We start from the raw sequence: 56,383 nt of genomic DNA on the forward strand, positions 1-56,383 counted from the left end.
GCGTGATGCTGGCCGATGGCGTGCAAAAGGCGCTGGACGAAGCCATTGCCAAGCTGCCCATCCCCAAGGTCATGCGCTACCAGCTGGCCGACGGCTGGAGCAGCGTCCATTTCGTGCGCCCGGCCCACGGCCTGGTGGTGCTGCACGGCACCGAGGTGCTGATCGGCGTCAAGGCCCTGGGCCTGACGGCGGGCACGGCCACGCATGGACACCGCTTCGAGGCGGCGGTCGATCCCGTGGTCATCCGCTCCGCCGATGACTACGCCGCGCAGCTGCGCGAGGAAGGCGCCGTCATTGCCAGCTTCGCCGAGCGCCGTGCCGAGATCGCGCGCCAGCTGCAGGCCGCTGCCGAGCGCGTGGGCGGCGGTGTCCGTCCCATCGAGGACGAGGCCCTGCTGGACGAAGTCACGGCCCTGGTCGAGCGCCCCAATGTGCTGGTCTGCGAGTTCGAGAAGGAATTCCTCGACGTGCCGCAGGAATGCCTGATCCTCACCATGAAGGCCAACCAGAAGTACTTCCCGCTGCTGGACGCCGCCGGCAAGCTGACCCACCAGTTCCTGGTGGTCAGCAACATCAGCCCCCAGGATGCCAGCGCCGTCATCGGCGGCAACGAACGCGTGGTGCGCCCGCGCCTGGCCGACGCCAAGTTCTTCTTCGACCAGGACCGCAAGAAGACCCTGGCCTCGCGCGTGGACGGGCTGGGCAAGGTGGTCTACCACAACAAGCTCGGCACCCAGGGCGAGCGCGTGGAGCGCGTGCGCTCCATCGCCAAGAGCATTGCCCGCCAGCTGGGCGACACGGGCCTGGCCCAGCAGGCCGATCTGGCCGCGCAACTGGCCAAGACCGACCTCGTGACCGACATGGTGGGCGAGTTCCCCGAGCTGCAGGGCACCATGGGCCGTTACTACGCGCTCAACGACGGCCTGGACGTGGCCGTGGCCGATGCCATCGAGGACCACTACAAGCCCCGCTTTGCGGGCGACGAACTGCCGCGCGGCAACGCCGGCGTGGTCGTGGCCCTGGCCGACAAGCTGGAAACCCTGGTCGGCATGTTCGGCATCGGCAACCTGCCCACGGGCGACCGCGACCCGTTCGCGCTGCGCCGCCATGCGCTGGGCGTGATCCGCATGCTGGTCGAGAAGGACCTGGCGCTGGACCTGGAAACCCTGCTGGTCAGCGTGCTGCCTGCCTTCGGCGACAAGATCGAGGACGCCACGCCCCAGCTGGCCGACTTCATCTACGACCGCCTGGCCGGCAACCTGCGCGAGCAGGGCTTCTCGGCCCAGGAAGTGGACTCCGTGCTGGCCCTGCGCCCGCAGCGCCTGTCCGACGTGCAAAAGCGCCTGGAAGCCGTGCGCGCCTTCGGCGAGCTGCCCGAGGCACCGGCCCTGGCCGCCGCCAACAAGCGCGTGGGCAACATCCTCAAGAAGGCCGACCAGGCCGTGCAGGCCCAGGTCGACGCGGCCGTGCTGGCCGAGGTGGCCGAGAAGGACCTGTACGCCGCCCTGCAATCGGTGGCGCCCAAGGCGCAGCAGCAGTTTGCTGCCGGCGACTACACGGCCAGCCTGCAGACCCTGGCCGCGCTGCGCGCCCCGGTCGATGCCTTCTTCGAGCATGTGATGGTCAACGCCGAGGACCCGGCGCTCAAGGCCAACCGCCTGGGCCTGCTGGCCACGTTGCACGAAGCCATGAACCGCGTGGCGGACCTTTCGCGACTGGCGTAAATGGAGCACCCCCTGAGGCGCTTCGCGCCTTCCCCCTCTCTACTTGCTTCGCAAGGGAGGGGGACGACACCCTCGGTGCGGGGCGGCCCTTCCTCGGTGTCCCTCGTCTTGGGACGCGCGCAATTGAGTTCTGACATTCTTGGGACCCGACCATGAAAATTGCGATCCTGGACCGTGACGGAACCCTCAACCAGATCGGTGAGGAGGGCTTCATCGGCTCGGCCGAAGCCTGGAAGGCCCAGCGCGGGGCGCTGGAAGCCGTGGCGCGCCTGAACCGGGCGGGCTGGCATGTGGTGGTCGCCACCAACCAGCCGGGCCTGGGCCGGGGCCTTTTCGACGTGACCGAGCTCAATGCCGTGCACGCGCGCATGCACCGCGAAATGGCGGCGGCAGGCGCGCGCGTCGATGCGGTTTTCTACTGCCCCCATGCCCCGGACGAGGAATGCCATTGCCGCAAGCCCGGCACGGCGCTGTTCGAGCAGATTGCCGAGCGCTTCGGCGTCGAGGGGCACCAGCTGTGGGTGGTCGGCTCCTGCGTGGCCCACCTGCAGGCCGGCGCCGCCATGGGCGCGCGCCTGCACCTGGTCTGCACGGGCGCCAGCGCCGGAGTGTCTCTGGACGGGGCGCTGCCGCCCGGACTGCCGCCCGGCACCCAGCGCCATGCCAGCCTGGCCGCGCTGGCCGATGCGCTGGTTCCGGCAGATGCCGCACCCGCTCCCTGAACGCCTGAACGCCCGAACGGCGCTTTGCCCATGCGCCGCCGGCCTGCCGTCCTGCGCACAATGCTATCTTTGTGAATTCCGATTCCTGAGGGCGCAAGGCCCGGGCCTGCCGCCCGGCCGCCGCGCCGCTTTCTGCACCACACTGCCGCCATGTCCCTGATCCGCTCCACCCTCCACATGCTCTGGATGGGCATCACCGTGATCCCCTACACCCTGGCCGTGCTGCTCACGCGCTGGCTGGGCGGCGGGCCGCGCCGCGTCTATGCCGTGGCGCGCGCCTGGCTCAAGCTGTCGGTGGACAGCGCCCGCGTCATCATGGGCGTGCGCCACCGCGTGCAGGGCATGGAGAACCTGCCCACCGACCCCAAGCAGGGCGTGGTGCTGCTGGTCAAGCACCAGTCCACCTACGAGACCTTCCTCATGCCGGCGATCATGCCGCGCCCGCTGGCCTATGTGTTCAAGAAGGAGCTGCTCATGGTGCCCTTCTTCGGCTGGTCCATCGGCAGCATGGACATGATCCACATCGACCGCAAGCACGGCTCGCGCGCCTTCCACAAGGTGGTCGAGCAGGGCAAGCGCCTGTTGGGCCAGGGCACCTGGGTGATCATGTTTCCCGAAGGCACGCGCATCCCGCGCGGCGAACGCGGCGAGTACAAGACCGGCGCCACGCGCCTGGCCATCATGACCGGCGTGCCCGTCGTGCCCGTGGCCGTCACCTCGGCCAAGTGCTGGCCGCGCAAGGCCTTCATCAAGACGCCGGGCGTGGTGGATGTCTCCATCGGCAAGCCCATTCCTTCCGTGGGCCGCAAGCACGAGGAGCTGATGGTGGAAGTCGAAAACTGGATCGAGGCCGAAATGCAGCGCCTCGACCCCGAGGCCTACCGCGCCTGAGGCGCCGGAGAGCGGCATGGCGGACCCGGCACAGCGCAGTTGGGATTGGCTGCTGCCACCTGCCGTGCAAACGCAGGACGGCGGGCTGAAGCCGCGCCGTGACAGGGCCACTCCCCCCGCCCAGCCTTCGTCCGCGCCTCTTACTCCTTCTTCTCCATCTCTCCCATCTTCATCCGCCATCCCCGAGCCCAGTCCCCGCGTCCACCCGGAGGCCAACCAGCAGGCGGTCCTCCAGGGGCAGGTGCTGCAGTACCGGTTGCAGCGCTCGCGCCGGCGCACCATAGGCTTCACCATCGGCGCGCAGGGGCTGGTGGTCAGCGCGCCTGCCTGGGTCAACATGGCTGCCATCGCGCAGGCGCTGGAGGCGAAATCGGGCTGGATATTGCGCAAGCTGCACGAGGCCGGCCAGCGCCAGCAAGCCCAGCATGCAGCACGCATCCGCTGGGAGCACGGCGCAGAGATCGGCTATCTGGGCCGCCCCTTGCAGCTGCGCCTGACCGGCGGCGAAACCCAGCCGCTGCGCACGCGCCAGGTACACCGTGAACAGGCGGCCGACGGCAGCCAGTCCCTGCACCTGCCGCTGGCGCCCGGGGCATCGGCCGCCGAGGTGCGCGCCTGCGTGCAGGCCTGGATGCTGCGCGAGGCGCGCTCCTGGTTCACGGCCAGCCTGCAGCGCCACGCGCCGCTCCTGGGCGTGCAGTGGACCAGCCTGAGACTGACCAGCGCAAGCACGCGCTGGGGCAGTGCCAACACGGCCGGCGCCATCCGGCTGAACTGGCGGCTCATGCAGCACGCGCCCGAGGTCATCGACTACGTGGTCGTGCACGAGCTGTCCCACCTGCGGTACATGGACCACAGCCCGCGCTTCTGGGCCACGGTGGCCCGCGTGATGCCGGGCTGGGAGGCGCAGCGCCAGGTGCTGCGTGACAGGCTGCTGCCTCCCTGGGAATAGGCGACTCGGGCACCGGCGAGCCTGCGCCAGTCGGGCTGGACGGTTATTCTTGCCGGGCACACAACCGCGTCCTATCAAGAAAGCCAATCCATGTCCGCAAGCGCTCCCGTTCCCGCAGCCATTCCACTGACCGTCCAGCCCGCACCGGGCTATGCAGGCGACATTCCTCCCGAACTTGCCTGGCAATGGCAGCAATCCGGCGAAGCCGTGCTCGTCGATGTGCGCACCGATGCAGAGCGCGACTGGGTGGGCCGCGTACCGGGTGCCGTGGCCGTGGCCTGGAAGCAGTGGCCGTCCATGGCGATGAACCCCGATTTCGACAGCCAGCTGCGCGCCGCCGTGCCTGAAGGCGGCAAGGTGGTCCTGCTGTGCCGCAGCGGCGTGCGCTCGGTGGCCGCTGCCCAGCGCGCAGCGCAACTGGGCATCGAGGCCTACAACATCCTCGAAGGCTTCGAGGGCGATGTGGACGCCAACGGCCAGCGCGGCCATGTCGGCGGCTGGCGCCTGCGCGGCCTGCCCTGGCGCCAGTAAGCCGGCGCCGACCTGGCGTCGTTCAGAGCTGCGGCTCCGCGAATCCCAACGCCACCGCCCGGGCGGCCACCATGTCCACCAGGGCCTGGGCCGGTCCTGACAGCGTGGCCTGCGAGCGCATGGCCAGCAGCAGCCGGCGCCGGGTGTTGAGCGCCCCCAGCGGGCGCAGCCGCAGTGCCCGCGCTGCCAGGTGCGGCGCGGTGGCCGCGCGCGGCAGGATGGCCAGGCCCAGGCCCACCGAGACCATGTGGCACATGGCGTCGAAGCTGCGCACCTGGATGCGGATTCGCACGGGACGGTTGATGGATTCGGCCTCGGCCGCAATGCGCCGCATCAGCGAGGTGGAGCGGGCCAGGCTCACGAAGTCGTGGTCCAGCACGGTGGCCAGGGGCACGGGGGAGTCGTCGTCCGTGTCCAGCGCATGGCCGCGCGGCATGACGAGCACCAGCTCGTCCACATCGCAGACCTGGGTGCTCAGCCCTTCCAGGGGCGTGTTCTCCCCGATGATGGCCAGCTCGGCCACGCCGCTGAGCACGGCGCGCACGGACTCCTCGCTCAGCGCGTCTTCCAGGTCCACCGACACACCCGGGTGGGCCGCCATGAAGTCGGCCAGCAGCCGGGGCAGAAAGCCTGCAAATGCGGAGTTGTTGGCCCACAGGCGCAACTGGCCCGTGGCGCCGCTGCGAAAGTCGTCCATGGCCAGGGCCAAGTGCTCCAGCCGGGCCACCACGTCCACGGCATGGTGGTACATGCTCTGACCGGCGGGCGTGGGCGTGACGCCGCGCTTGCTGCGTACCAGCAGGGTCACGCCGCAGTGCTGCTCCAGCTCGGCCACGCGCTTGCTGGCGGCTGCCAATGACAGCCCCAGCGTGCGCGAGCCGGCCGTCAGGCTGCCGGCATCGACCACGGCCACATACAGGCGCAGCGTCAGCAAATCGAAGCGGTGCAGGTTGATCATTCCCATCCTCCACCACAGACGAAGGATGGATCAACGAGATACGGCTGTTCGGCCGCGTGCAGGCCCGCAAGAATGCGCCGGTACAAAGAGAACATGGAGACAAGCATGAATCGACGCATTGTGCTGCAGGCCGCCGGCCTGGCAGCGGCCGCCCTGTTGGGCGCAGGAACCGTCCAGGCCCAGGCCTTTCCAACCAAGTCCATTACCCTCGTGGTCCCCAACCCGCCCGGCGGCGTGGTGGACACGGCGGCACGCCTGGCGTCCGACCCGCTGTCGCGCCTGCTGGGGCAGTCGGTGGTGGTGGACAACCGGGGCGGCGCCAGCGGCAACATCGCCTACCAGATGGTGGCCCGGTCGCCCAAGGACGGCTACACGCTGCTGGCCTCGTATTCGGCCTACCACGTGGGCAATCCGGCACTGTTCCCCAAGCTGCCCTGGGCGCAGTCCGAGCTGGCGCCCGTGGGGCTGATCGTGGCCGCCACCAATGTGATCGCCGTTCATCCTTCGGTGCCGGCGAACAATCTGCAGGAATTCATTGCCTACCTGCGCAAGAACCCGGGCAAAGTCAATTACGCGTCGCAGGGCAATGGCTCGCTGTCCCATGTGGGCACGGCCGTGTTCGCCCAGGTGACCCAGACCCAGATCACGCATGTGCCCTACAAGGGGTCCGGCCCTGCCATCCAGGACGTGCTGGGCGGCCAGGTACAGATGTTCATCACCACGCCGCCTTCAGTGCTGGGCCACGTGCAGACGGGCAAGCTCAGGGCCCTGGCCGTGACCAGCAAGACGCGCCATCCCATGCTGCCCGATGTGCCCACTACGGCAGAAGCGGGCCTGCCGGGCTTCGAGCTGGAAGCCTGGGTCGGCCTGTTCGCGCCTGCGGGCACGCCGCCCGAGGCCATCGCCAGGCTGTCGGACGCGCTCAAGACCTCCCTGGAGTCGCCCGACGTGCAAAAGCGCGCGGCCCTGCAGGGCGTGGAGCCGCGATTCCTCGGCCCGCAAGCGCTGGCCGCCCTGGTCCAGCGCGAGACGGACCACTGGGGCAAGGTCATCAAGGCCAACCACATCACGATGGATTGACATGGCAGCCAAAACCCATTTCCGCATCGGGCAGATCGTGCCCAGCTCCAACACCACGATGGAGACCGAGATCCCCGCCATCCTGCGCGCCCGCGAGGCCCTGGCGCCCGAGCGTTTCACCTTCCACTCCAGCCGCATGCGCATGAAGCATGTGACCAAGGAGGAACTGGCCGCCATGGACGGCGACAGCGACCGCTGCGCGCTGGAACTGTCGGATGCGCGGGTCGATGTGCTCGGCTATGCCTGCCTGGTGGCCATCATGAGCATGGGGCGCGGCTACCACCGTGTCTCGCAAGCGCGCCTGCACCAGCGCACCGTGGACAACGGCGGTCCCGCGCCCGTGGTCACCAGCGCCGGCGCCCTGGTCGATGGCCTGCACGCCATCGGCGCGAAGAAGGTGGCGCTGCTGGCGCCCTACATGAAGCCGCTGACGCAGCTGGTCATCGACTACATAGAGAACGAAGGCATCGAAGTGGTGGACAGCATCTCGCTGGAGATTGCCGACAACCTGCAGGTGGGCGCCCAGGATGCGCGCGCACCCATCGAGATCACGCGGCGCCTGAACACGGCCAACGCCGACGCGGTCATCGCCTCGGCCTGCGTGCAGATGCCCTCGCTGGCCTCGGTGCAGCCCATCGAGGACCGCGTGGGCCTGCCGGTACTGTCTTCCTCGGTAGCCACGACGTTCATGATGCTCAAGCGCCTGGGCTTGCCGACAGCCGTTCCGGGATTCGGTGCGCTGTTGAGCGGTAAATACTGAATCTTTCCTTGAGAAAGGCCGCTATTGCGGCCTTTCTCGGAGCGGGGCTGGTCTAATTCGCGGCATCCAGAACTGGCATGAGCCAAGTCAGAGACACCGAGCAAGGGCCGCCCCGCCGCGAGGGTGTCGTCCCCCTCAGGGGGAAGCGGCGACGCCGCTCAGGGGGGGCTTAGATTGCCGGAATGCGCAGCTTCTGGCCGGGGTAGATCTTGTCTGGGTGGCTCAGCATGGGCTTGTTGGCCTCGAAGATCACCGGGTACTTGTTGGCATCGCCATAGAACTTCTTGGCAATGGCCGACAGCGTGTCGCCGCGCACCACGTCGTGGTACTGGGCTTCGGGCTCGGGGTTGGTCACCGTCATCTGGTTGTCCACCGACTGCACGCTGGAGACGTTGCCGCAGCACAGCGTCACCTTTTCCTTGACCGCCTGGGTGGGGGCCGTGCCCAGCACCGTGACCTTGCCCTGCGAGCCATCGAACTGCACCTTCACGTCGCTGACGCCCAGGTTCTGCGTGCCGATATAGGTCTCGATGGCCTTGGCGGCCTTGGCATTCAGGTCTTGCGCAGGCTCGGCTGCCTGTGCGGCGCTGCCGCCGAACAGCTTTTCGCCGGCTTCCTTGATGAAACTGAAAAGTCCCATGGGTGACTCCTGTTGGTGGGTGGAAAAACGGAAAGACCAATGTAACGCCTAACAGTGGTAGCGCGCGCTGCCGGGCAGGAGCGCTCCCGGATTTTTGACATTTGCGCCATTCTTGCGTTCACGTCCTCACTCAGTTGTCGTCCATGGCTGACGCTATCCTCCGGAAAACTCCGATAATCGCGCCCATGACTTTTTTGGCCATAGACATCGGCAACACCCGCTTGAAATGGGCGATGTACGACGCGCATCGGCCTGGCGCCGCATTGCTGGCGCACGGCGCGGAGTTCCTGGAGCACATCGAGCACCTGGCCGAAGGGCCGTGGAGCGACCTGCCCACGCCTACGCGCATGCTGGGCTGCGTGGTGGCCGGCGACACGGCGCGCCGGCGCGTGCACGACCAGATCGACATGATGCTGGGCTGGGATTTCGAGCCGCAGTGGGCCGTGCCCGGCGCGGCCGAGGCCGGAGTCACCAACGGCTACGATTTCCCCTCGCGCCTGGGGGCGGACCGCTGGGTGGCCATGATCGGCGCGCGCCAGCACATCCTGCAGCGCGGGCCAGAGCGGCCCCTGATCGTGGTCATGATCGGCACCGCCGTCACCGTGGATGCGCTGGACCAGCACGGCCACTTCATGGGCGGTCTGATCCTGCCGGGGCACGGCATCATGCTGCGCGCCCTGGAAAGCGGCACGGCTGGCCTGCACGTGCCCACGGGTGCGGTCACGCCATTCCCCACCAACACCAGCGACGCGCTGACCAGTGGCGGCACCTACGCCATCGCCGGGGCCGTGGAGCGCATGTACCAGCATCTGTACATGCACTGCAGCATGGAGCCCGCCTGCGTCATGGCCGGCGGTGCAGGCTGGAAGATGGTGCCCAGCATGACGCGGCCCTTCGAGCTGGTGGACAACCTCATCTTCGAAGGCCTGCTGGTCATGGCGCAGCGCCGCTGGGGCGATGCCAGCGGCCTGCCTGCCGACGCGGTCAAAGCGGCCTGAAGCCACTTCGATCGTGCGGCGCAGCATCGCGCCGTTATATCCGTTGCGTAACAGTTGATGACAGCGCTGATGCCGGGTGCGGGGGCGGCCGTGGACCCCACATCCGGAGCCTTTCGCGGGGGATGCGGCGACAGTGGATAATCCGCGGCAATGTCTTCCACCAATCACGTCATGGAACCGATTGCCGGTGTCGAAGCCCCGATCAAGGGGCGGCTGGGCGAACGCCTGCTTTCCGCCGGCAAGCTGAACGAGCGCGATCTGCAAAACGCCCTGCAGGCGCAGCAGGAGCTGGGCGGCTACCTGGGCCAGGTGCTGGTCCAGCTGGGCGTGGTGGCGGAAGCCGACGTGGCCCAGGCGCTGTCCGAACAGCTGCACATGCGCTGGCTGCGCGCGGAAGAGTTTCCCGATCTGCTGCCCGATGTGCCGGGCCTGCTGGCCAGCTTTCTGGATGCGCAGTGCGTCTGCCCCATTTCGCTGCAGGACGGCGTGCTCGAAGTGGCCATGTCCGTGCCGCAGGACCCCTTCATCACCAAGGCGCTGCGCCTGGCCACCGGGTTGCAGATCAAGCCCGTGCTGGCGCTGGAAGCCGACATCCGCAAGGCCCTGTCCGAAGCCGGCCAGGAGCCCGAAGGCGAAGAAGGCCAGGACTGGGAGTCGGACGCCACGGGTGGCGACTTCGTCGAGCACCTGAAGGACCTGGCCAGCGAGGCGCCGGTCATCCGCCTGGTCACGGGCATCATTTCCCGCGCCATCGAGCTGCACGCCTCCGACATCCACCTGGAGCCCTTCGAGGCTGGCCTGCAGGTGCGCTACCGTATGGACGGCGTGATCCATGCGGCCGAACTCGTGCCGCCACGGCTGAGCGCAGCCGTGGGCTCGCGCGTCAAGCTGCTGGCCCATCTGGACATTGCCGAGCGGCGCCTGCCGCAGGACGGCCGCATCAAGACCCGCGCCAAGGGCCGCGAACTGGACCTGCGTGTCTCCACCGCACCCACGGTGCATGGCGAGAGCATCGTCATGCGGGTGCTGGACCGCGCCAACGTGCGCCTGCGCCTGGAAAGCATGGGCTTCGAGGCCGATACGCTGGAGCGCTTCAACACCTTGCTGGCCAAGCCGCACGGCATCGTGCTGGTCACTGGGCCCACGGGCTCGGGCAAGACCACCACGCTGTACGCGGCCCTGTCCAAGATCGACGCGGTTTCCAACAAGATCATCACCGTCGAGGACCCGGTCGAGTACCAGCTCGATGGCATCAACCAGATCCAGGTCCATCCGCAGATCGACCTCACCTTTGCCAACGCCCTGCGCTCCATCCTGCGCCAGGACCCGGACATCATCATGATCGGCGAAATGCGTGACGGAGAAACCGCGCAGATCGCCGTGCAGTCCGCACTGACAGGCCACCTGGTGCTGTCCACGCTGCACACCAACACGGCCGCAGGCGCCGTCACCCGCATGCGCGACATGGGGGTGGAGAGCTACCTGATCACGTCCTCGGTCAACGGCGTGCTCGCCCAGCGCCTGGTGCGCACGCTGTGCTCGCATTGCAAGCAGCCCGACACGCTGCCGGCCGCTGCCGTCGAGGGCAGCGGCCTCAAGCGTTTTTTGCGCGAGGGCTCGCCCATCTACCGCGCCGTCGGCTGCGAGCATTGCCGGGGCACGGGCTACAAGGGCCGTACCGGCATCCATGAACTCATGGTCATCGACGAGCCGCTGCGCCGCGCCATCATCGAAGGCCAGGACGCCAACGCCCTGCATGCCATGGCGGCCAAGAGCGGCATGCTGAGCCTCTACGACGACGGCCTGCGCAAGGTGGCCTCGGGCGCCACCACGCTGGACGAAGTGCTGCGCGTGACCCAGGACCAGAGCGATGCCTGATTACAGCTGGGAGGCCGTGGACAGCCGCGGCCAGATGGTCAAGGGCACTTTTTCCGCTGCGGCCGTGGCCGAGGTGGTGGTGCACCTGCGCAAGAGCCGGCTGTCGCCCATCAAGGTCGAGGAAGCCGTGGGCCTGGGCAATGTGCCGCTTGCGGTGCGTGCGCTCAAGAAAGGCCGCATCAAGGCCGACGACATCCAGGGCATGACCACCGAACTGGCCATCATGATGCGTGCCGGCCTGTCGCTGGACAACGCGCTCAAGGTCCTGGTCGAGATGAGCCACAAGGTGCAGATGCAGGCCATGCTCCAGTCCGTGCTCGACAGCGTCAAGGCCGGCATGCCGCTGAGCCAGGCACTGGGCAAGCACCATGACCTGTTCGGCGACTTCTATATCAACATGGTGCGCTCGGGCGAAGCCAGCGGCCAGATGTCGGGCGTGCTCAACCGGCTGGTGGAACACATGGCGCGCCAGCGTGCCCTGCGCGACAGCGTGGTCTCGGCCACCATCTATCCCGCCATCCTGCTGGGCGTGGCTGTGCTGTCCCTGGTGGCCATGCTGGGCTTCGTGGTGCCGCAGTTCGAACAGCTTTTCAACGACATGGGTGACGCGCTGCCCCTTCCCACGCAATTCGTGATGGGGCTGGGCCATGCGTTTCGCAGCTACGGCTGGGCGGTGTTCATCGTGCTGGGCGCGCTGGGCTGGGTCTTAGCCCGCTGGGCAAAGAGTCCCAAGGGTCGTCAGACCTGGCAATCGTGGCTGCTGGGCCTGCCGGGCCTGGGTGGCGTGGTGCGCAAGTACCAGCTGACCCTGTTCAGCCGCTCGCTGGGCACGCTGCTGGGCAACGGCGTCACACTGCTGACCGCACTGCGCATTGCCAGCGACACGGTCTCCAACGTCGCCATTCGCGAGCGCCTGGAAAAAATGGGTCCCATGGTCAAGGAAGGCCATCGCATGGCCCATGCCGCCCAGAAAACCGGAGAATTCGAGCCCCTGGCCCTGAATCTGGTGCGGGTCGGCGAGGAAACCGGCCGGCTGGGCGACATGATGCTGGAGCTGTCCAACATATTGAACCGCGAGGTCGAAAACGCGATCAAACGCCTCCTGACCATGCTGGAGCCGGCGCTGATCCTGGTCCTCGGTATCCTTATCGCCTCCATCATCGTGTCGATCCTGCTCGGAATCCTGTCCGTCAACGATCTGGCCGTCTGATGAATCTGAATTGACTGAAAGGTATGTAGAAGATGATGCGCATGCAAAAGCAACTGTCCTCCCGCGCCCGCAAGCGTGGCTTCACGCTGATCGAACTGCTGGTCGTGCTGGCCATCCTGACCCTGCTGGCCGGCCTGGTCGGCCCCAAGGTGCTGAACCAGTTGGGTGGAGCAAAGACCAAGACGGCCGGCGTGCAGATCGCCGACATCGAAAAGGCGCTGGAGCTGTACAAGCTCGACGTGGGCCGCTATCCCACCTCGCAGCAAGGCCTGGACGCGCTGGTCAAGCAGCCCGCTGGCGTTGCCGGCTGGGCGGGCCCCTACCTCAAGGGCGGCGTGCCCAATGATCCCTGGAACAACGCCTACCGCTACACCTATCCTGCCGCCAATGGCGACCTCGAAATCCTCTCGCTGGGTTCCGATGGTGCGCCGGGCGGTGAGGGTGAAGCCGCCGATGTGCGCAACACCAAGTAAGTTGCTGCTCTGACCTCCGTAGCGCAATGCCGCCTTTCTGCCAGGAATGAGTCTTGAAGCGCGCCCAGGGTTTCACGCTGATCGAGCTGCTGGTGGTGTTCGCCATTCTTGGCGCCATCATCGGCATCGTGCCGCCTGCCATGGGCAAGCTGCGCGATGCCGTGGACTATCGGCAGACGGTGCAGGACGTGACGGCCCTGCTGCGCAAGGCGCGCCAGCAGGCCACGCTTCAGGGCATGCCTGTGGCATTCGCGGTCAATACGAATAGCCGCCAGTACGGCATCGCCGGCCAAGCCACGGCCAAGCTGCCCGACAGCCTGACGGTGCAACTGACCACGGCAGCCGGCATGGCGCTGGCTGATGGCAGCCAGACCATCGTCTTTCTGCCCGAAGGCGGCGCCACGGGGGGCAGCATTTCGCTCGCCCGCGCGCAAAGCGGCGGTGGCGTGCGTCTGCGTGTGGACTGGCTGTCCGGCCAAGTCACCAAAGAGGCCCTGTAATGCGTCGGCGCGCCGCTTCCCGCCCCAGGGTGCGGGGCATGACCTTGCTGGAGCTGTTGGTGGCGCTGTCCATCATGGCTATCTCGCTGGCGCTCATTTATCGGGCCGTTGGTGGTTCCGCGCGCGGTGTTTCCAAACTGGAGCAGAACCAGGGCGTGGCCCTGCTGGCCGATTCGCTGATGGACGCCTTTCCCATGGTCGATCCCGGCGGCACCCAGGCCTCAGGGCAGGATGGTGTCTACGCCTGGCAGGTGGCTTCCGCGCCTTTCTCCGTGGGCGGCCTGCCCGAAACCGCAGTTCCCCTGCATGCCTTGCGCATCACGATCTCCGTTGAAAACCGCAGTTGGGTCTTCGAGACCCTGCGCCCGCAGCGCCCTTTGCAGCAAGGCGAGGTGACGCGATGACCGGGCGCGCTCCATCTTCGGGCAGGCAAAAGGGCTTCACGCTGGTGGAACTGCTGGTGGTCATGGCCCTGCTGTCCCTGCTCATGCTCGGGCTGGCGTCGGCCATGTCCACGGTCTCGCAGACGCAGGAGCGTGTGGATGCGCGGCTGGACCGCATGGACCACCAGCGTGTCTCGATTGGTTTTCTTCGTTCTGTCCTGGGCCAGGTTTCCGCCGTGCGGCGCCAGGCCGGTTTGCGCAAGCAGGGCGAGAGCGAATTGTTCTTCGAAGGCGGCCCGCAAGGCATGCGCTGGCTGGGCATCATGCCTGCGCGCTTCGGAATGGGCGGCCGCACCCATTTCCAACTCTCCGTCGAAGGTGATGCCTTGGTGCTGCGCTTCGCGCCCTGGCAGGGTCCCGATGTCATGCCAGACTGGGGACAAAGCCAGTCCTATGTGATCGATCGCGGTGTCACGGGTTTTGCCTTGCGTTACCAGAACGCCAAGCTGGGGGTGGCACATTGGCAGCCGCAATGGGGCCCCGAGAAGGACAACGAAAAGGAACTGCCATCTGCCGTGGATGTTCAAGTGCAGACTTCGGCGGGAGCTTGGCCCCTGACGGTCGTGGCCATGCGCGCAACGGCTTCTACCAGCCCGGATGCAGGCGCCAGGGCAGTCTTCGGTGGGAGCCGCTCATGACCGGCCATTCATCATTTCCTGTTGAACGGGGCATGGCGCTGGTGCTGGTCTTGTGGATCGTTGCGGCCCTGGCTGTCTTCGCCAGCAGTCTCGGCGGCGTGGTCCGGCAGGAAGCTGCCGTGGGGGGCGTGAGCCGAAATCTCGCAACTGGGCGGGCTGCTGGTGAAGCAGCCATCTATCTCGCACTACAGCGCATGGCCACCAGGCCCGAGGCGCTGCGGGAGCCTGTTCTTGAACCCGTTACATTACCGGGTGGCCAGATCGTCGAGGTGGAAGTCGTTCCCTGGAGCGGCCTGGTGGATATCAACGGTGCGACTCCGGAGCTGCTTGCAGTGCTCTTTCAGCATGCGGCCGGCCTGTCGCAGGGGGCCGCCATGGCGATGGCCCAGACCGTCCGGCAAGCCCGGGATGCAATGCGTCAGCAGTCAGGTTCTGCGGCGGGGGGGTGGGAGGCGCCAGAGGATCTGCTGCAAGTGCCTGGCATGACCTACGGCATCTATGCGAGCATCCGCGATTTCGTGGTCGCCGACTCCGGGAACCGCCAGGGCATCAATCCCAACGCTGCGCCCCAGCCCTTGAGAGGGTGGCTGGAAAGTGCCGGTGGTGCGGTCCCCGCTCAGCAAGGCTTGTCCGGCACACGTTATGCCATCACTGCGAGAGTGCTCTTCGAGGGGGCGGGGATGGTCGCTGTCCGGCGAATGGTGAATGTTCGCTCGGGAGCCGGTGTGGGACGCCTGCCATGGAGTGTGTTGTCCGCCTCCCAATCCTGGATTGGAAAGATTTGAGTGGATTGCGATGATCAGGCAAATGATTGAACCAAGGGGCCTGCGTGGACAGGCCGTGTTGCGAATGGATGGGAGCCCATGGCACTGAGTACTGATACAAAGCTGTTCGGGCTGGACCTCAGTGCGGCGGCTGGGCAATTGCGTGCTGCATGGGGCCAACTGATGGGCCTGCCGCTGCTGCGCCGCAGCCTTCCCGCTGCCTTGGTGCGTGTCGTGAAGGCTGATGGAGGGCTCGCCCATGCGTGGGTGCGTGCAGGCCAGTGGCATTGGGCCGTTGAACGCGAGGCAAGCGGACGCAAGCCTTCAGGCTCGGCCGTGCTGATGGGCGGTGATCAACTGCTGCTGCGCACCTTGCGTATGCCTTCGCTGTCTGCTCAGGCATTGCACGGTGCTGTTGCGCTGGATGTGCAGACCATGTCGCCGTTTCCCGCGCTCGAGACGCTCTGGGCCTATGTGGTGGCCACGGACCCCGCAGGAGGGCAGCGTGTGGAGCTGGTGATCACGTCGAATGCGCTGGTGCAGCAAGCCCTGCGGGATGCCGCTGGCCAGTTGGCCGGACAGGCGCAGCCGGAGATCTGGGCCAGCACATCGGCCATGCCTGTGCTGCTCGCAGGCTTTGGCGAGGGGCCGCGGCTGGCCCGTGAATCCCGGCAACGCCGATGGATTGGTGCCGGCCTTGCGGCCATCGTGGCGGCAGGCCTGGCCCTGGCCATCACGCCGACTGCCAAGCTGTATCTGCAAGCCGTCGACGCCAGCAGGAAATTCGACCAGATCGTGCGCGAGACACGGGAGGTGACGGCCCAGCGCCAGGGCCTGGTGACCGGGGTCGAGGAGATTGCCGCGCTTCAGAAGCTGCAGCGCGAGCAGATCAATCACCTGCAGGTCATGGCAGCGCTCACACAATTGTTTCCCGATGACACGGCTGTACAGCGGGTATCGTTCAGTGGATCCAAGCTGGCGATCCAAGGCCTCAGCAGCAATGCATCCAACGTGGTGCAGCTCATGTCCAAGGCTCCGGGCTTTTTGGAGGTGCGCATGCCCTCAGCCGTGACGAGGGCGTCGGGATCCAACAAGGAAAGCTACACCGTCGAGGCCGTGCTGGACCCCAAGGTCTTTGGCGTCCTGGCTTCGCCTGAAGCAGAAGCACAGGCAGCTCCTGACGCTACCAGCGAAACGCCTGAAACCCCTGCTGCGGCAGAAAAGAAAGGCACACCATGATCAATCCAACGCCCGGTCTGTCGGGGCGGCAAATCCTGCTGTTGACGCTGTCGGCGGCTGTATTGGTGCTTCCCCTGGTGCTGGTGGCCTTGTGGGTATACGGAAAGCACCAATGGGCCGATGGGCAGCTCGCATCGCTGGAGCCGCGCTATGCGCGCGTGCTGGGCATGCAGCAGCAGCAGACCGAGATCCAGGAGGCTCTGGAGCAACTGCAGGGCATAAGGGCCCAGCATGTATATCCCGGGGATAGTGACAGCACCCAGACCGGCAACGGCGTGCAGCAGCAACTGCGTTCCGTGATGGACCGCGCGGGCCTGTCGGTGACCAGCAGCCAAGTCAAGGCGACGTCGGAAGAGGGACCCTACGAGCGTATCTCCGTTTCCATGACCGCCGAAGGGCCATGGCCTGCCGTCCAGATGGCGCTGGCATCCGTGCGCGCCATACAGCCGACGATCTGGGTGGATGACCTGCAGGTCAACCTTCGCGGCAGTTTGCAAAACACCAATCCCCAACTGGCGCCCGATCTCAGCGCCCAGTTCACCGTCAGCATCTTCCGGAGCAAGGTGTCATGATGCAGCGCAATTTACTGGGCGCCGCCGAGGGCGTGATGCTGCTGGCGCTGTGCGGCGCATTGGCATGGTCATGGCTGACTCCGCAATTGCACCTGCGCCAGACCGGCTGGACACCGCCTGAGCCACTGAAATCCAACCTTCAGGCGCTGATGCCGCCCCCGTCTGCAGCTCCCGGCAGGGGGGAGGAGGAGCGCTGGCTGTTGACCATGCAGGAGCGCCCCCTGTTTTCCATGAGCCGCAAGCCGCCACCACCCGTCAAGAAGGTGGAGGCTCCGCCGCCCGAGCCGCCGGACGTGTGGAAAGACGCCAGTGTGCTGGGCACTTTCCAGGGGCAGGCATCGGGCGCCATCGTGCGCCTGGAAGGCAAGGACCAACGCCTGATGCTCAATCAGAGCCTGGGTGGCTGGAAGCTCGTTGGTATCCAGGGGCGCTATATCGAGCTTGAACGCGCGGGCACTAGGCGCACCATAGACCTCAAACGAGCCGCGCTTGACAAGGGGCCGAATCTACCAGCAGGTGCTCGTGCGCCGACTCAGCGGCCGTCCGAACCGGTGGCCGCGCAAGCGGCTCCGGAGCCTGCCGCAGCCGATGCTCCGGCACCGCCGCAGCGCACATCCAGGGCTGTATTCGGCGGATCCAGGGCACAGCGTGCCGACAAACCATGAACAGATGGGTTAAGAACACCATGAAATTTCCCAACCGCCCCGTGCGCACCGTGCTGGCGTTGGCTGTCTGCCAACTGCTGCTGGCTTGCGCGCAACCCAATAGAAACAACTTCGTCAGCCACTTCAGTGAAGCAAGCTCTGCGCAGGATTTTTCCTTTGCTGCAGACGAGGCAGATGGCTCCGTGAAAACGGGCAAGAAGAAGAGCGAGTCCGACGAGTCCCAGCCCCGGGTGATCGAAGGCACCGGAAAGCTGCTGGGCAAGGCCCAGGATGCGCCTGCCGTCAAGGGGGACTCCATCAAGCTCAGCTTCGAGGAAGCCCCCCTGGCCCAGGTCGTGCGAACCATACTGGGCGACCTGCTGTCGGTCGACTATGTGCTGCACCCGCCCATCTCCGGCACGGTCACGATGAGCACGCAGAATGCCGTCTCGGCGGATCAGGCGCTCAATCTTCTCGAAACCGCACTGCAGGCCAACGGCATGGCCATGGTGCGCGATGTGCGGGGCACTTACCACGTGGGCCGCATCGATGCACTCAAGAGCATTGGCGCGAGCGTGCGCCAGGCAAGCGTCGGCACTCAGATGGCTCCCGGCTACGGCACCATCCTCGTGCCGCTCCAGTACATCGGCGCCAATGAAATGGCGGCCATCCTGCGTCCCATGGTTCCCTCCGACGCCATCGTGCGTGTGGACAACGTGCGCAACTTGCTGGTCATGGCGGGCTCGCGCGCCCAGGCCGAAGGCTGGCTCGACATGGTTCGCACTTTCGACATCAACCTGCTTGAAGGCATGTCGGTGGGTGTGTTCCCACTCAAGTATGTCTCGGTGCAGGAGGTGAGCGCGGCCCTGCAGCTGGTCGGCGGTGGGGGTGCCGCCGCAGGTGCCCAGGGGGCCGTGGCTCCTGCAGGTGCCGCCGCCGTGCGCTCTGGTACGGTGCCCGGTACGGCAGCGGCCGGGGCCGCAAGCGCGGTGGCTGGCCTGGGTGAAGGCAACCCGCTATTTGGCGCTTTGCGCATCATGCCCATAGAGCGGCTCAACAGCATCCTCGTCATCACGCCGCGTGCGGCCTATCTGGAGGAGGCTCGTCGCTGGATTGCCAAGCTGGACCAGCCTGGCAGCGGTGGCAGTCAGGCACAACTGAACATCTACCGCGTGCAAAACGGCAATGCCCGGCATCTGGCGGGTGTGCTGTCCGGTATCTTCGGTGGTTCCACGGGCGGCACCAGCACCAATAGCGGCGTCGCGCCGGGACTGGGCACCTCGACCAACACGGGGTTCGGCAACAGCAGCTTCGGAAACAGCAGCTTTGGCAACAGTAGCTTCGGCAACAGTAGCTTCGGCAACAGCGGATTCGGCAACAGCGGATTCGGCAACAGCGGATTCGGCAACAGCGGCTTTGGCAATAGTGGATTCAACTCGGGCACTGGACTGCGCACGGGCAGCACGGGTTTCGGGCAATCGGGCGTTGGCTCACAAACCGGCATCAACCAGGGCACGGGTTCCACCGTGGCCAACCTGGGCACCGTGCGGGTCATGGCCGATGAACTCAACAACTCCGTGTTGGTCTGGAGCACGCCTGCCGAGTACGAACGCATCGAGGCTGCGCTCAAGCGGCTGGATCTGCCCCCCACGCAAGTTTTGATCGAAGCCAGCATCGTTGAGGTTACGCTCAACGATGGCCTGGAGTATGGGCTTCAGTGGGCGTTTAGTGGAGATGTGGGCAACAAGGGGTACTCGGGCTCGGGGCTGATCTCTACCGAATCGAAGCGAACCACAGCTGATATCGCCGCTGCCATTGGGCAAGGTTTCAACTACACGTTGAAGAATTCGGCGGGAACGATCAAGGCAGCACTCAACGCGCTCTCCACCAAGACCAACGTTAAGGTCGTGGCCAGCCCCTCGTTGATGGTGCTGGACAACCACACTGCAGCGATTTCGGTCGGTACACAACAACCTTATCGCTCGGGGGAGATTTCCACGACGACCGTTGGTAGCAGCAATGCCGTCAGCTACCAGTACAAGGATACCGGCGTGAACCTGCAGGTCACGCCCTCGGTCAACGCCGGCAACATCGTCACCATGACGGTCAACCAGATGGTGACCGACGTGGGAGCAAAAGACGAAATCACCCAACAGGTCACCTTCCTGCAGCGGCAGTTGTCCAGCCGAGTGTCTGTGCGCTCGGGGGAGTCCATCGTTATGGGAGGATTGATTCAGGAGAACACTTCCGACGGCCGCAGCGGCATTCCCGTGTTGCATGAGCTGCCGGTGGTTGGGAACCTTTTTGGTTCAACCAACAATTCAATGCGGCGCACCGAACTGCTTGTGATCATCACCCCCCGTGTAGTACGCACCGATGTGGATGTGCGTGACGTCAGCGAAGATCTGCGAGAGCACATGCGCTCCCTGTCTCCGCTCCTTAGAACTCCTGCACAACAAAACAGCTCCAAGCTACCGGCCCTGCCGGAACGCGCCCAGTGAAGCCTCTTGCGCTGGGTCAAACCTGCGATTTATTTGATGGAATTCTGCACAAAATGAAATTTTCCTCTACCAAGCTGTCTTCCCTGCTGTTCGTGGCAGTGTCTGCCACCATCGTGGGTTGCGCCCAGATGCCCGGCCGCTCCACCGAAGATGTGATCACCCAACGCTCCAACGCGTTCTGGGATGCCCGCATGAAGAACAATGCGGCCGAGGCCTACAAGTTCACGCCACCGTCCTATAGGCAACTCAAGGACGTGGAGCGTTTTCGGACCGACTATGCAGGCATTCCCATGGTCGACAAGCGTGAGGTGGTCTCGGTGATCTGCGAAGAGGCGGACGGCCGGTGTGTGCTCAAGCAGAAATTCGATGTCGAGCCTCCCATGATGCGTGGCACCAAAGTACCGGTCTATTCTGATGAAGTGTGGATCCGCGAAGATGGTCAGTGGTGGATTTTCAAGAAGTGAGCGCATGCACACTTGATTTGGGATGCCCTTTGTTAATCTGTGCAATGGCGACTGGATGACATAGGGCTTTTGCTCATTCAGTGCAAGACTAGGCCTACGGCTACCGACGCAATCGCCGGTAGTCATAGGCCTTGTCCTTTTTATATATGCACCCTGTCTTGTGCCAGGGAAGAGGTGGCGGCCATGCGAGCGGCGGGCCGCTTGCCAAGCCGGAGCGGCTTGTGGCTCTGTGGCAACAACGCATGATGTAAAAAGCCGGAGTCTCGAAGTGGCCCATGGTTTGCGTTGCAACTTTTCAGTTACCATCGGCGGGCTTTCCATGGAGGTGCGGCGAGGGCGCAGCTTCTACCGTGGTAAACAGGGTCGCTTGCAGCCGTTTGTCGTTTTTTTGAAACGCTGGGCAAGAAATTGTGCACGGCGAATGGTGTCTTGGCGAGGTTCACTATGCTAGGATTCCCGGGCGATCAATCGTGGTGGTAGTTATCAAACTCCCCTTCCTTTTCTTACTGGAGAAACTTGTATGAAGAAAAATGTTCTGGCCCTGAGCATTGCCACCATGATCGGTGGTCTGGGCTTTGCCGGTGCGGCCTCCGCTGCCCTGGCTGTGAACGAAAGCGGCACTGGCCACATCCTGGTCGTTCCCTACTACACCGCCCAAAACGGCAACTCCACGGTGTTCCACCTGACCAACACCGACCTGGTGAACGGTAAGGCTGTGAAGGTTCGCTTCCGTGGCGCTTCCAACTCCGACGACGTGCTGGACTTCCAAGTGTTCCTGTCGCCTGGCGACGTGTGGACCGCTGCTGTGTCCGCTGACGCCAACGGCCTGGCGCAACTGGTGACCGGTGACAACACCTGCACGGTGCCCGCCATCACTCCTGGTACACCTGTTCCTTTCATCAAGGACCGTCTGAGCCTGGCTTCGTGGACCGACACGCAAAAGAACGCTCAGACCCGCGAAGGCTATATTGAAATCCTCAATATGGCTGACATCGATGGCCTGAAGCGCTACGAGTCCAGCGGCAAGCGTAAGATTGACGGTGCTGCATATGCGGATGGATCTTCCGCTTCGGCCCTGTACACTGCTATCAAGCACGTGAGCGGTAAGGCTCCTTGCACCGCATCCGTCCTGGCTGGCTTGGATGACATCAACCCTGCTCAGAACGCTGCTGTTAACGCAGCTGGCGCACAGACCTACGGCCTGATCGCTCCTACAGACGGTCTGGCTGGTTCCTGGTACGTGATCAACGTGCCTGATTCCACCACGTACTCGGGTTCTGCCACTGCTATCAAGTCTGATGCTGTTGCCCTGAACAACCTGTACTCGCCTCAGCTGGCAAAGCCTGCAGTACTGCCTTCGGCAGACCCGCTGCTGCTCGGCAAGCTGATCGAAGCACAGCACTACGACGTGCCTGACCTGTCCACACCGCTGGAAGGCGCTGTGACGGTTGCGGGTGCCAATGCGCAAGCGATTGCTCTGACCTCCGCTCTGGCTCGCACCACGGTGTCCAATCAGTACGTTACCGACAAGACCATTTCGGCTACGACTGACTGGGTGTTCTCGATGCCCACCCGTCGCTACATGGTTGCAGCTAACTACGCTGCGCCCGTGGGCAAGCCTTTCGGTGTCGCTCTGGCCGCTGGTGGTCTGGCGGCTGCAGCCGCAGGCCCGGCTAACTTCAACACCAACGTTGCCGAGACCGACAAGGTCTACCGCGTGTTCAACACGGATGTCAAGCCTGCTGCTGGTACCGAATTCCTGTTCACGTTCAGCTCTGCTCTGTCCACGGTGAACGAAGCTGGCCAGATCTGCGCAACGGCTGATGGCCAAACGTTCTATGACCGCGAAGAAACCAGCAAGAAGGACGGCGCCGTGTTCTCGCCCGGCACCACCACCAAGCTGGCAGTTTGCGGTGAAGTGAGCGTGGTGAGCTTCGGTGGTTCTTCCGTGCTGGGCGCTGCTGTGTCGCAGAAGAATGCCGTGACTCCCTACACCGATGGCTGGGGCACCGTGTCCTTCAACAAGACCGTTCCGGTGTTGGGCGCTGCCTTCCAAAAGGGTACCAACCCCTCTGCCAAGGCCAACATGGTCGGCAACTATGGCGTGACTTGGCCTCACGTCTACCTGAAGTAATTCGGGTTCATGAGCCCGGTCTTTCGGGCTCATCTATAAAAGCGGGGGTAACCCCGCTTTTTTTATTGGTTTTTTGGAAAGATGGATATGACAATGCAGTTCCCCTTCTCCCGCCACGTCCTGCGCCACAGCCTCCTGGGCCTGGCACTATGTGCTCCGGTGCTGGCTCTGGCCGCGCAACCAGCGGCGGCTGCTTCGCCCGCGGTGCTGGCTTCCGGTGCTGGTGTGAGCGTGACGGTGGATGATCTGCAGGCCGATGCGCAGCGCATTCCTCCCGAGGTGCGTTCGGGCCTGCTGGCGCGCCCCCAGAATGTGAGCCAAATCGCCGACAACCTGCTGGTGCGCCGCTTGATGGCGCAAAAGGCCCAGGCGCAGGGCCTGGACAAGTCCGCCAGCGCACAGGCCGCGCTGAATGTGGCGCGTGACAAGATCCTGTCCGATGCCTGGTTGGCCAAGATCGATGCGGACAACACGCCTTCGGCCGCTGCGGCGGAAGGCCAGGCGCGCAATATCTACAAGGCCCACCCCGAGCGCTTTGCGGTGGAGGAGCAGGTGCATGTGCGTCATATCCTGATTGCCGGGACGGACGATGCAGCGCGTACACAGGCCGAAAAGCTGGTTGTCGACCTGCGCGGTGGAGCCGACTTTGCGGCGCTGGCCAAGGAGCGTTCTGCCGACAAGGGTTCTGCCGCGCGCGGTGGCGACCTGGGCTTCTTCGGCAAGGACAAGATGGTGCCCGAGTTCGAGCAGGCCGCCTTTGCGCTCAAGAAGAACGAGATCAGTGGCCCTGTGCAGAGCAAGTTCGGCTTCCATGTGCTGCAGTTGCTGGACCGCAAACCTGCAGGCCAGCAAGCCTTCGCCGAAGTGCGTGATGCCCTGGTCAAGGAAGTGATCGAACAGGCCCAGGCTGAAGGCCGTGTGGCTGCAGCCAATGCCATCCGCAAGGAGTTCAAGGTGGACGAGGCCGCTGTGCAGGCGTACTCGCAAAGCCAGGCCGCCCAGCCAAAGGCCCAATAAGAAGGTGCATCTTCTGACAGACGTAGCGGGCCGCTTGGCTTAGACTCTCGCCTGTTTTTTTCGCGGCCTGCCTGTCTGAGGCAGGCCGTTTTGCTGTGGTGTCCGGCGTGGTGTCGGGCCGGTGGCTGCAACCGATGGAGTGGCATGCGGACCTTGTGCGATGAATGGAGCGCCTTGTGGCGCTCGCGCCAGTTGATGTGGGTGTTGACGCGGCGCGAGGTCGCGGCACGCTACCAGGGCACGGCAATGGGCGTGGTGTGGCTGTACCTGCAGCCGCTGTGCACGGTGGCTGCCTACTACCTGGTGTTCGACGTGGTGTTTCGCATGCGGCTGGGCGATGGCGCTCCCACGCGCGCCGTCGGCGCCTTCCTGGTGGTGGGGGCCTTGCCGTGGATGGCCATGTGCGATGCGATATCGCGCGGCATGAACAGCCTGATCGACGCGGGCGGGCTACTGCAAAAGAATGCCTTGCCTACGGTGCTCTTTCCCGTGCGGGCCGTTCTGGCCAGCCAGATCATCTTTGCACCGCTGCTGCTGCTGGTGGCCTTGGCCTATGCGCCGCTGCACGGATTCCAGTGGCCAGTAGCCAGCGTGCTTGCGCTGCTGCTGGCGCAGTTGTGCCTGAGCCTGCTGCTGGGCTATGCGCTGGCCATCCTGGCCGCAGCCCTGCGCGATACGGTGCAGTTGGTGGGTTTCCTGCTGTCCGTGGGCATTTATCTGTCGCCCATCCTGTTTCCGCTGACCTTGTTTCCCGAGCAGTGGCGCTGGCTGCTGTGGCTCAATCCCGTGACGGCGCTGGTGCTGGGTTACCAGTCGGCCTTGCTGCAGGGGATGTGGCCGCAGTGGCAGGTCTGGGTGGCGTTGCTGGCCTGGATGCTGCTGCTGGCCGTGGTGCTTTCGATCCTGGTCAAGCGCAGCCGGGATGAACTGGTGGATTGGCTATGAACGCAGCGATGGAATACAAGGGATCGCAGGACGTGGCATTGCGCGTCGAGGGCGTTGGCAAGGAGTACAAGCTTTACGATTCACCGGGTCGCCGCGCACGTGCCCTGCTGACGGGCAAGGCTCTGCACCGCAGCCACTGGGCACTGCGCGATGTGTCCTTCGCCCTGCACCGCGGCGAATGCCTGGGTGTTATCGGTGACAACGGCGCCGGCAAGAGTACGTTGCTCAAGCTGCTGGCCGGCACGCTTCACCCGTCCACCGGCAGCATTTCGCGCGACGGGCGCGTGACGGCGATCCTGGAGCTGGGAGCGGGCTTCCATCCAGAGTTCAGCGGGCGCGACAACCTGTATTTCGGTGGCAGCCTGATTGGCATTGATGCAGCACAGATGCGCACGCTAGAGGCGGAGATCGTTGCTTTTGCCGAGTTGGGCGAAGCATTGGATCGCCCCGTCAAGACTTACTCGTCGGGTATGACGGTGCGGCTGGCCTTTGCGCTGGTGACGGCTGTGCGGCCCGACGTGCTGATCATCGACGAGGCGCTGGCTGTAGGTGATCAGAGCTTCCAGAAGAAGTGTATAGAGCGCATTCTGGATTTCCGGCGCAGCGGTTGCACAATTTTGTTCTGTTCACACAGCCCTTATCACATCCGCCACCTGTGTGATCGTGCGCTGTGGCTGGTCAAGGGGCAGGTGCATGCACTGGGCGAAACCGAGAGCGTGCTGGCCGCCTATGAAGCCGCAAGTCGTGCGGGTGAGGAGCCAGGACAATCTTCCGGGGAACACCCGCAGGCCTTGCCGCAGCAGCAGGCACAGGCGGATGCTGCGCTTTCAAACAAGCCGCATGCCAGCGATGCCGCTCATCTGTTGTCGGTGGACATGCCTGGGCTTGATGCTGCACAGGCCTCGGCCGACGGACTGCCGATCCTGCGTGGTCATGACCTGGAGTTGCGCTTCCGAGCCCATGTGCCGAATGAGGCGGCGCCCAGCTTTGGCTTCATGTTGGAGCAGCTCAATGGTGTGGGCATCACCTCAGTGGCCATGCATACGGAGGGCGTGAAGCCTGTGCGGCAGGCAGACGGCAGCTGGGGCATGGACTTGCGCTTTCCCGAGCTGCCGCTGCATACAGGCGACTACGTGGTCAGCGCCTATCTGTTTGATGAGACGGGTCTGATGGTCATGGATGAGTGGCTGCGTTTTCGGTCCCTGCGCTTTATCTCTGACCAGCCGCTGCCGGGTATCGTGCATTTGCCGCACCGCTGGGAGGCGCCTTGAAAGCCATGGTGCGGCGCCTGTGGTGCGAGGGCAGGGACCTTTTGGAACTGGTGCTGATTCCCGGGCTGGCTGCCGTGCTGCCTTGGACATTTTGCTTTCGGATTTTCCGGCGTTTGGCGCGATGGCAATGGCTGTATCGTGAAGCCTGCGAGGCAGACTGGCGGCAGGCCCATGCCAAGGGGTTTGCGCAGGATCGGCTCCATTGGTTATGGGAGCGCAAGCTGGTGCAACTGGTGGACCATGCGGACCATTACTTGCATCGCACGCGTTCCGATGCCTGGATGCGCCGCCACTTGCAGGTCCGTGGCGATTGGATGGAACATGGAAGGCCTTCATTTCTGTTCACGTTCCATTGGGGTGCGGGCATGTGGGGCCTGCGCCATGCGCGGCAAGCGGGCCTGAGCGTGCACGCGCTCTCCGCCCCGGCTGAGAATGCAAGCTTCCATGGCAGATGGGTGCTCATGCGCTACGTGAAGGCGCGATTGCGTTCCGTGGAGCAGGCTCTCGAACAACCCCTGGTGTTTGTGCCAAGGGGATTGCGCCAGGTCAAGGACGCGCTTGCGCGCAATGAACAGATTCTGGCCTTGCTCGATGTGCCCCAGGACGGCTCTGGCAAGGGGCAGGTGTTTGGGCTGCTGGGCGAACAGGTGTTGCTGTCGATGGCCATACCAGAGATGGCAGCGCGCCAGCCGCAGGCTTATGCGGTCTATGCAACTGGGCTGGATGTGGCCACCGGCCAGAGATTTCTGGAAATCATGTGCTTCGGACCCGGTGCTGGCGCGCAGGATATGACATTGGAAATGCTCGCTCAGCTGGAGGCGCTGATCTGGAAGAGCCCGGCAGCGTGGCATCTCTGGGGACAATGGCCGCGCTTTTGCGCCCGGCAATGATGTTGAACTGAAGGAGGAATATGGCGGATCGATTGAGCTTGTGGGGGCGCCGTTGGCAGGAGCGACTGTTCGGCTTGGCTCCGTGGGATGCAGGCAAGATCACGGATGAGTGGTTTCGCGCACATTTCGACTATGCGGCCGACGTGGTGCATAGCTGGATGGGGCAGGAGTTGGACATGTCCAAGGCGCGGCTGTTGAACTTCGGCTGCGGCGACGGCATCACAGACTTGGCCTTGGTGCTGCGCCATGGGGCCACCCGTATCCACGGCATTGACATCCGCCAGGAGTACACCAAGTTGCCACGCATCGCTCGCGAGCAACTGGGGATGTCGCGAGTGCCTTCGGCGCTCAGCTTTGAGACTATCGTGCCCAACGAGCCGCTGGCCACGCGACATGCGGGCTACGACGGGATGCTTACATGGTCTACCTTCGAGCATGTGCAACGCGACAAGGTGCTGCCAATTCTTGCCGATCTGCATGCCTGTCTACGCCCAGGCGGGGTGTTCTTTTTGCAGATCGAGCCGCTCTTCCATTCACCATGGGGATCTCATCTGCGGCGCTACGACGATGTGCCCTGGCACCACTTGCTGGCGTCGGAGGAGGAACTGTGGCGCATCATCGAAAAGCATGAGGGCCCGCTGGACGCCGCCGAGGTGGACTTCGGCTTTGCCGATTTCGGTGTCGATGGCTACAAGCGCTTTGTCTTCAAGGAGTACCAGGCGCTGAACCGGTTTACTGCAGACGAACTGGTCAATATCGCAAGGCAGGCCGGCTTTGAAGTGTTGCGCGAGGAGCGGCGCCAGGTGGACATGCCCATTCCCGAGGCGCTGGCGGGGCGCTATCCCGAGGAGTGGTTGCGCAACAACGAGATTTTGCTGCTGTTGGGCAAGACCTGACGAAGCCATGCAGGGGCCGGCCCCCACTATCTCTTCACCCGTGCGGCCTGCATATTCCAATGGCTTTGATGCACTGCGCATAGCCGCTGCATCTGCAGTCATTTACAGCCATCATTTCCATATCACGGGCACCAGACCGTCATCGTGGCTGCATGCGGACATGGTGGGCGGCGTGGCAGTGATGACTTTCTTCACGATCAGCGGCTTTCTTGTCACGCTGAGCTGGCTGCGCGATCCGCGTGCGGCGGCCTTCATGGCCAAGCGTCTGTTGCGGTTGTGGCCGGGCATGCTGGTGGCTGTTGTGGTTGGCGTGCTGCTGTTCGGTCCGGCCTTTACTTCATTGTCGCTGAAGGAGTTCTGGCTTCATCCGCAGACCCTGGATCACTGGCGCAATCTGCTGCTGATCAAGGACTACGCCTTCATGTCGGGCGTGTTTGCTTCCAATCCGCTGCCAGGGCTGATGAACGGCCCTTTGTAGACCCTCCCCATCGAGCTGCTGTGCTACGTGGTGCTTGCTGCACTGGGCATATTGGGCGTGCTGCAGTCCAGGCTTCTTGCCAGCTTGGCCGCAGCAGGATATCTGGTCTTTTTCCTGACACGGCGCAATGCCGCTTTGGCTGGAACCATGTTTCATTGGTTCGAGTATCCGGCCTATTTCGCCTATGGATCGCTGATCGCGCTATTGCAGCCTGCCTTTGCTGCCCATGGTTGAAACTTGCTGTTGATCCTGGCACCTGCGGCTGCGGTGCTTTTCTTTGGCTTGAAGGTTGAGCACTCTGCCGGCCTGCTGCTGCTCATCTATTTGGACTCCATGCGTTCTAGGGTGTTTTCCGGGTTGCATCGACTCGGAGATCCTTCTTATGGTGTCTACGTGCTGGGTTGTCTCATCCAGCAGGCCGTTCAGGCACTGTGGCCTCAGCTGCCACTCCAGTCTTGCGCTTGTATGGATGCTTGCGCTGGCTGCTGGCTATGCCTCCTGGCACTGGTCGAGTCGCCGATGCTGCGGCTCAAACACTTTGTGTACCGCACCTAGAAGGGAGTGCCATGTGCAGCGTTGAAGAGAGGGGGAACCGCTTTGACATGCTGCGCTTGACGGCGGCGCTTGCAGTGTTTGTTGCGCACGGAGAGTTTCTTTATCGCCTGCGTATTGCCGAACCCTTTGCCGGCCACAGCCTGGGGTCGCTTGCGGTCTATGTATTCTTCTTCATGAGCGGGTATCTGGTATGCCAGAGCTGGATGCGCGAGCCGGTCTGGCATGCCTTCTGGCTGAGGCGGCTGATGCGGATTTTTCCGGGCCTGATCATGGCCGTGGTTTTCTCGGTTTTCGTCATCGGCTGGGCGATGACCTCGCTTGATTCGCTGCAGTACTGGCAGTCACCGCAAACCTGGAGTCATCTGATCAACAATATGACAGGGCAGGCCACGGTTCAGATACTTCCGGGCGTATTCGAATCCAATCCCTTTGCCTATACGGTCAACGGGTCCCTGTGGACTTTGCGGTATGAGCTGGCGATGTACCTTGTGCTGGCCACCTTGGCATGGCTTGCAAGAGGCAAACGCTGGAGCCACCCCCTCATGGCTGGCGTACTGGCGATCCTGTGGCAGATGGCCAGAGTCAAGGGGTGGGACCAGGGCCTGGATGCCATCCACACCCCGCTGGTCGACATGTTCCGCTGGCGGGACTTCTGCGGATTTGGTGTTCCCTTCTTTCTTGGAAGCACGATGGCTGCGTATGGCATACGCCATCGCGCATGGATGGCTGCAGTCGCGCTGGTGCTGGCTGTATGCGCATTGCTCACCGCCAGCACCTGGATGCGCCAGGTGGCAGTATGGGGATTGGTGGCCTGCGCAAGTTTTTATCTTGCCCATGCAGGCCATGTGGCCGCAAGCCACCGTTGGCGCACCGATCTGTCTTATGGCGTCTACATCTACGCCTTCCCCGTCCAGCAGGCCATGACGGCCATTTGCCTGCGTGAGGGCTGGTCATTGAGCATCTGCATGCTGCTGTCGCTTGCCTTGACATTGGGCCTGGCCTTGATGTCATGGTATGGCGTGGAGCGGCCCTGCATCCGGATGGCGCAGCGATGGCTGGCGTTGCCTGGGCGGCGCCTAGGCCTGCAGCCAATTCTTGACCCGGCGCTGCCAGTGCGCGGGAATACGCCTGGCCACGCCGCGCAGGATGGGTAGCGAGCGCAGGTTGGCCAGCAGGATCAAGGCCCCCGATCTTGCAGCATGGTCCTGGCGTTGCAGGCGATGTGTGGCCAGGAAAGCCGAATCCAGTGGCTGGAGCAGGGTCTGATCGCGCGGCTGCAGCCCCTGGAGATAACCGTCGCCATAGAAAGTGGCTCCCGGCTGGGCGGCAGCACTCCCTGTCGCAGTGAGTTGCTGCGGTGGCTGCCCTTCAATGAAGTGGCGCTCGCGTATTTGCGCGAAGAAGTCCAGCCATTGGGCGGTGCTGGCGTCCCAGGGCATGACCCAGGACCAGTCGCGGCCCGCAAGCCTTTCGGGAAAGGCCCCTATGTCGGGCGCGACGATCGGCAGCCCGGCGACCAGGCAGGCGCTCAGGGTGTAGCTGTAGGTCTCCGGCCATTGGGCAGGGAACCAGGCCAGGTCGGGCTGCAACCACTGCAGCAGAGCAGGCAGTTCTTCTTCCTTGTAGCCGCCGTGCACGGTCAGGCGTGCGCGCGGCTGGGTCTGCAGGCTGCGGTAGCCATAGCCGAGCAGATGGAATTCCACAGGAGCTCCCCGCTTGGCGGCTTCGATCGCCACGGCTTCCAATACGTCGGCGCCCTTGATGGCGCTCATGGCTCCCAGTACGACGATCTTGAGCGGGGCCGTCGCAGCCAGCGGGTGTGCCACCGGGGCCGGCAGCTGTGCCGGCAGGTCGGTGTGGGCAACTGCCTGGACGCGCGCACCGGGCACGAAACCGGAGATCCGGCTGGCCGCGTCCTGGCTGGGGGCCAGCACATGGCGCGCGTTGTTCAGCAGCAGCGCATTGCGGTGGCGCCACTGGGCCACGGTGCCGGCGTAGGGGGCTGTGTCCGTGGGTTCGCAGCAGCCGCATTCGCCCGCGCGGGGCGGCACGACGTAGCGGTTGTCGATGCCGGTCAGCGAGATGTTCTTGCAGTAGGTATAGAAATCATGGGCCGTGAAGTCATGGGCCGCACCCAGACGGGCGGGAAGGTCCAGGATGGCTTCGCTGTGGCCCAGCAGATGCTGGTAGTGCACGTGCACCACGCCCAGTTGGCGCAGGGCCTGCACCAGCTCCTCCATCTGGTCGTTGATGCGGAAGGCGAGCTCGAATGCTTCCTTCTCCTCGGCACGGCGCAGGACCACGACGCCACCGGCGGCCGGGGACAGCATGAGGAACAGCGCCTTGCCTTGCAGGAACTGCGCCAGTTCGCGCACATGGCGCACCGTGCCGCCCGCCCGGTCGTGGAGCACGGCCAGCACCACAGGCTGGTGTGCGGCCTCTGCCTGCAGGCGTGCCACATCCAGCGCAAGGCGTGCGGTGCGCGCAGGGTCGGACTGGACGAAGGCCATGACATCGGCTTCGTAGCGCGGATGCAGGCGGCGCAGGGTTTCCATGGCGGCACGTTCGCGCGGGCTCTTGCTTTCTCCGAAGCTCACGCCGCCTGTGTGCAGCACAAAGGTGTCCAGCAGATGCAGGTTGCGCCAGCCAGCGGCTGCGGCACGCTGGCAGAAGTCGTTTTCCTCGCCATAGCCCTTGCCGAAGTGCTCGGTGTCGAACAGGCCGACGGCGTTCAGGCTGTCGCGGCGGATGTACATGCAAAAGCCCACGCCGGTCGGCACGTCCACCACCTGGCCGGGATTGGTGCGCGCGCACAGCGCATCGATGGCGGCGGTGTCCATACCGGGCGGCAGATCGTTGCCCTCGCAAAAGCGCGGGTAGCTGCAGATGGTGGCGTTGTTGGAAAACGGCGTGACGGAGGCGATGCGTGCATCGCCGTAGGCAGCCTGGCGGATGCGGTCCAGCCAGTCATTGGCGACCACGGTATCGCTGTTGAGCAGCAGCACGTCATGGGCGGTGTTCAGCGCCATGCCCCGGTTGACGGTACCGACGAAGCCGAGGTTCTCCTCGTTCTCCAGCAAAGTGATGCGTTTGTCCTGCGCCGCGCGTTCACGCAGCCATTGTGTGACGCCTGGCTCCGGGCTGGCGTCATTGATGACGATCAGCTGCCATGGCGTTCGGCACTGACTGGTCAGCACGGATTCGATGCAGCTGCGCGTGTCATCCAGTCCTCGGTAGACGGGAACAATCACATCTACGGGGAGGTCGGGAATCGTCTGTGGTACGGGTGTACGGACAGCCGCCGCTACCGGTTTGCGGCCCAAAAGTCGATCAAGGCGCATCTTTGCGTGGACGAGCGGGCGCGTTGCCCGGAATATGGTGGAGTTTTCGATACTGTGTAGATGCTGCACAAGCTGCGCAAAGTCACGCTGTACCCGACTGGCTTCCTGCTGCCAGCGTGCGCGCTCTTGGCTTTGTACTTGGTGGCTTTCGTCGAGCAGGGCGTTGCGGTGCTTGAGCTGACCTATAGTTTGGTCGCGGTGCTGGATATCTTTCTCCAACTCGGAGCGTTGATGGTTCCATCGGTCCTGTGCGGCGGCTGCCTGCTCAAGCTGGCTCTGCAATGGCCGAACCACCTGCGAGAGTGCCAGATAGTCTGCGGACATGGGCCAGCCCAGTTCTATCTCAAGCGAGGCTCCTGGATGCGTTTCAAGGATAGAAGAGGGAATGGGCAGTTCGAACCAGGGATCATCACCGGTCAGCAGCAGCATCAACGAGAAGGCTGCGGGAGGGCAGGGCGCATTCCATGCGATCTGTTGATGGGGGCGCTGCCCCAGTAGTGCTGATTCAGTATCCTTCGGTATCCATTGCCAAGCTGTGCCATTGTGGGTATCCACCAGCGAAATCCGGTGCAAATGCACAAAGCCAGGACGATCAGCAGGGTCCAGCCGAAGATGACTTACAGCCGCCCCGTCGGATGGCAGCTGGAAACGCAGGGTCTGGCGGGCTTGGCCGATGCTTCCTGTGGTCGATAGCTTGTCGTGTTCCTCATACCGTCCATTGCGGGCGATATAGAGCTGGGCCGTGAACAGCGCATGCCCCTGGGGGTAGTTCAGCGGCGGCTCGATGGGCAGCGCCTGGGCCGCTGGCGCCGCACTGGCGATGAACTGGTAGGCCAGTGCATCGGGCGTGGCCAGCAGGTGGCGGGCAACGGCAGGGGGCAGGCTGTCGTAGGCGACGCGGAATTCCGATTCGGGAAGGGCGCGCTCGATGGTGTCGATGTCATCGACCTGCCAGCCTTGTTCGGCCAGAAAGCGCGACAGTGAGCGCCGCGTGAAAAAGCGCAGGTGGGTGCGGTCCAGCAGGCCTTCTTCGCGGTAGCGGAATTCGCCGTGCAGCAGTTCTGCCACCAGGCCGCTGTAGCCTGCATTGGGCACGGAGATCAGCAGACGGCCTTCGGGTGTCAGCCGCTTGCGGCAGGCAGCCAGAATGCGCTCGGGCTGGCGCAGGTGCTCGAGCACGTCGGCGCAGACGATGTAGTCATAGCGCTCGTCGCCGAAGAGCTGGTCCAGGTCGCAGTCCTCCAGGTCGGCCACATGGACATGGCGGTAGAAGGGCGCGGCATGGCGTGCCTCTTCCTGGCTCAGGGTGACGCCGTCGCAGACGCATTGCTTGTGCTCGGCGAGGAAGGCGCCCAGCGCGCCGCTGCCGCAGCCCAGATCCAGTATGTGCGCCTGGGCCCGGACATGGCCGGCCAGCACGGACAGCGACGTGCGCTCGTTCAGATCGACGGTGCGCAGGTAGACGTGGGGATCGGGAATGGGTGTGGTCATAGGAAATGAGGTGCCAAGCGCGGTCCGGGCAGGGATCGATCGCCCGTCATATTCATCTGCGCCAGTCGACCGTGGCCGGTCCGCAGAGAGCAGCAGGGCATGCCCACGCCAGGCGCAAAAAATCCCGGAAGTCCGGGCGGCAGATTGTCGCGCATCATAATCCCGGCCACCGCAGTGATTGCTTGGCATGGCAGGTTAATGACATTTTGTGCGGCTGTTGCATTTCCTTGCATCACGGCATACCCGCTGACGCCTTCCGGGCGCCTTCCGCTGAATACTCGGAGCCGCCGTTTTTTCGGCGCAGGTAAGCGGGTTGGAATTTGAAGATCTGAAGGGCGGCATTGATGGGTTCATCGTTGGTCGTGTCGGTGGTGAGCCACGGACATGGCGCTCATATACAGAGGCTGCTTGAATGCCTGGGGTCGGCGCGCCTTGCGCCGATGTCCCGCGTGGTGCTGACGCTCAATATTCCCGAACCGGAGCCCCTGGCTCCAGCAACCGGCTGGCCTTTTGTCCTGGAGATCCGGCGCAATGCGCAACCCCTGGGTTTTGGCTGCAACCACAACCGGGCGCTGGCGAATGCCCGGGAGGTGTTTGTCTGCGTGATCAATCCTGACGTGTACTGGGGAGCGCAGGAAGAGCCGCTGCAAGAGCTTCTGGCGCTGGCGGCCCGGCCGGGGTTGGCCCTGGCCTATCCCCCGCAGATCGGCGAAGACGGCACGCTGCAGGATTTCGAGCGGGAACTGCCATCTTTCTGGAATTTGCTGCGACGCAAGCTGCACGGGCGTGTGGAGCAGCGTGTGGAATGGGTCAATGCGGCCTGCCTGGTGCTGGGCCGGGATAGCTGGATGCGGCTGCGTGGGTTTGACGAAGGTTTCTATATGTATTGTGAGGATGTGGATCTGTGCCTTCGCCTGCGGGTGCTGGGCGGAGAGCTTCGGCGCGGTGAGTTGCCTGTCGTCCATGCGGGTCAAAGGGCGAGCCGGCGCAGCCTGCGCCATGGCGCATGGCACGTGACCAGCCTGCTGCGGCTGTGGAGCCGTCCGGCCTACCGCAAGGCCCGAGCCTTGCCGCAGGCAGCGCCCTCGCTGCGCAGCCTGCATGGGGAGCCATCGTGATCTGGATGGCGGTATTGGCCTTCATGGTGTCTTGCACCGGCTGCGCACTGCTGGTGCGTTGGGCCGGGCGGTCCTCTACGTCCTCTTACGGATACGACAAGCCGCAGCGCTTTCACATCGGCGAGGTACCCCGGCTTGGGGGCGTGCCGATGTACCTCGGGCTGGCTGTCTCCTGGGGCGTCGGCACCTGGCTGAGCATGCGCGGAGATCCTTCCTCGCTGCGCATGCAGCTGTGGGTTGTCGTGTGCCTGGCCGCCATGCTGCCAGCGGTGGTGGGGGGGGTCATTGAGGATGTATCGCAGCGCCTGAGCGTGCGTTACCGGCTGGTGCTGACCCTGCTGAGCGCCGTGCTGGCGGTTTTGCTGTGCGGCCTCTCCGTGCCTCGGCTCGGCTGGCCCTGGCTGGAACAGGCACTGGGTCCGGCCATGCCCTGGCTGGGCATGGGCCTGGCCGTGCTGGCCCTGACGGGGTTGCCCCATGCCTTCAACATCATTGATGGCTACAACGGGCTGGCCGGCATGGTGGCCACCATCATCTGCCTGGCGCTGGCCCACGTGGCCTTGCAGGTGGGGGACCGGACCCTGGCCGCCATGCTGGTGACGCTGGCCGCCGCCACCTGCGGCTTCCTGGTCTGGAACTACCCGCGCGGCATGATGTTTGCAGGTGATGGCGGGGCCTATGTCTGGGGGCTGGCGATTGCCCTGGCCAGCATTGCCCTGGTGCAGCGCAATTCCGCAGTGTCGCCATGGTTTCCCATGCTGCTGCTGATCTATCCGGTCTGGGAGACGGTGTTCTCCATCTACCGCAAGCTGATGCGCGGCATGTCGCCGGGCATGGCGGATGCCCTGCATTTCCACCAGTTGATCTACCGGCGCATCGTGCGCGGCGTGTTCGACGACGATCTGGCACGGCGCATGCTGCGCCGCAATAACCGGACTTCGCCCTATCTGTGGGCGTTCACGCTGCTGACCGTGGTGCCGGCATTGCTGTTTTGGAGCAACACGCCCGTTCTGGTGGGTTTTTGCCTGCTGTTCGTGGTCAGCTATGTGATCGCCTATCTGGCCATCGTGCGCTTCAAGCTGCCGGGCTGGATGCAGAACAATGGATGATGGCCGGGCGCCATGGGCGTTCCGTCATCCGCGCATGCAACACTGCCGCACAGTTGCGGCACAATGCCCGCCTTGTTGTTGACTACTTCCACGCCCCAGGGCTAGCACCATGAACGATATCCTCTCGATTGCCCCCCGCGACAAGGCCGAAATCCTCGCCCAGGCCCTGCCCTACATCCGCAAGTTCCATGGCAAGACCATGGTCATCAAGTATGGCGGCAACGCTATGACCGATCCGGCCCTGCAGGCCGACTTCGCGGAAGACGTGGTGCTGCTGAAGTTGGTGGGCATGAATCCGGTGGTGGTGCATGGCGGCGGGCCGCAAATCGAGACGGCCCTCAACCGCCTGGGCAAGAAGGGCGAGTTCATCCAGGGCATGCGCGTGACCGACGCGGAAACCATGGAAGTCGTGGAATGGGTGCTGGCCGGCGAGGTGCAGCAGGACATCGTGGGCCTGATCCACCAGGCCGGTGGCAAGGCCGTGGGCCTGACCGGGCGCGATGGTGGCCTGATCCGTGCGCGCAAGCTCAAGATGGTCGACAACAAGGATCCGAACATCGAGTACGACGTGGGCCAGGTGGGCGATATCGTCTCCATCGACCCCAGCGTGGTGCGCGCGCTGCAGGATGACGCCTTCATCCCCGTGATCAGCCCCATCGGCTTTGGCGAGGAAAACGAGAGCTACAACATCAACGCAGACGTGGTCGCCAGCAAGCTGGCCACCGTGCTGCAGGCCGAAAAGCTGGTGCTGCTGACCAATACCCCCGGCGTGCTGGACAAGGCCGGCAGCCTGCTGACCGACCTCACGGCGCGCGAGATCGACGCCCTGTTCGCCGACGGCACCATCTCGGGCGGCATGCTGCCCAAGATCAGCGGCGCCCTGGATGCCGCCAAGGCCGGCGTCAACGCCGTGCACATCATCGATGGCCGCGTGCCGCATGCCATGCTGCTGGAAATCCTGACCGACCAGGCCTACGGCACCATGATCCGCAGCCATTGAGGCCCGATGGCGCGGACTTTGCGGTTCGCGTTACCATCGCGCATGGCCCGGGCGTGGTCTGACGGCCTGGGCCGGTTTGCTGCAAGCCGCCTTTGGGCGGCTTTTGTTTTTTAGGTTTGATATGCGTTTGCTTCTTGTGGAAGACGATGTGATGGTGGCCAGCGGCATCAAGCTGGGGCTGTCCGATGCGGGGTATGCCGTGGACTGGGTCGGCAGTGCCGAGCGCGCCCTGGAGGTGCTGGCCCAGGAAGCCTTCGACCTGGCCGTGATCGACATCGGCCTGCCGGGCATCGACGGGCTGGAGCTCACACGCCGCCTGCGCAGCAGCGCGGTGGAGAGCTCGGCCATGCCCGTGCTGATCCTGACGGCGCGCGATGCGCTGCAGGACCGCGTGCAGGGCCTGGACCAGGGCGCCGACGACTACATGGTCAAGCCCTTCGAGCTTCCCGAACTGCTGGCCCGGCTGCGCGCGCTGCTGCGCCGCTCGCAGGCAGCCACATCGGCCGTCCTGAGCTTCGGTCCCATCGAGCTGGACACGGCAGGCCGCCGCGCCGGCGCGCGCCAGCCTGCGCAAGACGATGAGAGCGAGGGAAAACTGCTACCCATCGACCTGGGCCCGCGCGAATGGACCGTGCTGGAATACCTGCTGATCCACGCGCCCAAGCCCGCCAGCAAGGACAAGCTGCTGCAGGCGCTCACGGGCTGGGACCGCGAGATCACGCCCAATGCGGTCGAGGTCTATGTCTCTCGCCTGCGCAGCAAGCTGGAGCCGCATGGCGTGGCACTTCGTTCCATCCGGGGCTTCGGCTATCGGCTGGAACTCTCGCATACCGCCGCCTGATGCGGACATGGCGCATGGTCCCAGGCGCTGACCGCCCATGACGGCCAATCTGCGCCTTCGCCTGCTGGTGCTGCTGGTGGTGCCGCTGACGCTGCTGGCACTGATGGGCGGCTGGTTCGGCTATCGCTCGGCAGACGAAGCCTCCACCCAGCATGACCAGCGCCTGCTGCGCCTGCTGCCTGCGCTGGCCGATTCGGTGCTGGCTCCGTCGATCGCCGAGGGAACGCCGCCTCTGGTGGCGCTGACGCCCGCCATCGAGGACGTCTTGCGCCAGCGCGGCGACGACGTCGGATATGCCATAGGCGACCTGCAGGGCCATGTCGTTGCCGGCGACACCTGGATCCGCTTCGACGTGCCTTCCACGCCGCTGGCCGAGTTCCACAGCCAGGAGCATGACGGCCTGACCTACCGCGTGGCCGTCATGCGCGCCGAAACCTATGGCGCCGGTGAAATGGTGCTCGTGCTGGCCGACGGTGGCGATGTGCGCCAGCAATGGGTGCGCCAGTTGCTGCTGCATGTGCTGCTGCCCAGCGTGCTGCTGATCGCGGGCGCTGGCATCGCCATCTACTGGTCGGTCAGCCGGGCTTTCCGGCCGCTTCTGACCCTGACCCAGGCTGTGGAGCGGCGCTCGCCGCGCGACCTCAGTCCCATCTCGGAGCACAGCTCGCCGGCCGAGGTCCGTCCGCTGGTGCGCTCGCTCAATCGCCTGTTTGCACTGGTCAACGCACAGGCCGAAGGCCAGCGGCGCTTTGTGGCCGATGCGGCCCATCAATTGCGCACGCCCCTGGCGGCCTTGCAGGCCCAGGTCGAGGCCTGGGCACTGAGCGCGCAGGCTGCCCAGGCCGAGGCGCGGCGCAAGGGCACCGAGGCCCAGGTGGTGCTCAGCGTGACGCAGATCGAGCAGTTGCGCGATGCCACGCGGCGCACCTCGCAACTGGCCCGCCAGCTGCTGGCGCTGTCACGTGCCGATGCGCGCAATGCCGAAGTCCAGCCGCTGCAGAAGGTGGATCTCAAGGACCTGTGCGAAAGCATGCTGGAAATGTTCTTCGACCAGGCCAGCGCCAAGGGGCTGGACTTCGGCCTTGACGTGGCGGCCGCCAGTGTCTGGGGCCACAGCTGGCTGCTGCGCGAACTGGTTTCCAACCTCGTGGACAACGCCATCAAGTACACGCCGCCCGGCGGCAGCGTCACGCTGCGCTGCGGCATGTACCATGGCGCGGCACAGTCTGCGGATGAGCCGCAAGGCTGGGCCTTCCTGGAGATCGAGGACGACGGCCCCGGCGTGCCCGAGGCCGAGCGCTCGCAGATCACGCAGCGCTTTTACCGCGCGCAGGGCGCGGCCGGCGACGGCACCGGGCTGGGATTGGCCATTGCCGAAGAAATCGCCCTGCTGCACCAGGGCACTCTGGCCTTTGGCGCCGCAGCGCAAGGCAAGGGCCTGCTGGTACGCTTGGAGCTTCCATTGCAAATGCCGGCCATGCTCTCGGAAACAATAGCAGCGCAAGCAACAGGCAAGCGATCCTGACGGTTGCGCTCATGGGGACAGCTTTGTGCGGAGTTGCCGCCGAGGGCTGTGAGAGAATTACTTACAAATAGTTGATCTGCTTATGTCCGAGTCTGAAGTTCTGTCGCCTTTATCCGCTCCTGGCGCTGATGTCGTTTCCGACGAAGCCGCCTCCGCTTCCGCCCCTACGCCTGCGCGCAAACGCCCCAAACCCGGGGAGCGGCGCGAGCAGATCCTGCAGGCGCTTGCGGCCATGCTGGAGAAGCCGGGCGCAGAACGCATCACCACGGCAGCGCTGGCAGCCCATCTGGGCGTCAGCGAGGCAGCCCTGTACCGCCACTTCGCCAGCAAGGCCCAGATGTTCGAAGGACTGATCGAGTTCATCGAGCAATCCGTCTTCACGCTGGTGCAGCAGATCGTCGGGCGGGATGTGCCGGAGGAAGAGCGTCCCGCAGTGGATGGAATGCGCCAGGCCAGCCGCGTGATATCCCTGGTTCTGCAGTTTGGCGAGCGCAATCCCGGCATGGTGCGCGTCATGGTGGGCGATGCCATCGTCTTCGAGCACGAGCGTCTGCAGGCCCGCATGAACCAGTTCTTCGACCGCATCGAATCCACGCTGCGCCAGTGCCTGCGCCCCGCCGCCGGTGCGCTGGGCTCTTCCGCCCCGACGGTCGATGCACAGGTGGCCGCCAGCGTGCTGACATCGTTCGCGCTGGGCCGCCTGCAGCGCTACGCGCGCTCGGGTTTCCGCCGCCTGCCGACCGAGCATCTGGAAGCCAGCCTGGCCTTGATGGTCTGAACATGGCCCAGCGGACCCCAGGGTCCGCTTTGCAGCAAAGCCACCCGCTTGCGCCGGTGGCTTTTTTCATGGGCGCGCGGTGGATGGGTCTGCATCGGGTGGCTAGGTGTTTTCCCCCGCATGTCTTCGCCGCGACAAGCTTTCCATGCAAAATAGCACGAACGTTCGTTTTAACAAGAATTTCGCATGTCCAGCGTTTCCGCCCCACGCCGCACCACCCGTTTGACCGCTGACGCCACGGCCGATCCCAAGGCGGGCTCTTCCGTGCACGAAGCCGCTGCGCCCGCGCCGCGCCGCGCGCTGCACAAGGGGCAGCAGACCAAGGCCACCATTGTGGAGGCTGCCCTCAACCTGGCCACGCACATTGGCCTTGAGGGCCTGTCCATCGGCGCTCTGGCCGAGCTGACGGGCATGAGCAAGTCGGGCGTGTTCGCGCATTTTGGCTCGCGCGAGGAGCTGCAGATTTCCGTGGTGCATGAGTACCACGACCGTTTCGAGCAGGAAGTGTTCTTTCCCGCGTTGGAGGCGCCGCGCGGCGTGGCGCGTCTGCGGGCGCTGTTCGACAACTGGATGAAGCGCACTTCGATCGAGCTGGACTCGGGCTGCATCTATATCAGCGGCGCCGTGGAGTTCGACGACCGCACGGGGCCGGTGCGCGATGCGCTGACGGCCTCGGTCCAGACCTGGCACGCAGCCATGCGCCGCACCATCGTGCAGTGCCGCGAAAGCGGCGACCTGCGTGCCGACCTGGACGAGAACCAGCTGCTGTTCGAGATCCACGGCCTGATCCTGGCCCTGCATTACGAGGCGCGCTTCCTGCGCAACGAAGGCTCCATGCAGCGCGCCATCGACGGCTTCGAGAGCATTCTGGCGCGCTACGCCAGCCCGGCCTGATTTTTTCGCTTCCACCGTTTTCACCGCATCCACCGCAAACCCCGCCATCACAGGAGAAGACAAATGCCCAGCTACAACCCGCCCCTGCGCGACATGCAATTCCTCATGCACGAGGTGTTCAAGGTCACGGACGACTACCAGCAGATGACGGCGCATGCCGAGGTCGATGCCGACACCATCAATGCCGTGCTCGAAGAGGCGGGCAAGTTCGCGGCCAACGTGACGTTTCCGCTGAACATCAGCGGCGATGCAGAGGGCTGCGTGCTGAACAAGGAAACCCACGAGGTCACCACGCCCAAGGGCTTCAAGGAGGCCTACCAGAAGTACGTGGAAGGCGGCTGGCCTTCGCTGTCCTGCGATACGGCCTACGGCGGCCAGGGCCTGCCCTTTGCGGTGAACTCGGCGGTGTACGAGATGCTCAACAGCGCCAACCAGGCCTGGACCATGTACCCGGGCCTGTCGCACGGCGCCTACGAGGCCCTGCATGTGCACGGCACGGAAGAGCAAAAGAAGCTGTACCTGCCCAAGCTGACCAGCGGCGAGTGGACCGGCACCATGTGCCTGACCGAGCCCCATTGCGGCACCGATCTGGGCCTGCTGCGCACCAAGGCCGAGCCCGTGGCCGGCGCGCCCGAGGGCACCTACAAGATCACCGGCAACAAGATCTTCATCAGCGCGGGCGAGCACGACTTCACCGACAACATCGTCCACCTGGTGCTGGCCCGCCTGCCCGATGCGCCGGTCGGCTCCAAGGGCATCAGCCTGTTCGTGGTGCCCAAGTTCGTGGTCAAGGCCGATGGCTCGCTGGGCGAGCGCAACCCCATCTTCTGCGGTGCGCTGGAGCACAAGATGGGCATCCACGGCAATGCCACGGCACAGATCAATATCGACGGCGCCATCGGCACCCTGGTGGGCCAGCCGAACAAAGGCCTGCAGGCCATGTTCGTGATGATGAATGCCGCCCGCCTGGGCGTGGGCAACCAGTCGCTGGGCCTGACCGAGGTGGCCTACCAGAACGCCCTGGCCTATGCCAAGGACCGCCTGCAGATGCGCAGCCTGTCGGGCACCAAGGCCAAGGACAAGCCGGCCGATCCCATCATCGTCCACCCCGACGTGCGCCGCATGCTGCTGACGGCCAAGGCGTATGCCGAGGGCGGCCGTGCACTGGTCACCTACTGCGCCTTCCTGATCGACAAGGAGTTCAACCACCCCGACGAGAAGGTGCGCAAGGACAGTGCCGAGCTGGTGGCGCTGCTGACGCCCATCGTCAAGGCCTTCATCACCGACAACGGCTGGGCGGCCACCACCATGAGCCAGCAGGTCTATGGCGGCCATGGCTTCATCACCGAATGGGGCATGGAGCAGTTCGTGCGCGATGCGCGCATCAACATGATCTATGAAGGCACGAACGGCATCCAGGCGCTGGACCTGCTGGGCCGCAAGGTGCTGGGCAACCAGGGCGCCTCGCTCAAGAAGTTCGGCAAGCTGGTGGCGCAGCTGGTGGAGGAAGAGGGCGTCAACGAGAAGATGGCCGAGTTCATCAACCCCATCGCCTACCTGGGCGACCAGATGACCAAGTTCACCACCGAGATCGGCTTCAAGGGCATGCAAAACCCCGACGAGGTGGGTGCCGCATCCGTGGACTACCTGCGTGTGGCGGGCCATCTGGTGTTCGGCTACTTCTTCGCCCGCATGGCCCAGGTGGCGCTGCGCGAAATCGCCAAGGGCAACACCGACCCGTTCTACCAGGCCAAGCTGCAGACCGCGCGTTTCTACTTCGCCAAGCTGCTGCCCGAGACCGCCACGCTGATGCGCACGGCCCGCGCGGGCAGCAAGTCCCTGATGGACACGGATGCAGCGCTGGCCTGAACGGCTTCACTCCAACATGGGAGCGCGGGCTGTGCGCATCAGCGTGGCCTGCGCGCCTTTCTAGGCGAAAGGGGTTTGAAATGAAGGCATATCAAGCACTGGCAGCAATGGTCCTGGGCCTCACGGCTGCCGCAGCGCAGGCGCAGATGACGCCCGTGGGCCTGTGGAAGAGCGTGGACGACAAGAGCGGCGAAGCCAAGTCCGAGATCCGCGTGGCCGAGAACGACGGCGTGGTCACGGGCCGCATCGAGCAGATCCTGCGCAAGGGCGCCGATCCGGCCGCCACCTGCACCGAATGCTCGGACGACCGCAAGGGTCAGCCGCTCAAGGGGCTGGAGATCATCCGCGGCGCCAAGAAGGCCGAGGGCAAGGACGTCTGGGAAGGCGGCAAGATCCTCGACCCCGAAAACGGCAAGACCTACACCCTGCGCCTGACGCCCATCGAGGGCGGGGCCAAGCTCGAGGTGCGCGGCTCCATCGGCCCCTTCGGCCGCACCCAGACCTGGGTGCGCGTGCAGTAACCATTCCGGAGGGCGGCCGCAGCGGCCGCCTTCCTCCCACTTGTGGAACATCCATGTCCCGATTCAATGTGAAGAAAGTCGCCGTGCTCGGCGCTGGCGTGATGGGAGCGCAGATCGCCGCCCATCTGGTCAATGTCAAGGTGCCCGTGGTGCTGTTCGACCTGCCTGCCAAGGAAGGCCCGAAAAGCGGCATTGCCGAGCGCGCCATCGCCAACCTCAAGAAGCTCAAGCCTTCGCCCATCGGCGTGGCCGAGGACGCGGACCTGATCCAGCCCGCCAACTACGAGGAGCACCTCAAGCTGCTCAAGGGCTGCGACCTGATCATCGAGGCCATTGCCGAGCGCATGGACTGGAAGCTCGATCTGTACACCAAGATCGCGCCCCATGTGGCCAAGCACGCCATCGTGGCGTCCAACACCTCGGGCCTGTCCATCACCAAGCTGTCCGAGGCGCTGCCCGACGCGATCAAGCCGCGCTTTTGCGGCATCCACTTCTTCAACCCGCCGCGCTACATGCCGCTGGTGGAGCTGATCGCCACGCCGACCACGCAGCCCGTGGTGCTGGACCAGCTCGAAGCCTTTGTCACCAGCGGCCTGGGCAAGGGCGTGGTGCGCGCCAAGGACACGCCCAACTTCATCGCCAACCGCATCGGCATCGCCGGCATGCTGGCCACCATGAAAGAGGTCGAGAACTTCGGCCTGACCTTCGACGTGGTCGATGACCTCACCGGCAAGAAGCTGGGCCGCGCATCCAGCGGCACCTTCCGCACGGCCGACGTGGTGGGCCTGGACACCATGGCCCATGTGATCAAGACGCTGCAGGACAACCTCAGCGCCGAGACCGACCCCTTCTACGGCAGCTTCGGCACGCCGCCCGTGCTGGCCAAGCTGATCGAGCTGGGCAACCTGGGCCAGAAGGCGAAGAAGGGCTTCTACCAGAAGGTCGGCCGCGACATCCTGCAGTTCGAGCTGGACAGCGAGGACTACGTGCCCGCCGGCGGCAAGGCCGACGAGGTCTATGGCCGCATGCTCAAGAAGCCCGCGGCCGAGCGCCTGAAGCTGCTGCGCAATGCCGAGGGCGCGCAGGGCCGCTTTTTGTGGGCCATCCTGCGCAACAGCTTCCACTACGCGGCCATCCACCTGGAGAGCATTGCCGAGTCTGCCCGCGACGTGGACCAGGCCATGCGCTGGGGCTTCGGCATGAAGCAGGGCCCGTTCGAGCTGTGGCAGGAAGCGGGCTGGCTGGAAGTGGCGAAGATGGTCCAGGAGGACATCGATGCCGGCAAGGCATTGAGCAAGGCACCTCTGCCCAAGTGGGTCTTCGAAGGCCCCGTGGCCGAGGCCGGCGGCGTGCACACGGCGCAGGGCTCGTGGAGCCCCGCCAAGGGCCAATTCGTGCCCCGCCGCGTGCTGCCCGTCTACGAGCGCCAGATCTTCCCCGAGAAGCTGTTGGGCGAAGACAGCCTGCCCGACTGGAAGACGGCCGGCACCACGATCGCCGAATCCAAGGCGCTGCGCACCTGGACGCTGGACGGCCAGATCCTGATCGCCAGCATCAAGAACAAGATGCACGCCATCAGCCCCGAAGTCATGGAAGCGCTGATGGAAGCCGTGGACGTGGCCGAGACCGACTTCCAGGGCATGGTCATCTGGTCGGGCGATGCGCCGTTCAGCGTGGGCGCCGACCTGGAAGCCACCATGCCGGCCTTCGTGATCGGTGGCGCCGACGCCATCGAAAGCGTGGAGCAGGAGCTGCAAAACCTCATGCTGCGCATCCGCTACGCCCAGGTGCCCGTGGTTGCGGCCATCCATGGCATGGCGCTGGGCGGCGGCTGCGAGCTGGCCGTCTACAGCGCGCGCCGCGTGGCGCATATGGAAAGCTACATCGGCCTGGTGGAAGTCGGCGTGGGCCTGGTGCCCGGCGCGGGCGGCCTGACCTATATCGCGCGCCGCGCGGCAGAGAACGCCGCCACCAGCACGGGCAAGGACCTGCTGCCCTTCCTGACCGAAGGCTTCACGGCCGCGGCCATGGCCAAGGTGGGCACCAGTGCCATCGAGTCACGCAAGCTGGGCTACCTGCTGGACAGCGACCTCATCGTGCCGCACAAGGACGAGCTGCTCTTCGTCGCCATCAACGAGGCCAAGTCCATGGCCGCAGGCGGCTGGCGCGCGCCGCTGCCGCGCAGCTTCCCCGTTGCGGGACGCAGCGGCGTGGCCACCATCAAGGGCTCGCTGGTCAACATGCGTGACGGCGGCTTCATCAGCGAGTTCGACCAGCATGTGGCCAGCCTGATCGCCAACGTGGTCTGCGGCGGCGACGTGGATGCGGGCACCCTGGTGGACGAGGCCTATCTGATGAAGCTCGAACGCAAGGCGTTCTGCCACCTGATCGGCCATCCGAAGACCCATGAACGCATTCTCGGAATGCTGAACACCGGCAAGCCCGTCCGGAATTGATATGTCCCCCCTGAGTCGCTTCGCGCCTTCCCCCAGGGGGACGACAGCCTCGCGGCGGGGCGGCCCTTGCTTGCTGTCCCTGACTTGGGACATGCCTGCGTTGCGGGCCGCGAATAACTGAGATCTAGGAGCAATCTCCATGAAACAAATCCAAGACGCCTACATCGTCGCCGCCACGCGCACGCCCATCGGCAAGTCGCACAAGGGCTTTTTCCGCAACTACCGTCCCGACGACCTGCTGGCGACCACGCTGAAGGCCGCGCTGGCCCAGGTGCCGGGGCTGGACCCGGCTGCCATCGAGGACATCATCTGCGGCTGCGCCATCCCCGAGGCCCAGCAGGGCCTGAACGTGGCGCGCATCAGCGCCGTGCTGGCGGGCCTGCCCACCAGCGTGGGTGGCATCACCGTGAACCGCTTCTGCGCCTCGGGCCTGTCGGCCGTGGCCATGGCAGCGGACCGCATCCGCGTGGGCGAGGCCGACGTGATGATCGCGGCCGGCGTCGAGAGCATGAGCATGGTGCCCATGATGGGCAACGCGCCCTCGCTGTCGCCGTCCATCTTCGAGCGTGATGGCGACGTGGGCATTGCCTATGGCATGGGCCTGACGGCCGAGAAGGTGGCCCAGCAGTGGAAGGTCTCGCGCGATGCGCAGGACGCCTTTGCGCTGGAGTCGCACCGCCGTGCCCTGGCCGCGCAGCAGGCCGGCGAGTTCAAGGACGAGATCACGCCCATCGAGGTCACCGACCGGGGCCTGGACCTGGCCAAGGGCGAGCCCGTGGTGCGCACGCGCACCGTGGAGCTGGACGAGGGCGCGCGCCCCGACACCAGCCTGGAAGGCCTGGGCAAGCTGCGCACCGTGTTCGCGGCGCGCGGCTCGGTGACGGCCGGCAACAGCTCGCAGACCAGCGATGGCGCAGGCGCGCTGATCCTGGCCAGCGGCGCCGCCGTGCAGCGCTTCGGCCTCACGCCGCTGGCGCGCTTCGTGAGCTATGCCAGCAAGGGCGTGCCGCCCGCCATCATGGGCATCGGCCCCATCGAGGCGATCCCGGCAGCACTGCGCTATGCGGGCCTCAAGCAGGACGACATCGACTGGTTCGAGCTCAACGAAGCCTTTGCCGCCCAGTCGCTGGCCGTGGTCAACACGCTGGGCCTGGACCCCGCCAAGGTCAACCCCATGGGCGGGGCGATTGCCCTGGGCCACCCGCTGGGTGCCACGGGCGCCATCCGCTCGGCCACCGTGGTGCATGCGCTGCGCCGCAAGCAATTGCGCTACGGCATGGTGACGATGTGCGTCGGGATGGGCCAGGGCGCCGCCGGCATCTTCGAGCGGGTCTGACCGTTGCTCAAGGCCCCGTTCGCGGGGCTTTGTCTTTTTCGCTCATCCCATTCTTTCCCATCCATGCGAGCCGGCACAGAAACGGCACCGACCAGGAGACAGCCATGGAACAACACCAACTCAGCAGCGATGGCGCCACGCTGGCGCTGCGCGTCTACACGCCCGCTGGCCCGCCGCGCGCCAGCGTGGTCATCGGCGGGGCCATGGGGGTGCGCCAGGCCTTCTACGAGGCCTTTGCCACCTGGCTTGCGGGCCAGGGCTATCGGGTGACCAGCTTTGACTACCGGGGCCATGGCGATTCCCTGCAAGGCTCTTTGCGCCAGGTGCGTGCCGACCTGTGCGACTGGGCGCGCGACTACGAGGCAGTCATTGCCCATGCCAAGGCGCAGCTGCCGGACCAGCCGCTGTTCCTGATCGGCCACAGCCTGGGCGCCCAGCTGCCGGGCCTGCTGCGCACGCCGCAGCTGGTGGACGGCCTTTTGAGCATTGCGGCCGGCAGCGGCTACTGGCGTGACAATGCGCCCCGCCTCAAGCGCATGGTCCCCTATTTCTGGCATGTGCTGGTGCCCGTGGCCACGCGCCTGTGCGGCTACTTTCCGGGCCGGCGCCTGCGCAAGGTGGGCGACCTGCCGGCCGGCGTCATGCTGCAGTGGCGCCGCTGGTGCCTGAACCCGCGCTACAGCGTGGGTGCCGAGGGCGAGGCCGCCGCGCGCAGCTACGCCGCCGTGCGCTTTCCGGTGATGGCGCTGTCCATGAGCGACGACGAACTCATGACCTGGCGCGGCACCGAGCACCTGTTCGCGCTCTACGCCAATGCCCCCAGCCGCATCGAGCGCATCGAACCCAAGGCGCTGCAGTTGCGGCGCATAGGGCATTTCGGCTTCTTCCGTGCCGATATGCGCGACGCGCTCTGGGGCCGGGCCGTGGACGTGTTCTCGGGCTGGGCCAAGGCGCCGGCCGCCGCGGCCCACCCGCGCTTTCCCTCACCCGCAGAGTCGCCGGCTTGACGGACGCGGGCCCCGCTTGCCATCACACTCGTTTGCCATGAGCACAGACATCCATCCTCTCGACCAGGCCGTGGCGCTCACGCCCACCGGCGCCGTTGGCCACTACCAGGGCCAGACCACGCAGGACTACTGGAACATGGTGGGCCCGTACGGCGGCATCACCGCCGCCGCGCTGGTGCAGGCCATCCAGCAGCATCCGCTGTGCCTGGGCGATCCGCTGTCCATCACCGTCAACTACGCAGCCGCGCTGGGCGCGGGGCGCTTCGACATCGAAGCCCGCCCCGTTCGCACCAACCGCTCCACCCAGCACTGGCTGCTGACCATCACCCAGCCCGACCAGGACGGTGATGCCCAGGTCGTGACCACGGCCACGGCCGTCACGGCCGTGCGGCGCAGCACCTGGGGCGGCACCGACCTGTCCATGCCCGAGGTGCCGTCGCCCGCCACCGTGCCGCGCGTGCCGCCGCTGGGCGGCGTGGAATGGCTCAACCGCTACGACATGCGCTTTCTCGACGGCATCATTCCCCAGACCTGGGATGGCCGCGAGACCGACAGCCTCACGCGCCTGTGGGTGCGCGACGAGCCGCCGCGCGCACTGGATTTTTGCGCGCTGGCCGGCCTGGCTGACGTATTCTTCCCGCGCGTGTGGCTGCGCCGCGCACAGCGCACCCCGGCGGGCACGGTGTCCATCACCGTCTACTTCCATGCGGGGCGCGAGGAACTGGCCGCCGCAGGCACTGGCCATCTGCTGGCCCAGGCGCGCGGCCAGGAATTTCGCAACGGCTTCTTCGACCAGAGCGCCCAGCTGTGGAGCGAGGCCGGCGTGATGCTGGCGAGCAGCCACCAGATCGTGTATTTCAAGGAATAAGCAAGGCAAGACCATCATGAGCGAAACCACCCAGGACATCCTCGTGCACACCGAAGCCGGTGTCTGCACCATCACCTTCAACCGCGCAGACAAGAAGAACTCCATCACCGAGGCCATGTACGCCAGCATGGCCGATGCGCTGGCCCAGGCCGGCGAAGACGCCGCCGTGCGCTGCGTGGTCTTCCAGGGCGACATGGCGATCTTCAGCGCAGGCAACGACATTGCCGACTTCCTCAAGCAGTCGGCAGGCGGCGCCGCCAGGCCGGAGGGCGAGCAGCGCCCCGTCTGGCGCTTCCTGCACAACATCGCCGCCTTTCCCAAGCCCGTGATCGCCGCCGTCTGCGGCCCGGCCGTGGGCATCGGCACCACCTTGCTGCTGCACTGCGACCTGGTCTATGCGGGCGACAACGCGGCCTTCTCGCTGCCCTTCGTGAACCTGGGCCTGTGCCCCGAAGCGGCCTCCAGCCTGCTGCTGCCCCAGATGCTCGGCTACCACCGCGCGGCCGAAGCCCTGCTGCTGGGCGAGCCCTTCCTGGCCGAAGCCGCACTGGAGGTGGGCCTGGTCAACCGCGTCGTGCCGCCCAGCGAATGCAATGCGCTGGCCCAGGCCCAGGCCAGGAAGCTGGCGGCCAAGCCGCTGTCGGCCCTGATCGAGACCAAGCGCCTCATGAAGGCCGGCCAGTCCGGCCTGGTGCGCGAGCGCATGGCCGAAGAGGGCGTGAGCTTCGGCAAGCTGATGGGCGGGCCTGCTGCCAAGGAGGCGTTCACCGCGTTCATGGAGAAGCGCAAGCCGGACTTCAGCCAGTGCTGAAATCCACGAAGGTCTCTGAGGCGCCCGTGCAGTTCGAGCCCGAGTTCATCGCCGGGCTGCGCGAAGTGTTCGAGCGCCAGATCGCCTTCAACCAGGTGCTGGGCCTGCGCATCACCGAAGTGCTGCCCGAGCGGGTTGAAGGCCGCATCACCATGCGGCCCGAGCTCATCGGCCACGCCGCCTACCAGCGCATCCACGGCGGCGTGATCAGCGCCGGCCTGGACTCCATGGGCGGCCTGGCCGTCATGGCGGCCATCGGTGCCAAGCACATGGACGACGCGCCGCTGCAGCGCCTGCACCGCTTCTCGCGCCTGGGCACCATCGACCTGCGCGTGGACTACCTGCGCCCCGGCATAGGCAGCGAATTCATCCTGCGTGCCGAGGTGCTGCGGCTGGGTTCGCGCGTGGCCAACACGCGCATGGAATTCCTGGGGGCCGATGGCAGCTTGCTGTCCACGGGGACGGCGGCGTACATCGTTTCTTGAAGCATGGCCCGCTGACTGCGGGCCTTCTTTTTGCGTCTTTTCACCCCCAGCGCGCGCGCCACACGGCCCAGGCCGTGCCTGCGCCATAGGCGGCCATGGCCACGGCCACGAGGATGAACAGCGACTGGGCGCTGCCCAGGCCGCTGGACATGAGCCAGCCGCCGCCCACCACCACGATCAGCAGGCGCACCGTGCCGGCCAGCACGGGAGCCCAGACGCGGCCTGCGCCCAGGGAGGCGAAGTACAGCACCAGTCCCAGGCCGAACAGCCCGAAGGCCGGGCCCACGGTGCGCAGGTAGAGGTCGGCATAGGCGCGCACGGCCGGGTCGCCGGTGAAGATGCCTGACCACAGCTGCGGCCAGACCATGACCACCAGCCCCAGCACGCCCAGCAGGGCAGCGGCCATGGCGCCGCCCGACCAGGCCACGCGGCGCGCGCGGGCCACCTGGCCGGCGCCCATGGCCATGCCCACCATGGGCACGGCGGCCATGCCCACGCCGAAGGCCATGGGGATCAGCAGGAACTCCAGCCGCTGGCCTATGCCGTAGCCGGCCAGGGCCAGCGGGCCCAGGCGGGCGACCATGCCTGTCAGCAGCAGCGCGGCCAGCGCCGTTTGCACGGGGGACAGGCAGGCCAGGGCGCCCACGCGCAGGATGTCGCGGAACATGGGCCAGGCCAGGCGCGGCGTGCGCCAGTCCAGCTGCAGGCGCTGCTGGCCCCATTGCAGGTAGGCCAGAAAGGCCGCCACGGCCAGCACCATGGCCACGATGTTGCCCACGGCCACGCCCGGCATGCCCCAGCGCGGCATGGGGCCCAGGCCCAGCCCCAGCGTGCCGCCCACCACGATCTGCACCAGCGAGGCCGCAAAGATCACGGCCGACGGCATGCGCATATTGCCCGTGCCCCGCACCACCGATGCCAGCGTATTGCACAGCCACACCAGGATGGCGCCGCTGAACAGCACGGCGCCAAAGCCCGTGGCCGCTGCCAGCACCTCGCCGCGCCCGCCCAGCCAGCCGTAGAAGGTGGCGCCGCAGAGCACGAAGATGAGCGAGTACAGCAGGCCTGCGATGGCGCCGATCACGATGGCGTGCAGGGCCAGTGCCGAGGCACGCGCGCCGTCGCCCGCACCCAGCGCGCGGCTGATGGCCGAGGACACGCCGCTGCCCATGGCACCGTTGCTCATCATCTGCGTGAGCATGGCCAGCGGAAACACCAGGGCCATGGCCGCCAGCGATACGGTTCCCAGCTGCCCCACGTAGTAGGTCTCGGCCACGGCGACCAGCACCGACATGCTCAGCGCCACCATGTTGGGCACGGCCAGGCGCATCAGGGTGGAGGCGATGGGGCCACTGACCAACGGATGCGCGGACCCGCTGGCCGCAGCGCCAGGGGCTGCGGAGGGCAGGGCGGCGCTCATTCCGCGCTCTCCTGCGTGGCGGTTTCCAGCACGGGCAGCATGCCCAGCACCAGGCTTTCGAGCGCGCCGATCTGCTCGCTGCCGCACAGCTCGCGCACGCGCTGCTGGGCCTGGCGCCACAGGGCGGCAGCCTCGCGGATGCGGGCGCGGCCTTCGGGCGTGACCACCACGCAGCGGCTGCGCGCATCCGCGCCGGGAACCAGGTCGATGAAGCCGGCCTGCTGCAGCGTGCGCAGATTGCGCGTCATCGTCGTGCGGTCGGTGTGCAACTGCTCGGCCAGGGCCGAGACCGTGGGCGGGCCGTCGGGCGCATTGCGTGCCTGCACCAGCAGGCTGAACTGCGTGCCGCGCAGGCCGCTGGGCGCCAGCGTGTCGTCATAGAGCTGCGAGATCTTGCGCGACAGGCTGCGCACCATGAAGCAGGTGCAGACCGGACTGGCGCTTGAGGTGGAGGAGGTCATGGGGCGTGGGGCAGGTGGCCTGGAATGGAAATGAGTGTAGATGCACCTATTGATTTGCGCATGTCCGCTGCGCGACCTGCGCATGCGCGGTGTGTGATCGAGAAAGGCTTGCAAGCACATGAAACGGGAGAACCATCTCGTTACCGTTCTTGCGAGATGCCGGCATTTGTTGCCAGTTCGTGTGCGTAGCATCGGATTTTTCCGAAGGAGACCCACCCATGGCTGTTCAGAACCCGTTCTTTGGCAAGCGCGACAACGATGCTTTCACCTCCCGCAACACCCTGGGCAGCGGCACAGGCGCCGCCAGCACGGGCGGCAGCCCTTCGGGAGCCGTCATGCCCAGCTCCAGCGTGAGCAGCCCGGCATCCACCCAGCGCCAGGCCTCGCCTGTGTCGCAGGACTCTCCGGGCAGCAAGCTCACCGTGGGCCCCAACATCAAGCTCAAGGGCGTGGAGATCACCGACTGCGACACGCTGGTCGTCGAAGGCACGGTGGAGGCCACCATGGACTCGCGCGTGATCCAGATCGCCGAGCAGGGTGCCTTCCATGGCACGGCCGAGATCGACATCGCCGAGATCCATGGCGTGTTCGACGGCACGCTGACCGTGCGCGAAAAGCTGGTCATCTACGGCACGGGCAAGGTCAGCGGCAAGATCCGCTACGGCAAGGTGGTGATCGAAGAGGGCGGCGAGCTCACGGGCCAGATCGAGGCCGGTTCCTCGCCGCGTTCATCCTCGGGTTCGGCCGTGGCATCCAGCGCCTCCAGCCTGTCCTCTTCCTCGTCGGCCGCCTCCAGCGACAGTGCCGCCAGCAGTTCCGCTGCCCTGGCTGCGGCCACCGCAGCGGCCTCGCTGCAGCCGCGCGTCACTCCCTCTCTGGCCTGAGCCCTTCCTGCACCGGAAATGAAAAAGCGACCTGCGAAGGTCGCTTTTTTCATGGCTGCAGAGGCGGGGCGGGTTCAGCCGGCCTGCTGCTGCTTGCGTTCTGCATTGCGCTCGGCCGCTGCGCGCCAGGAACGCACCTGGTCGTTGTCCGGCAGCGACTGGGGCTTGCCCTGGCCATCGATGGCCACGTAGGTCAGCAGGGCTTCGGTCACCTTGACGAAGCGGCCCTGGTCCGCAAAGCGCTCGGCATAGACCTCGACATCGACCGTGACCGAGGTGCGGCCCACGCGCTGCACGCTGGAGTAGAACGACAGGATGTCGCCCACGCGCACGGGCTGCTTGAAGATGAACTCGTTCACGGCCACGGTGACCATGCGGCTCTGGCCCAGGCGCGATGGCAGCACGGAACCTGCCAGATCGACCTGCGCCATGACCCAGCCGCCGAAGATGTCGCCATTGGCGTTGACATCGGCGGGCATGGGAATGACCTTGAGAACCAGCTCCTTGTCTGCGGGCAAGGGATGGGGCGGGAGGTCGGGGCGGGGTGGCATGGGCACAATCGGGTCAATATAACAACCGAGAATTGTCTTTCATGCGACGCGAGAGCGCTTCCCCTACGGATTTACCCTTAATCCCAACCCCGGCACCGTCGCGGGACTGGAACGCGCTGCGGCGCCTGCTGCCCTACCTGTGGCAATACAAGTGGCGCGTGCTGGCGGCGCTGGGCTTCATGATCGGGGCCAAGCTCGCCAACGTGGGCGTGCCGGTGCTGCTCAAGCACCTGGTCGATGCGCTGGATCTGAAGGCCGGCGACGCCCGGGCCGTGCTCGTCGTGCCCGTGGCCCTGCTGCTGGCCTACGGGCTGCTGCGCTTTTCCAGTTCGCTGTTCACCGAGCTGCGCGACCTGGTCTTTGCCAAGGCCACGCAGGGCGCCTCGCGGGCGATTGCGCTGTCCACCTTCGAGCACCTGCATGCGCTGAGCCTGCGCTTTCACCTGGAGCGCCAGACCGGCGGCATGACGCGCGACATCGAGCGCGGCGTGCGCAGCACCGAGTCGCTGATCTCGTATTCGCTCTACAGCATCCTGCCCACCTTCATCGAGATGGCGCTGGTGCTGGGCATCCTGGCGCTGCGCTTCGACATCTGGTTCGCGGTCATCACGCTGGCGGCGCTGGTGTTCTACATCACGTTCACGGTCACGGTGACCGAGTGGCGCACGCGCTTTCGGCGCGAGGCCAATGCCCAGGAGTCGGCGGCGCACACCAAGGCCATCGACTCGCTGCTGAACTACGAGACCGTCAAGTACTTCGGCAACGAGGGCTTCGAGGCGCGGCGCTATGACGAGAACCTGGAGGCGCTGCGCCGCGTGCGTCTCAAGAGCCAGACCACGCTGAGCATGCTCAACTGCGGGCAGCAACTGATCATCGCCACGGCCCTGGTCGCCATCCTCTGGCGCGCCACGCAGGGCGTGGTGGACGGGCGGCTGTCGCTGGGCGACCTGGTCATGGTCAATGCCTTCATGATCCAGCTCTACATCCCGCTGGGCTTTCTGGGCGTGATCTACCGCGAGATCAAGCAGAGCCTGACCGATCTAGAGCGCATGTTCACCCTCATGGACAAGGAACGCGAGGTGGCTGACGCGCCCGGCGCCCGGCCCCTGCCGGCCGACGGCGCGCCGCCCGAGCTGCGCTTCGAGCATGTGGACTTTGCCTATGACCCCGAGCGGCCCATCCTCAAGGACGTGAGCTTCACCATTCCGGCCGGCAAGACCGTGGCCGTGGTCGGCCCTTCGGGCTCGGGCAAGAGCACGCTGGCGCGGCTGATCTTCCGCTTCTACGACGTGCAGTCCGGCCATGTGCGCATCGCCGGGCACGACCTGCGCGAGCTGACCCAGGACAGCGTGCGCGGCGCCGTGGGCATCGTGCCGCAGGACACGGTGCTGTTCAACGACACGGTGGAATACAACATCGCCTACGGCCGCCCCGGCGCCAGCCGGGACCAGGTGGTGGCGGCCGCGCGCGCCGCGCGCATCCACGACTTCATCGAGGCCACGCCCCAGGGCTATGCCACGCGCGTGGGCGAGCGCGGCCTCAAGCTGTCGGGCGGCGAAAAGCAGCGGGTGGCGATTGCGCGCACCCTGCTCAAGGACCCGCCCATCCTGATCTTTGACGAGGCGACTTCGGCGCTGGACTCGGCCAACGAGCGCGCCATCCAGGCCGAGCTGCAAAGCGCCGCGCGCAACAAGACGGCGCTGGTGATTGCCCACCGCCTGTCCACCGTGGTCGATGCGCACGAGATCCTGGTCATGGATGCCGGGCGCATCGTCGAGCGCGGCACCCACGCCCAGCTGGTCGCGGCGGGCGGGCGCTATGCGGACATGTGGGCGCTGCAGCAAAGCGGGGAGCCCGCCGTGCTGTAGCGCGGTGCGACCGGGCGGCCGGGCGCCTGGGCGGCTTCAGGGCTTGAGGTGCGTGACCATGAACTGCTCCATGGCCTCGTAGAACTCGAACTTGTTCTCGTCGTTGTGAAAGCCGTGGCCCTCGTTGTCCTTGACCATGTACTGCACCTCGACGCCGCGCTCGCGCAGCGCCTTCACCACCTGGTCGCTCTCGTCCTTGTTCACGCGCGGATCGCGCGCGCCCTGGGCGATGAACAGCGGGGCCTTGATGCGGCCCACATGCAGGGCTGGCGAGGTGGCGGCCAGGCGCTCCCTGTCGCGCTCGGGATCGCCCACCATGGCGTGCATCTGGTCCAGCAGCGGCTTCCAGTAGGGCGGAATGGTCTTCATGAAGGTGAACAGGTTGGAGACGCCCACATAGTCCACGGCCGCCGCATACAGGTCGGGCGTGAAGGCCACGCCGGCCAGCGTGGCATAGCCGCCATAGCTGCCGCCGTAGATGCCGATGCGCGCAGGGTCGGCAATGCCCTGGTCGATCAGCCAGTGCACGCCGTCCGTGATGTCGTCCTGCATCTTCAGGCCCCACTGGCCGAATCCCGCTTCCCAGAATGCGCGGCCATAGCCCGTGGAGCCCCGGAAGTTCACCTGCAGCACGCAGAACCCCCGGTTGGCCAGGAACTGCACCTCGGGGTTGTAGCCCCAGCCGTCGCGGGCCCAGGGGCCGCCGTGCGGGTTGATGATGCAGGCCAGGTTCCTGGGCTCGCGGCCGGCCGGCAAGGTCAGGTAGCCGTGGATGGTCAGGCCGTCGCGGCTGGTGTAGCTGACGGGCTGCACGCGCGACATGGCGGACTCGGGAATGGCCGGGTTGATGTCGGCCAGCTTGGTCAGCGCATCGGCGGCCGCGTCGTAGATGTAGCGCGCGCCCGGCGTGCGGTCGTTGAAGGCGGCGACGATGAACTTGTCCTCGGCGCGGTTGGCGCCCTGGATGGCGAAGTCGTAGCC

Annotated in this window: 53 protein-coding genes (2 of these 53 cut by a window edge); 46 read left to right on the forward strand and 7 right to left on the reverse strand. The window is 65.4% G+C overall.

What is annotated here, in order from left to right:
* The 5 genes from glyS to KDK82_RS20125 all read left to right on the forward strand — a co-directional run.
* Nucleotides 1-1,724: the 3' portion of a glycine--tRNA ligase subunit beta gene (gene glyS / locus KDK82_RS20105; RefSeq protein WP_065345368.1), read on the forward strand. Its footprint begins 388 nt before the window's first position; 1,724 of the gene's 2,112 nt are visible here — the last part of the coding sequence; its start codon lies off the left edge, out of view; its stop codon occupies nt 1,722-1,724.
* Between the two features lie 152 nt (nt 1,725-1,876).
* Nucleotides 1,877-2,446: an HAD-IIIA family hydrolase gene (locus KDK82_RS20110; RefSeq protein ID WP_013804243.1), complete on the forward strand. Its 570-nt coding sequence runs from the start codon at nt 1,877-1,879 to the stop codon at nt 2,444-2,446.
* A gap of 150 nt (nt 2,447-2,596) precedes the next feature.
* Nucleotides 2,597-3,337 carry a 1-acyl-sn-glycerol-3-phosphate acyltransferase gene (locus KDK82_RS20115; protein WP_088166021.1) on the forward strand — a complete coding sequence of 247 codons (741 nt, stop codon included), beginning with the start codon at nt 2,597-2,599 and terminating at the stop codon, nt 3,335-3,337.
* Nucleotides 3,338-3,353: 16 nt separating this feature from the next.
* Nucleotides 3,354-4,289, forward strand: coding sequence for a M48 family metallopeptidase (locus KDK82_RS20120; protein ID WP_088166022.1), 936 nt, complete (start codon nt 3,354-3,356; stop codon nt 4,287-4,289).
* A gap of 90 nt (nt 4,290-4,379) precedes the next feature.
* On the forward strand, nt 4,380-4,820 hold the full coding sequence (locus KDK82_RS20125; RefSeq protein WP_065345370.1) for a rhodanese-like domain-containing protein: 441 nt from the start codon (nt 4,380-4,382) through the stop codon (nt 4,818-4,820).
* 22 nt (nt 4,821-4,842) lie between these two features.
* Here KDK82_RS20125 and KDK82_RS20130 read toward each other — a convergent pair whose 3' ends face one another.
* On the reverse strand, nt 4,843-5,778 hold the full coding sequence (locus KDK82_RS20130; protein WP_065345371.1) for a LysR family transcriptional regulator: 936 nt from the start codon (nt 5,776-5,778) through the stop codon (nt 4,843-4,845).
* 105 nt (nt 5,779-5,883) lie between these two features.
* Here KDK82_RS20130 and KDK82_RS20135 point away from each other — a divergent pair, with 105 nt between their 5' ends.
* Together KDK82_RS20135 and KDK82_RS20140 are read left to right on the forward strand one after the other, a co-directional pair.
* On the forward strand, nt 5,884-6,858 hold the full coding sequence (locus KDK82_RS20135) for a tripartite tricarboxylate transporter substrate binding protein (protein WP_012203225.1): 975 nt from the start codon (nt 5,884-5,886) through the stop codon (nt 6,856-6,858).
* A gap of 1 nt (nt 6,859) precedes the next feature.
* Entirely contained in the window at nt 6,860-7,618 is a 759-nt protein-coding gene (locus tag KDK82_RS20140; RefSeq protein ID WP_088166023.1) for an Asp/Glu racemase, read from the forward strand.
* A gap of 169 nt (nt 7,619-7,787) precedes the next feature.
* Here KDK82_RS20140 and lysM read toward each other — a convergent pair whose 3' ends face one another.
* Nucleotides 7,788-8,258: a peptidoglycan-binding protein LysM gene (gene lysM, locus KDK82_RS20145; RefSeq protein ID WP_012203227.1), complete on the reverse strand. Its 471-nt coding sequence runs from the start codon at nt 8,256-8,258 to the stop codon at nt 7,788-7,790.
* Nucleotides 8,259-8,443: 185 nt separating this feature from the next.
* Between lysM and KDK82_RS20150 the strand changes: the two genes are divergently transcribed.
* From KDK82_RS20150 to KDK82_RS20250, 22 genes are all read left to right on the forward strand, one after another.
* Nucleotides 8,444-9,256 carry a type III pantothenate kinase gene (locus KDK82_RS20150; protein ID WP_034390266.1) on the forward strand — a complete coding sequence of 271 codons (813 nt, stop codon included), beginning with the start codon at nt 8,444-8,446 and terminating at the stop codon, nt 9,254-9,256.
* Nucleotides 9,257-9,427: 171 nt separating this feature from the next.
* Nucleotides 9,428-11,134 (forward strand): type II secretion system ATPase GspE, encoded by a 1,707-nt coding sequence (gene gspE / locus KDK82_RS20155; protein WP_034390268.1) that lies wholly within the window; start codon nt 9,428-9,430, stop codon nt 11,132-11,134.
* Nucleotides 11,127-12,344: a type II secretion system F family protein gene (locus KDK82_RS20160; protein ID WP_034390269.1), complete on the forward strand. Its 1,218-nt coding sequence runs from the start codon at nt 11,127-11,129 to the stop codon at nt 12,342-12,344. The genes gspE and KDK82_RS20160 overlap by 8 nt, the downstream gene beginning before the upstream one ends.
* Before the next feature lie 32 nt (nt 12,345-12,376).
* The gene (gene gspG / locus KDK82_RS20165) at nt 12,377-12,817 is read left to right on the forward strand and encodes a type II secretion system major pseudopilin GspG (protein ID WP_088166024.1); all 441 of its coding nucleotides are present in this window, start codon (nt 12,377-12,379) and stop codon (nt 12,815-12,817) included.
* A 53-nt stretch (nt 12,818-12,870) separates the two neighbouring features.
* Complete coding sequence (locus tag KDK82_RS20170; RefSeq protein ID WP_065345374.1) at nt 12,871-13,317, forward strand: GspH/FimT family pseudopilin; 447 nt, start codon at nt 12,871-12,873, stop codon at nt 13,315-13,317.
* The gene (locus KDK82_RS20175) at nt 13,317-13,721 is read left to right on the forward strand and encodes a type II secretion system protein (RefSeq protein WP_012203233.1); all 405 of its coding nucleotides are present in this window, start codon (nt 13,317-13,319) and stop codon (nt 13,719-13,721) included. Before KDK82_RS20170 ends, KDK82_RS20175 begins: the two co-directional genes overlap by 1 nt.
* Entirely contained in the window at nt 13,718-14,398 is a 681-nt protein-coding gene (locus KDK82_RS20180; RefSeq protein WP_088166025.1) for a prepilin-type N-terminal cleavage/methylation domain-containing protein, read from the forward strand. Before KDK82_RS20175 ends, KDK82_RS20180 begins: the two co-directional genes overlap by 4 nt.
* Nucleotides 14,395-15,183, forward strand: a complete 789-nt coding sequence (locus tag KDK82_RS20185; protein WP_012203235.1) for a general secretion pathway protein GspK — start codon at nt 14,395-14,397, stop codon at nt 15,181-15,183. Before KDK82_RS20180 ends, KDK82_RS20185 begins: the two co-directional genes overlap by 4 nt.
* Before the next feature lie 162 nt (nt 15,184-15,345).
* Nucleotides 15,346-16,401: a PilN domain-containing protein gene (locus tag KDK82_RS20190; protein ID WP_083393549.1), complete on the forward strand. Its 1,056-nt coding sequence runs from the start codon at nt 15,346-15,348 to the stop codon at nt 16,399-16,401.
* Nucleotides 16,398-16,973, forward strand: a complete 576-nt coding sequence (gene gspM, locus KDK82_RS20195) for a type II secretion system protein GspM (protein ID WP_074920512.1) — start codon at nt 16,398-16,400, stop codon at nt 16,971-16,973. Before KDK82_RS20190 ends, gspM begins: the two co-directional genes overlap by 4 nt.
* Complete coding sequence (locus KDK82_RS20200; RefSeq protein WP_088166026.1) at nt 16,970-17,638, forward strand: hypothetical protein; 669 nt, start codon at nt 16,970-16,972, stop codon at nt 17,636-17,638. Before gspM ends, KDK82_RS20200 begins: the two co-directional genes overlap by 4 nt.
* Nucleotides 17,639-17,658: 20 nt before the next feature.
* A complete protein-coding gene (gene gspD / locus KDK82_RS20205; RefSeq protein ID WP_088166027.1) occupies nt 17,659-20,118 on the forward strand; it encodes a type II secretion system secretin GspD in 2,460 nt (819 codons plus the stop codon).
* Between the two features lie 53 nt (nt 20,119-20,171).
* Nucleotides 20,172-20,582: a hypothetical protein gene (locus KDK82_RS20210; RefSeq protein ID WP_088166028.1), complete on the forward strand. Its 411-nt coding sequence runs from the start codon at nt 20,172-20,174 to the stop codon at nt 20,580-20,582.
* 520 nt (nt 20,583-21,102) lie between these two features.
* A complete protein-coding gene (locus KDK82_RS20215) occupies nt 21,103-22,716 on the forward strand; it encodes a cell surface protein (protein WP_088166029.1) in 1,614 nt (537 codons plus the stop codon).
* Between the two features lie 87 nt (nt 22,717-22,803).
* Nucleotides 22,804-23,733, forward strand: coding sequence for a peptidylprolyl isomerase (locus tag KDK82_RS20220; protein WP_256974519.1), 930 nt, complete (start codon nt 22,804-22,806; stop codon nt 23,731-23,733).
* Nucleotides 23,734-23,877: 144 nt separating this feature from the next.
* Nucleotides 23,878-24,678, forward strand: a complete 801-nt coding sequence (locus KDK82_RS20225) for an ABC transporter permease (protein WP_074920501.1) — start codon at nt 23,878-23,880, stop codon at nt 24,676-24,678.
* Nucleotides 24,675-25,949 (forward strand): ABC transporter ATP-binding protein, encoded by a 1,275-nt coding sequence (locus tag KDK82_RS20230; protein ID WP_074920499.1) that lies wholly within the window; start codon nt 24,675-24,677, stop codon nt 25,947-25,949. The genes KDK82_RS20225 and KDK82_RS20230 overlap by 4 nt, the downstream gene beginning before the upstream one ends.
* Complete coding sequence (locus tag KDK82_RS20235; protein WP_143343494.1) at nt 25,946-26,839, forward strand: hypothetical protein; 894 nt, start codon at nt 25,946-25,948, stop codon at nt 26,837-26,839. Before KDK82_RS20230 ends, KDK82_RS20235 begins: the two co-directional genes overlap by 4 nt.
* A gap of 20 nt (nt 26,840-26,859) precedes the next feature.
* Nucleotides 26,860-27,735 (forward strand): bifunctional 2-polyprenyl-6-hydroxyphenol methylase/3-demethylubiquinol 3-O-methyltransferase UbiG, encoded by an 876-nt coding sequence (locus KDK82_RS20240; RefSeq protein WP_088166031.1) that lies wholly within the window; start codon nt 26,860-26,862, stop codon nt 27,733-27,735.
* 7 nt (nt 27,736-27,742) lie between these two features.
* Entirely contained in the window at nt 27,743-28,213 is a 471-nt protein-coding gene (locus tag KDK82_RS33255) for an acyltransferase (protein WP_256974520.1), read from the forward strand.
* 30 nt (nt 28,214-28,243) lie between these two features.
* Nucleotides 28,244-28,447: a hypothetical protein gene (locus KDK82_RS33260; protein ID WP_256974521.1), complete on the forward strand. Its 204-nt coding sequence runs from the start codon at nt 28,244-28,246 to the stop codon at nt 28,445-28,447.
* A 332-nt stretch (nt 28,448-28,779) separates the two neighbouring features.
* Entirely contained in the window at nt 28,780-29,922 is a 1,143-nt protein-coding gene (locus KDK82_RS20250; RefSeq protein ID WP_088166032.1) for an acyltransferase, read from the forward strand.
* Here the strand turns inward: KDK82_RS20250 and KDK82_RS20255 are convergent.
* Nucleotides 29,845-33,600, reverse strand: a complete 3,756-nt coding sequence (locus KDK82_RS20255) for a methyltransferase domain-containing protein (protein ID WP_088166033.1) — start codon at nt 33,598-33,600, stop codon at nt 29,845-29,847. The genes KDK82_RS20250 and KDK82_RS20255 overlap by 78 nt on opposite strands.
* Nucleotides 33,601-33,944: 344 nt before the next feature.
* Between KDK82_RS20255 and KDK82_RS20260 the strand changes: the two genes are divergently transcribed.
* From KDK82_RS20260 to KDK82_RS20330, 15 genes are all read left to right on the forward strand, one after another.
* Nucleotides 33,945-34,718: a glycosyl transferase gene (locus tag KDK82_RS20260; RefSeq protein ID WP_088166034.1), complete on the forward strand. Its 774-nt coding sequence runs from the start codon at nt 33,945-33,947 to the stop codon at nt 34,716-34,718.
* Nucleotides 34,719-34,723: 5 nt separating this feature from the next.
* Entirely contained in the window at nt 34,724-35,827 is a 1,104-nt protein-coding gene (locus tag KDK82_RS20265; protein ID WP_088166350.1) for a glycosyltransferase family 4 protein, read from the forward strand.
* A 109-nt stretch (nt 35,828-35,936) separates the two neighbouring features.
* Entirely contained in the window at nt 35,937-36,827 is an 891-nt protein-coding gene (gene argB, locus KDK82_RS20270; protein WP_012203251.1) for an acetylglutamate kinase, read from the forward strand.
* 121 nt (nt 36,828-36,948) lie between these two features.
* The gene (locus tag KDK82_RS20275) at nt 36,949-37,668 is read left to right on the forward strand and encodes a response regulator transcription factor (RefSeq protein ID WP_012203252.1); all 720 of its coding nucleotides are present in this window, start codon (nt 36,949-36,951) and stop codon (nt 37,666-37,668) included.
* Between the two features lie 37 nt (nt 37,669-37,705).
* Entirely contained in the window at nt 37,706-39,193 is a 1,488-nt protein-coding gene (locus KDK82_RS20280) for a sensor histidine kinase (RefSeq protein WP_034390299.1), read from the forward strand.
* 82 nt (nt 39,194-39,275) lie between these two features.
* Complete coding sequence (gene slmA / locus KDK82_RS20285) at nt 39,276-39,971, forward strand: nucleoid occlusion factor SlmA (RefSeq protein WP_012203254.1); 696 nt, start codon at nt 39,276-39,278, stop codon at nt 39,969-39,971.
* Between the two features lie 186 nt (nt 39,972-40,157).
* On the forward strand, nt 40,158-40,865 hold the full coding sequence (locus tag KDK82_RS20290) for a TetR/AcrR family transcriptional regulator (protein ID WP_013804200.1): 708 nt from the start codon (nt 40,158-40,160) through the stop codon (nt 40,863-40,865).
* A gap of 63 nt (nt 40,866-40,928) precedes the next feature.
* Nucleotides 40,929-42,734 (forward strand): acyl-CoA dehydrogenase C-terminal domain-containing protein, encoded by a 1,806-nt coding sequence (locus KDK82_RS20295; RefSeq protein WP_088166035.1) that lies wholly within the window; start codon nt 40,929-40,931, stop codon nt 42,732-42,734.
* Between the two features lie 80 nt (nt 42,735-42,814).
* A complete protein-coding gene (locus KDK82_RS20300; RefSeq protein WP_012203268.1) occupies nt 42,815-43,255 on the forward strand; it encodes a DUF2147 domain-containing protein in 441 nt (146 codons plus the stop codon).
* A gap of 53 nt (nt 43,256-43,308) precedes the next feature.
* Entirely contained in the window at nt 43,309-45,711 is a 2,403-nt protein-coding gene (locus KDK82_RS20305; RefSeq protein WP_088166036.1) for a 3-hydroxyacyl-CoA dehydrogenase/enoyl-CoA hydratase family protein, read from the forward strand.
* A gap of 139 nt (nt 45,712-45,850) precedes the next feature.
* Nucleotides 45,851-47,047, forward strand: a complete 1,197-nt coding sequence (locus KDK82_RS20310; protein WP_016446429.1) for an acetyl-CoA C-acyltransferase — start codon at nt 45,851-45,853, stop codon at nt 47,045-47,047.
* Between the two features lie 104 nt (nt 47,048-47,151).
* Nucleotides 47,152-48,054 carry an alpha/beta fold hydrolase gene (locus tag KDK82_RS20315; RefSeq protein ID WP_088166037.1) on the forward strand — a complete coding sequence of 301 codons (903 nt, stop codon included), beginning with the start codon at nt 47,152-47,154 and terminating at the stop codon, nt 48,052-48,054.
* 37 nt (nt 48,055-48,091) lie between these two features.
* Complete coding sequence (locus KDK82_RS20320) at nt 48,092-48,922, forward strand: acyl-CoA thioesterase II (RefSeq protein ID WP_013804195.1); 831 nt, start codon at nt 48,092-48,094, stop codon at nt 48,920-48,922.
* Between the two features lie 16 nt (nt 48,923-48,938).
* Nucleotides 48,939-49,733 (forward strand): enoyl-CoA hydratase, encoded by a 795-nt coding sequence (locus tag KDK82_RS20325; RefSeq protein WP_088166038.1) that lies wholly within the window; start codon nt 48,939-48,941, stop codon nt 49,731-49,733.
* The gene (locus KDK82_RS20330; protein ID WP_088166039.1) at nt 49,727-50,218 is read left to right on the forward strand and encodes a thioesterase family protein; all 492 of its coding nucleotides are present in this window, start codon (nt 49,727-49,729) and stop codon (nt 50,216-50,218) included. Before KDK82_RS20325 ends, KDK82_RS20330 begins: the two co-directional genes overlap by 7 nt.
* Before the next feature lie 40 nt (nt 50,219-50,258).
* Here the strand turns inward: KDK82_RS20330 and KDK82_RS20335 are convergent, their stop codons facing one another.
* A complete protein-coding gene (locus KDK82_RS20335) occupies nt 50,259-51,638 on the reverse strand; it encodes an MATE family efflux transporter (protein WP_071954360.1) in 1,380 nt (459 codons plus the stop codon).
* Complete coding sequence (locus KDK82_RS20340; protein ID WP_034390325.1) at nt 51,635-52,099, reverse strand: MarR family winged helix-turn-helix transcriptional regulator; 465 nt, start codon at nt 52,097-52,099, stop codon at nt 51,635-51,637. Before KDK82_RS20340 ends, KDK82_RS20335 begins: the two co-directional genes overlap by 4 nt.
* A gap of 218 nt (nt 52,100-52,317) precedes the next feature.
* On the opposite strand from KDK82_RS20340, the gene KDK82_RS20345 reads away from it, so the two are divergent.
* A complete protein-coding gene (locus KDK82_RS20345; protein WP_034390328.1) occupies nt 52,318-52,983 on the forward strand; it encodes a polymer-forming cytoskeletal protein in 666 nt (221 codons plus the stop codon).
* Nucleotides 52,984-53,057: 74 nt separating this feature from the next.
* On the opposite strand, the gene KDK82_RS20350 is transcribed toward KDK82_RS20345, so the two are convergent.
* The gene (locus KDK82_RS20350) at nt 53,058-53,534 is read right to left on the reverse strand and encodes an acyl-CoA thioesterase (RefSeq protein WP_012203278.1); all 477 of its coding nucleotides are present in this window, start codon (nt 53,532-53,534) and stop codon (nt 53,058-53,060) included.
* 41 nt (nt 53,535-53,575) lie between these two features.
* Here KDK82_RS20350 and KDK82_RS20355 point away from each other — a divergent pair, with 41 nt between their 5' ends.
* Nucleotides 53,576-55,402, forward strand: a complete 1,827-nt coding sequence (locus KDK82_RS20355) for an ABC transporter ATP-binding protein/permease (protein ID WP_088166040.1) — start codon at nt 53,576-53,578, stop codon at nt 55,400-55,402.
* Between the two features lie 36 nt (nt 55,403-55,438).
* Here the strand turns inward: KDK82_RS20355 and KDK82_RS20360 are convergent, their stop codons facing one another.
* A protein-coding gene (locus KDK82_RS20360; protein WP_088166041.1) for a S9 family peptidase crosses the window boundary here: on the reverse strand, nt 55,439-56,383 show its final stretch. It continues 948 nt past the right edge of the window; the window shows 945 of its 1,893 coding nt (coding positions 949-1,893); its start codon lies beyond the right edge, outside the window; it ends in the stop codon at nt 55,439-55,441.

Source organism: Delftia sp. K82 (assembly GCF_002193035.1).
Classification (GTDB): Bacteria; Pseudomonadota; Gammaproteobacteria; order Burkholderiales; family Burkholderiaceae_C; genus Comamonas; species Comamonas acidovorans.

Coding starts and splice junctions, on each gene's coding strand:
- KDK82_RS20110 (WP_013804243.1), top strand. CDS start 1,877: ATGAAAATTGCGATCCTGGACCGTGACGGAACCCTCAACCAGATCGGT.
- KDK82_RS20115 (WP_088166021.1), top strand. CDS start 2,597: ATGTCCCTGATCCGCTCCACCCTCCACATGCTCTGGATGGGCATCACC.
- KDK82_RS20120 (WP_088166022.1), top strand. CDS start 3,354: ATGGCGGACCCGGCACAGCGCAGTTGGGATTGGCTGCTGCCACCTGCC.
- KDK82_RS20125 (WP_065345370.1), top strand. CDS start 4,380: ATGTCCGCAAGCGCTCCCGTTCCCGCAGCCATTCCACTGACCGTCCAG.
- KDK82_RS20130 (WP_065345371.1), bottom strand. CDS start 5,778: ATGATCAACCTGCACCGCTTCGATTTGCTGACGCTGCGCCTGTATGTG.
- KDK82_RS20135 (WP_012203225.1), top strand. CDS start 5,884: ATGAATCGACGCATTGTGCTGCAGGCCGCCGGCCTGGCAGCGGCCGCC.
- KDK82_RS20140 (WP_088166023.1), top strand. CDS start 6,860: ATGGCAGCCAAAACCCATTTCCGCATCGGGCAGATCGTGCCCAGCTCC.
- lysM (WP_012203227.1), bottom strand. CDS start 8,258: ATGGGACTTTTCAGTTTCATCAAGGAAGCCGGCGAAAAGCTGTTCGGC.
- KDK82_RS20150 (WP_034390266.1), top strand. CDS start 8,444: ATGACTTTTTTGGCCATAGACATCGGCAACACCCGCTTGAAATGGGCG.
- gspE (WP_034390268.1), top strand. CDS start 9,428: ATGGAACCGATTGCCGGTGTCGAAGCCCCGATCAAGGGGCGGCTGGGC.
- KDK82_RS20160 (WP_034390269.1), top strand. CDS start 11,127: ATGCCTGATTACAGCTGGGAGGCCGTGGACAGCCGCGGCCAGATGGTC.
- gspG (WP_088166024.1), top strand. CDS start 12,377: ATGATGCGCATGCAAAAGCAACTGTCCTCCCGCGCCCGCAAGCGTGGC.
- KDK82_RS20175 (WP_012203233.1), top strand. CDS start 13,317: ATGCGTCGGCGCGCCGCTTCCCGCCCCAGGGTGCGGGGCATGACCTTG.
- KDK82_RS20180 (WP_088166025.1), top strand. CDS start 13,718: ATGACCGGGCGCGCTCCATCTTCGGGCAGGCAAAAGGGCTTCACGCTG.
- KDK82_RS20185 (WP_012203235.1), top strand. CDS start 14,395: ATGACCGGCCATTCATCATTTCCTGTTGAACGGGGCATGGCGCTGGTG.
- KDK82_RS20190 (WP_083393549.1), top strand. CDS start 15,346: ATGGGCCTGCCGCTGCTGCGCCGCAGCCTTCCCGCTGCCTTGGTGCGT.
- gspM (WP_074920512.1), top strand. CDS start 16,398: ATGATCAATCCAACGCCCGGTCTGTCGGGGCGGCAAATCCTGCTGTTG.
- KDK82_RS20200 (WP_088166026.1), top strand. CDS start 16,970: ATGATGCAGCGCAATTTACTGGGCGCCGCCGAGGGCGTGATGCTGCTG.
- gspD (WP_088166027.1), top strand. CDS start 17,659: ATGAAATTTCCCAACCGCCCCGTGCGCACCGTGCTGGCGTTGGCTGTC.
- KDK82_RS20210 (WP_088166028.1), top strand. CDS start 20,172: ATGAAATTTTCCTCTACCAAGCTGTCTTCCCTGCTGTTCGTGGCAGTG.
- KDK82_RS20215 (WP_088166029.1), top strand. CDS start 21,103: ATGAAGAAAAATGTTCTGGCCCTGAGCATTGCCACCATGATCGGTGGT.
- KDK82_RS20220 (WP_256974519.1), top strand. CDS start 22,804: ATGACAATGCAGTTCCCCTTCTCCCGCCACGTCCTGCGCCACAGCCTC.
- KDK82_RS20225 (WP_074920501.1), top strand. CDS start 23,878: ATGCGGACCTTGTGCGATGAATGGAGCGCCTTGTGGCGCTCGCGCCAG.
- KDK82_RS20230 (WP_074920499.1), top strand. CDS start 24,675: ATGAACGCAGCGATGGAATACAAGGGATCGCAGGACGTGGCATTGCGC.
- KDK82_RS20240 (WP_088166031.1), top strand. CDS start 26,860: ATGGCGGATCGATTGAGCTTGTGGGGGCGCCGTTGGCAGGAGCGACTG.
- KDK82_RS33255 (WP_256974520.1), top strand. CDS start 27,743: ATGCAGGGGCCGGCCCCCACTATCTCTTCACCCGTGCGGCCTGCATAT.
- KDK82_RS20250 (WP_088166032.1), top strand. CDS start 28,780: ATGTGCAGCGTTGAAGAGAGGGGGAACCGCTTTGACATGCTGCGCTTG.
- KDK82_RS20255 (WP_088166033.1), bottom strand. CDS start 33,600: ATGACCACACCCATTCCCGATCCCCACGTCTACCTGCGCACCGTCGAT.
- KDK82_RS20260 (WP_088166034.1), top strand. CDS start 33,945: ATGGGTTCATCGTTGGTCGTGTCGGTGGTGAGCCACGGACATGGCGCT.
- KDK82_RS20265 (WP_088166350.1), top strand. CDS start 34,724: ATGGCGGTATTGGCCTTCATGGTGTCTTGCACCGGCTGCGCACTGCTG.
- argB (WP_012203251.1), top strand. CDS start 35,937: ATGAACGATATCCTCTCGATTGCCCCCCGCGACAAGGCCGAAATCCTC.
- KDK82_RS20275 (WP_012203252.1), top strand. CDS start 36,949: ATGCGTTTGCTTCTTGTGGAAGACGATGTGATGGTGGCCAGCGGCATC.
- KDK82_RS20280 (WP_034390299.1), top strand. CDS start 37,706: ATGACGGCCAATCTGCGCCTTCGCCTGCTGGTGCTGCTGGTGGTGCCG.
- slmA (WP_012203254.1), top strand. CDS start 39,276: ATGTCCGAGTCTGAAGTTCTGTCGCCTTTATCCGCTCCTGGCGCTGAT.
- KDK82_RS20290 (WP_013804200.1), top strand. CDS start 40,158: ATGTCCAGCGTTTCCGCCCCACGCCGCACCACCCGTTTGACCGCTGAC.
- KDK82_RS20295 (WP_088166035.1), top strand. CDS start 40,929: ATGCCCAGCTACAACCCGCCCCTGCGCGACATGCAATTCCTCATGCAC.
- KDK82_RS20300 (WP_012203268.1), top strand. CDS start 42,815: ATGAAGGCATATCAAGCACTGGCAGCAATGGTCCTGGGCCTCACGGCT.
- KDK82_RS20305 (WP_088166036.1), top strand. CDS start 43,309: ATGTCCCGATTCAATGTGAAGAAAGTCGCCGTGCTCGGCGCTGGCGTG.
- KDK82_RS20310 (WP_016446429.1), top strand. CDS start 45,851: ATGAAACAAATCCAAGACGCCTACATCGTCGCCGCCACGCGCACGCCC.
- KDK82_RS20315 (WP_088166037.1), top strand. CDS start 47,152: ATGGAACAACACCAACTCAGCAGCGATGGCGCCACGCTGGCGCTGCGC.
- KDK82_RS20320 (WP_013804195.1), top strand. CDS start 48,092: ATGAGCACAGACATCCATCCTCTCGACCAGGCCGTGGCGCTCACGCCC.
- KDK82_RS20325 (WP_088166038.1), top strand. CDS start 48,939: ATGAGCGAAACCACCCAGGACATCCTCGTGCACACCGAAGCCGGTGTC.
- KDK82_RS20335 (WP_071954360.1), bottom strand. CDS start 51,638: ATGAGCGCCGCCCTGCCCTCCGCAGCCCCTGGCGCTGCGGCCAGCGGG.
- KDK82_RS20340 (WP_034390325.1), bottom strand. CDS start 52,099: ATGACCTCCTCCACCTCAAGCGCCAGTCCGGTCTGCACCTGCTTCATG.
- KDK82_RS20345 (WP_034390328.1), top strand. CDS start 52,318: ATGGCTGTTCAGAACCCGTTCTTTGGCAAGCGCGACAACGATGCTTTC.
- KDK82_RS20350 (WP_012203278.1), bottom strand. CDS start 53,534: ATGCCACCCCGCCCCGACCTCCCGCCCCATCCCTTGCCCGCAGACAAG.
- KDK82_RS20355 (WP_088166040.1), top strand. CDS start 53,576: ATGCGACGCGAGAGCGCTTCCCCTACGGATTTACCCTTAATCCCAACC.